Below are 57,671 nucleotides of genomic sequence, written 5' to 3' on the forward strand. Positions count from 1 at the left end.
CGCCATCCTCTAAAGTAATAGAAGATTGACGCGCTGCTAATGAACGTTTGCTTATTTAGATAGTTTTGCAGATGTGCCGTCTTTTGAAAAACTGTCGACCACGATGGCAAGTGCCCCGTCGCCTGTAACGTTGGTTGCAGTACCGAAGCTGTCTTGTGCCATGTATAAGGCAATCATGAGCGCAACCATAGACTCGTCAAAGCCCAGCATGGAAGCCAATAGACCTGTTGCTGCGACTACTGCCCCGCCTGGTACTCCTGGCGCCGCAATCATTGTAATTCCTAACATGAAGATGAAGCCAAGATAGGCAACAAAGCTAATTGGCATATCGTTCATGAGCATGACTCCGATTGAACAAGATACAAGTGTAATGGTGCTGCCTGATAAGTGAATGGTCGCAAACAACGGAATCGTAAAGTCCGTAACTCGTGCAGATGCACCTGTTTGCTTCGCTTGACGCAGCGTTACAGGAATCGTTGCCGCTGAAGATTGAGTACCCACCGCTGTGAAATAAGCGGGAGCCATAATCTTCATCAGACGGAACGGGTTCCGCTGCGATACTGCCCCTGCAACTGTGTATTGCAATGTGAGCATAATCAAATGAAGAATGATGATCATCACAAAGACGAAAATGAAAATCGAAAGTACTTTTGCCACTTCGCCAGTATAGGTCATATTTAAGAAAATCCCGAAAATATGAATTGGTAAAAGAGGAATAATGATGACTGAAATCACTTTTTCAATAATTACATTCAATTCTTCAAACATACTAAGCATTGTTTTGCTGCCAATTGCGGCCATTCCAATCCCCAATACAAATGCAAGAAGCAATGCCGTCATAACCCCCATGAGAGGTGTCATTTCCAGATCGAAGAACGCAGTTGCCGCCTCTTTCGCAGTTTCTAATCGATTTGCTGCCTAACCCGCTTATGTATCCTGGCAGTATGCTGGTTGCTGCAAAGAATGCAAGAATTCCTGCGATGATTGTTGATGTATACGCAAATAATGTCGCAAGACCAAGCAGCTTCCCAGACCCTTTACCAAGTTTTGCAATTCCCGGTGCGATGAATGCCAAAATAATTAATGGAACTACAAAGTTAAGGAATCCCCCAAAGATCATGTTAAATGTTGCGAAGAAGCGCGTGAAGCCTTTTGCAAACCCTTCACCAATCATAGGTGTTAAATAACCAAGCCCCACTGCAAGGGCGATCGCTATAACAATACGCCAAATCAGTCCTATTTTAAATTTCAATTTCCAAACTCCTTTCGTGCGTTGAATTAGTAAAACTCTTTCCATCATACATGAAAACGCTTTAAAAAAGTATGAACCTTTATGAACATTTTCCATAAAAAAAACCTCTCATTTTGAAAAAAAAATGAGAGGTTTCTTCTATTATTTAGTGACAGGTACAACGGACCCTTTCCACTTATCGAGGATGAAGTCTTGGATTTCTTTCGAAGTCAGGACTTCACCAAGTGCTTTAATCGCTGGTTTGTCTTCATCACCTGTATTAACTGCGATAATGTTTACGTACGGAGAGTCTGATTCTTCAAGTGCGATTGAATCTTCCATCGGATTGATGCCTGCGTCAATTGCATAGTTTGAGTTGATGAGAACTGCATCGCCTTCTTCACTATCATACATTTGCGGAAGAAGTGCTGCTTCGTAGTTCGCATCGAATTGAATGTTTTTAGGGTTATCCACAATGTCTTTCACTTCAGCTTTAGTTTTATCCACACCGTCTTTTAGCTTGATAAGACCTTCTGCTTCAAGCATTGCAAGAACACGGCCATGGTCTGCGACTGAGTTACTGATTAGGATTGTAGCGCCTTCAGGAAGTTCGTCCAGCGATTTGTATTTCTTAGAATAGACACCGATAGGCTCGATATGAATGCTGCCTGCGTTTGTGAAGTCATATCCGTGGTCTGCAATTTGTGTTTCCATGTAAGGGATGTGCTGGAAGTAGTTCGCGTCCAGGTCTCCGGAGTCCAGGTCTTGGTTCGGAAGTACGTAGTCCTGATACGGTTCGATTTCTAAGTCATAGCCTTTTTCTTTCAACAATGGCTTTGCTTCTTCTAGGATTTCTGCGTGTGGAACGTTTGAAGCACCGACTTTGATGACTTTCGAGTCTTCATCAGAACCGCCTGCGCTTCCGTTTTTGTCGTCTTTGGCTCCGCATGCTGCAAGTGCTAATACAAGTACCGCTAGTAAAATTCCAGTTAAAAACTTTTTCATCCATTCCACTTCCCTTTTCTGATTTTTTAGTGACTTTGTTGCTAATACATGATCCGTTGATTGAAGTGTAAGGCGGCGACTCCTGCGGAATCAGCGAAGACCGAAGACCCCGCAGGAAGCGCAGCGACCGAGGAGGCTGAGTTCGAGCCCGCGGAAAGCGTCCGCCTGCAACGTAAATCAACACCGTCCATAACCAAAGTCATTATATAGTAGACAGGCACGCCTGTTTTTCCCTGGATTATCGTTTGTCTAATCTTTTGACGGCGAAGTCTCCTGCGAATTGCAGGATGAAGACGACGACTAGGATTAAGACGGTTGAAACGAGAGTAACGTCTTCACGGCTTCGCTGGAATCCGTCTAGAAAAGCGAGTGTTCCAAGTCCTCCGGCACCGATAATTCCTGCCATTGCTGTGTAGCCTACCAGTGCAATCGCAGTAACTGTGATCCCTGAGATTAAAGCGGGCATCGATTCTGGCAATAATACTTTGAAGATGATGGTTGAGGTTTTTGCTCCCATTGAGCGTGCTGCCTCCAGTACACCTTTATCGATTTCAGTCAGCGCAATCAAGACCATTCTTCCGTAAAATGGTGCGGCTCCTATAATCAATGCCGGCATTGCTGCTTCCGGTCCGCGAATTGTGCCGAGCAGGAATTTCGTGAAAGGAATAAGCAGGATGATCAAAATGATAAATGGAATCGACCGGAAGATATTAACGATCGAGCCAGTCAGCAAATTCACGAGTTTGTTAGCCCATATATGACCAGGTGCAGTTAGGAACAATAGAATTCCAAGTGCGAGTCCGATAATGAATGTGAATACGGTGGAGACTGCGGTCATATAAAGGGTTTCTACAGTTGCATCCCACATTTTTGCCCAGTCGACGTTCGGGAAATAGGTTTCAATCATTTCTCAAACACCTCCGTTTGAACACCTTGTTCATGTAAGTATTGAATCGCATTTGTAATGGCTTCGGGGTCCCCTGTCAGTTGTAAAATCAGCGTCCCGTATGCACCGCCGCGAGTTTGCGAGATGTTCCCTTGAAGAATGCTGACATCCACTGGATACTCTCTTATTAAACTAGCGAGGACAGGCTGCTCAGTGCGTTCTCCGACAAATGCTAGTTTGACGAGGGTGCCGTCCGGATAATCCTGATGCATGAGTGACATCACTTTCTTCGCATCTTCCGGTTCCGTCACTTGTGAAACAAATCGTTTGGTAATCGGTTCTTTAGGTGACTGGAAGAGCTGCAGTACGTCTCCTGTTTCTACAACGCGTCCCGCTTCCATTACTGCGACCTCATGACAGATTTTCCGGATGACGTGCATTTCGTGCGTGATGAGGACAATTGTTAATCCGAGACGTTCGTTAATGCTTGTCAGCAAGTCTAGTATTGCGTCCGTCGTTTCTGGATCAAGTGCTGACGTGGCTTCATCACATAAGAGTACTTCTGGGTCGTTTGCAAGTGCCCGGGCAATCCCGACACGCTGTTTCTGGCCGCCTGATAATTGCGATGGATAAGCATTTTCACGTCCTGCTAATCCTACAAGCTCTATCAGTTCAGATGCTTTTTTCTCTCGCTCTGCTTTGTTAACACCTGCTATTTCTAACGGAAAAATGATGTTTTCTTTAACGGTGCGAGACCAAAGTAAATTGAAATGCTGGAAGATCATACTGATTTTTTGCCGGGCTTGGCGGAGTTCTTTTCCGCCGATGGATGAGATCTTACGTCCATTGACTTCGACCGATCCGTCTGTTGGCTGTTCCAGTCCGTTCAGCAAGCGGATCAATGTACTTTTCCCGGCACCGCTGTATCCGATAATGCCGTATATCTTTCCTTCTTCAATTGTAAGGTTAACTCCGTCAACTGCAGTAATTGCAGTGCTTGAGGTCCCAAATCGTTTGTTGACATTTGCTAATTGAATCATTCGACACCCACCTCACTGCTTTTCATTCTGTCCATGATTGTTTGCAATTAAAAAATAAAAACGCCTTCCTGCAGATTCACAGAAAGGCGTACGCATTAAAATTCATGGCGTTCATCCGATCTCTCATCTTTCAAAGCAAATGCTTTGTGTGACTTGGCACCATTTCAAGTTTATTGACGGTTGCCGGGCTTCGCAGGGTACTCCCCTCCACCTCTCTGTATAAGAGTCAGTTATTCAATTGGTTGCTATTAGTTATACCATAGCGATTTAGGAGTGTCAACTAAGCTTTTCGAGAATATTTTGAACCGATTGAAAGGCATAGACTTTCTCAAGTGACTTTCCTTTACGCTTAATGAGCAAGCACGGGACACTTTCAATCTGGTATTCTGCTGCAAGTTCTTCAACATAGTTCAAATTGGCTTTTCCAATCGGAACATCAGGCTTCAATTCTGTTACGACATTCAATATTTTGCTGGCCACTGCACACGTTCCGCATAGCGGTGTATACAAATAGAATGCCGTAAGCTCTTCTCGATCAGCGAGTTCTTTCCACTCACTATATGTCCATTCATTCATACCTATCACCTTCACTCTATTTCAAAAGAAAATATAAAAGACGCCGGATCAGCGGCGTCTTGAGGTTTTATTCTCCGACAGTCATTTTGTCGTAGTCTTCAGGAGTCATAAGCTCTTCGAGTTCAGCCGGCTTCGTTGCTTCCACAACGACCATCCAAGCACCCTCGTAAGGAGATTCGTTGACTAGCTCGGGGCTGTCCTCTAAATCTTCGTTTACTTCAACGACTTTACCGCTGATTGGTGCATATAGTTCTGAAACTGTTTTTACAGATTCAACACTGCCGAATGGCTCGTCTGATTTTAATTCGTCGCCAACTGATGGCAATTCAACGAACACGATATCACCAAGCTCAGATTGTGCAAAGTGTGTAATACCAATTCGGTATTTACCGTCTTCTTCTTTAACCCATTCGTGCTCTTCAGAATACTTCAAACCTTGTGGTGTGCTCATTCTTTACCCCTCCAACAGTTAATTGTTATGTCTAATTCTATTTTGCCACAGGTACCTTTGAAAGACAAGAAATGAAGTTAAGCCTTCCACGTTTCTGCGAAAGTCTCTTCGTTGAAGCCTACTGTGGTCGTTTTACCATCTGTCACCAGAGGACGCTTAATGAGCATACCGTCAGATGCCAGCAATTTAATTTGTTCATCCTCACTCATAGTCGCAAGTTTGTCTTTCAATCCAAGTTCACGATATTTCATGCCGCTCGTATTGAAGAACTTCTTCAACGGCAACTGTGAACTTGTGATGATTTCTTTCAATGCTTGTTCGCTCGGCGGCTGTTCAGCGATGTTCGATGCTTCGTATGGAATCTCATTTTCTTTCAGCCACTTTTCAGCCTTTTTACATGTTGTACATTTTGGATAGCCATAATAGTGCAGTCCCAATACAGTCACCCCCATTGGTTCCATTTTACCACAAAAACATCCAGACTACTTAAATTGCAGTCTGGATGGGAATATACGTATTAAACTACATATTTAGCAGCATCGATAAGCTTGACGGATGCTTCACGCTTCTTCGCAATTACGTTGTAAGGGTTCGAACGAGTCAACTTGCGCAATGCGGAGATCATCATGCGCTGGTTATCTCCGTCCACTGCTGCGTATAGTGTTTCTTTTGCATCACGTTCGATTGCAGCGAATGCTTCTTGACAGAAAATCTCGGTGTACAAGATTTTTTGCTGTTCTTTTTCCGCACCGTTTTTCGCGACTGCTTTTTCAGTACGCAGGAGCGCAGATTCCATTGCAAAGATGTTGTTCGCAATATCCGCAATGTTTACAAGGACTTCTTGTTCTTCTTCTAGCTTCGTACCGTAACGCTGTGCAGCTAATCCAGCAGCCAGCAGACCGATTTTCTTCGCATTTTTCACTAGAACTTTTTCTTGTTCAAGCGGTGCATCGCCGATTTCTTCCGGCATCATCATAAGAAGCTCTTCTTGAAGTGCTTGAGCTTGTTGCAGCAATGGCAACTCGCCTTTCAATGCTTTCTTCATGAATGTTCCCGGAACGATCATGCGGTTGATTTCGTTTGTTCCTTCGAAGATTCGGTTGATACGTGAATCGCGGTATGCGCGCTCCACTTCGTATTCAGCCATGAAACCATATCCGCCGTGTAATTGAACCGCTTCGTCAACGATATAATCGAGTGTCTCAGAACCGACAACTTTGTTGATAGAACATTCAATTGCATACTCAGCAATTGCTGCTGCAATCGCTTTTCCGTCTTTTTGCTGTTCAGCAGTCATCTGGCTTTGACGCTGCTCGAAATAACCAACTGTACGGTAAATCAAGCTTTCCGTCGCATATAGCTGGGACGCCATTGTTGCAATCTTTTCTTTCGTCAAGTTGAACGATGAAATCGGCGTATTGAATTGCTTACGCTCATTTGAATACGAAATCGCAAGTTCAAGCGCACGCTTCGATCCGCCAACTGTACCGACTCCAAGCTTGTAGCGGCCAATGTTCAAAATGTTGAAAGCGATGATGTGGCCGCGGCCGACTTCACCAAGCAAGTTCTCAACAGGCACTTCAGCGTCAGACAAGATCAATGTACGTGTAGATGAAGACTTGATACCCATCTTTTTCTCTTCCGCTCCAACAGAAACGCCAGGGAATTCGCGTTCTACGATGAATGCAGAGAACTTATCACCGTCGATTTTCGCATAGACAACGAATACATCCGCAAATCCAGCGTTCGTGATCCACTGCTTTTCACCATTCAATACGTAGTGAGTACCCGCTGCGTTCAACTTCGCAGTCGTTTTAGCTCCAAGAGCATCTGATCCTGAACCTGGCTCAGTTAACGCGTATGCAGAAATTTTGTCTCCTGCTACAGAGTTCGGCAAGTATTTCTTCTTTTGCTCTTCATTACCGAACAATACGATTGGAAGCGTACCGATTCCAACGTGTGCACCGTGAGTGATTGAGAATCCGCCTGCTACTGCAAGTTTTTCTGAGATTAATGCAGATGAGATTTTATCCAATCCCAGGCCGTCATATTCTTCAGGAACATCTGCGCCTAGAAGGCCCAGATCCCCGGCAGATTTAAGAAGTTTTACGGAATGCTCAAATTCATGATTTTCCAACTTATCCACAACTGGAAGCACTTCGTTTTTCACGTAGTCTTCCGCAGTTTTCGCGATCATCTTCTGCTCGTCAGAAAAGTCTTCAGGAGTGAATACGCGATCCGGTGTAATGTCTTCAGTTAAAAACGCTCCGCCTTTAATTAGCTCATTTGTCGTAGTCTCAGTCATTTCTAGTTCCTCCTCTATTTTACGTTCCTAGTTTGCTTATAATAATTCAAACACGCCAGCTGCGCCCATTCCGCCGCCGATACACATCGTAACGACACCGAATTGCTTGCCTTGACGCTTCAGTTCACTCATCATACGCACCGTCAAAATCGTACCTGTAGCACCAAGCGGGTGACCGAGTGCAATTGCACCGCCATTCACATTCACTTTGCTTGTGTCCAGCTTCAATTCACGGATGACTTGAAGCGATTGGGATGCGAATGCTTCGTTCAATTCCCATACGTCAATATCTTCAATCGATAGTCCAGCGATTTTCAGGGCCTTAGGAATCGCAGCGATCGGTCCGATTCCCATAATTTCAGGTGGTACGCCTGCTACTGCAAACGAACGGAACTTCGCGATTGGCGTAAGCCCTTCCGCCACAGCTTTTTCGCGATCCATGACCAGTACAGATGCTGCTCCGTCAGACGTTTGTGAAGCATTACCGGCAGTAACGGTTCCTGTTACGGAGAATGCAGGACGCAGTTTCGCCAGGATTTCAGTAGTCGTACCGCGACGCACGCCTTCATCCATCGAAAACGTCTCTTTTTTCTCTGCGAATTTCCCATTGCTGTCGACATATCCTTTTGTAAATTCGACTGGGACAATTTCGTCATCGAACTTTCCAGCGTCAATCGCCGCTGCTGCACGACGATGGGATTCAACCGCAAACGCATCTTGGTCGTCACGGCTGATTCCATATTTTACGGCAACTTGCTCGGCAGTATGCCCCATTCCCATGTAATATTCAGGTGCTTCTTCAGCAAGCTTTGCATTCGGGCGAACGGTATTGCCCATCATTGGAACCATACTCATAGATTCTGCACCGCCTGCTAGGATGGCTTCAGAGTGTCCGAGCATGATCCGCTCAGCTGCATACGCAATGGACTGGAGTCCTGATGAACAAAACCGGTTAATCGTAATCGCTGGTGTCGTGTCTGGCAATCCCGCCAGTGCACCGATGTTACGCGCCATATTCATGCCTTGTTCTGCTTCTGGCATTGCGCAGCCGATGATCAGGTCTTCAATCGGACCGTCATAACCTCCTGCGCGTTTTAGTGTTTCTTTTATAGTAAGAGCTCCTAGATCATCTGGTCGGACTGTCGCAAGCGATCCTCTGCCTGCCTTGCCGACCGGTGTGCGGGAACCCGCTACGATTACTGCTTCACGCATTGTATTTCCTCCTCTAAAAGTTCTGATTCATCAGTTACGCAATGGTTTGCCTTTGACAAGCATGTGCTGCATACGTGCTTGTGACTTCGGCTCTGCTACAAGGCTCAAGAACGCTTCCCGCTCTAAGTCCAGCAAGTACTGCTCATCGACTAGTGTGCCGTATGGCAGTTTCCCTCCAGCCAATACATATGCGAGTTTCTTCGCAATCTTCATATCATGATCGCTGATGAACCCTGACAAACGCATGCCTTCTGCACCGAGTAATAATGTTGCATAGCCGGTTTCACCAACTACCGGGAATTTCTCATGCTTTGGCGCTTGATAGCCATTGTCATAAAGCGATAGTGCTGCTTGTTTTGCATCATATAAAAGGTGATCCGCGTTGACGCTAATGCCGTCTGCGAAATCGAGGAAGTTGTTTTCACGTGCTTCATCAGCGGAAGTCGACACTTTCGCCATCGCAATGGATTCAAATACGTTGTTTGCGATGTTTTGGTAGTCTACTTGTAGGCCATTCGGCAATCCTTTTAAGTGTTTCAAATACAGACCGACGTTTCCGCCGCCGCCGGGAATGAGGCCGACACCGGCTTCAACAAGCCCGATATACGTTTCCATGGAAGCTTGGATATGAGCCGCTGGCAAGCAGACTTCCGCTCCGCCGCCCAGCGTCATTTGGAACGGTGCAGCAACGACCGGTTTTGAGGAATACTTGATTTTCATCATGGCGTTCTGGAACGTACGCACCACAAAATCGAGTTCGAAGATGTTATCATCCTGCGCTTCCATCAAGATCATTCCGAGGTTTGCACCGACACAGAAGTTCTTTCCTTGGTTGCCGATAACGAGACCTTTGTAATTCTTCTCGACTTCATCCACCGCAAAGTTGATCATTTGCATAATGTCGAGGCCAATCGCATTAGACTGTGAATGGAATTCAAGAAGTGCAATTCCGTCCCCCATGTCGATCAAGCTTGCGCCTGAATTCTTCTTGATGACGCCATGCTTTTTCTTATAGCGCTTCAAGTCGATTACTTTCTCATTAACCGGCACTGGTGAGTACCCTTCCCCGTCAAAGTAGAAGAGCTCATTGTCTTCCTCTTTATAGAACGTTTCGAATCCTTTATCGAGCAAAGATTGAGCGAATGAAGGAATCGTTTCTCCCTGTTCTTTCATCCGTTCGACCGATTTACTCACTCCGATGGCATCCCATACTTCAAACGGCCCCTGCTGCCATCCGAAGCCCCACTTCATCGCATTATCGATGGATACAATTGTATCTGCAATTTTCCTATGCATGTCAGCGGAGTAAAGAAGTGTTGGTGCCAAGATGCTCCAGAGAAGCTCACCTGTGCGATCATCTGCATACACTAATGACTTCACACGATTGCCGAGTCCTTTTTGCTGCTTCGCCATTTCAATTGAAGGCGTTTTCATTTTCTTGACCGGCCCGTATTCAAGCGTCGATGAATCGATCTCGAAGATTTCTTTGCCTTTTTTCACAAAGAATCCTTGCTTCGCTTTAGCACCGATCCAGCCATTGTCGATCATTTTCTTCATGAATTCCGGGAGTTCGAATACCTCTTGCTCTTCTCCTTCAGTCTTGTCGTAGACGTTCTTCGCAACGTGCATGAACGTATCCAGTCCGACGACATCCAGCGTACGGAATGTTGCTGATTTCGGCCGGCCGATTAGAGTACCTGTAACGGAGTCTACTTCCCCCACTGTGTAGCCGCGTTTTTCCATTTCGCGAAGGGTTACCAGAAGTCCGTAAGTTCCAATTCGATTGGCGATGAAGTTCGGTGTGTCTTTAGCTAAAACAACACCTTTTCCAAGTCGATCTTCCCCGAATGACGTCATGAACTCGATGACTTCAGTTGAAGTTGTTTTTGCCGGAATTACCTCAAGCAATTTCAAGTAACGCGGCGGATTGAAGAAATGCGTGCCCAGGAAATGTTTTTGGAAGTCTTCCGAGCGGCCTTCTGCCATAGCATCGATACTAATTCCTGATGTATTTGAAGTGACGATTGTTCCGGGTTTGCGAACAGCGTCGATTTTTTCATATAAGCCCTTTTTAACGTCCAAGTTTTCAACGATAACTTCGATGATCCAGTCCGCGTCTTTCAACTTTTCCAAGTCGTCTTCCAAGTTGCCCGCTTCAATTAAAGCCAGGTTTTTCTTAGAAGTCAGCGGTGCGGGTTTTTGTTTCAGCAGTTTCTGAATGGATCCTGAGACCATTCGATTCCGAACTGCTTTGTGCTCCAGTGTAAGTCCTTTTTTCTCTTCGTCTTCTGTTAGTTTGTTCGGAACAATGTCCAGAAGAAGAACAGGAATCCCAATATTGGCGAGGTGTGCAGCGATTCCAGACCCCATCACGCCAGATCCGATTACAGCTGCTTTCTTAATTTGATAAGCCACGTGAAAATCCTCCCTTTGCTTTTGAATGAATGCTCATTCATTTTGTGGGTAAAAAAAATAGAAACCTTTTCTATGAATCTAAGTGTAGACTATTTCCAGCGTTTTCGCAATATTTAAATCCGAAAAATAATGATTGCCTTCATGCGAAACAAGTTGATAGTCTGAAAGCGCTTTTCATTGTACACTGAGGGTATGAAAGGAGTCGAATATATATGGATTCAATTACAACCGCAAAACAATTCGATGACATTATTAACGAACCATCACGCTCAGTTATTAAATTTCAAGCAGGATGGTGCCCGGACTGTCGAGTGATGGACATGTTCATCGGACCGATTACAGAAGAATACGACCAGTACGATTGGTATGATGTAGACCGCGATGTGCTTCCTGAAATTGCAGAAAAGTATGATGTGATGGGGATTCCAAGCTTACTCATTTTTGAAAACGGAGAGAAAAAAGCGCACTTGCACAGTGCTAATGCAAAATCTCCAGAGCAAGTAACAAGCTTCCTTGAAGGTTTGACAATTTAAACCGTGCCTGCGATTCAACCGGCTGCCTTGCAGTCGGTTATTTTTATGTATTTTTTTGAAAATCAGTTATACTTGAGAAAGGTTAAAGAAAAACTAAGAGGTGCAAAATGAATCCTAATGAAGAAATTGAACAATTGAAAGCGACTATTGCCGAGTATAGAGAAATCATCAAAGAGACATCCGTTCCGATTATTACGTCTATTATTGAAAATACGATCCTGCTTCCGATCGTCGGATATACAGATAAGGAACGGATGGAACGAGTCCGCTCTAAAGTTCTAGAATACGCAGGAGATCATCGGCGCACTGAAGCTGCCGTTTTCGACTTTTCCAGTATCCGTTTAGCTGAAGAGGAAGGATTGGAGATGTTGTCTCTGGAACTGCAGCTTATGCGGTCCGAACTGCAATTGATGGGCATTCGTCCGATAATGGTCGGCTTCACCCCTCCATTTGTTCGTCAATTAGTGAACGCAGGAGTTGCATCCGAGGTAGAATCCTATGCAAACTTCAAATCGGCATTGCAAGTGCTTATGGATGAAAAAGGACTTTCCTTTTCTAGAGCATAAGTAAGGAGGTTTTTGTCATGCCGTTCGTTAAGGAGTTCCAAGGCAGATCGCAATTTGACACTTCCATAGACCCGAAATTCAGATCCTCTGCATGCAGTCCTGTAACCGCTTCTGTGATCATACACGATTTGAATCTCCCTATTTCCAGAGTTCCTGTTAACAAGCTTTACAAGCTATTGGGGACTACTCGAATCGGGTTATTCACGTGGCGTTTCGTTCACAGGCTTGCTAAGTTGCTGGGTGACGGATGGGAAGTTCGGAAGTGTACATTATCTGAAGTATTAGGGGAACTTGAAAACGGCCGTCCCGTTGCTGCGAAATTTGATAAATGGTTTTCATTCAAATGGAGTGGACACTATGAATTTGACTACCACTGGGTCCCTGTTATTGGATACGAAAAAACAGCGGATGATGTGATTCTTGCTATCCATGATAACGGCAGTCCCTCTTCTCCCAGCACTGTGCGCTTTGTGTCCTACCGCAAGAACCAGGAAGTTTTGTCTTTTGTGAAAATCTCACCGAAATTGAAAGGACACTGATTCACTCAGTGTCCTTTTTGTTATGCCACATATTGAATTGCTTGTTTTAACGTTGCAAAGCTTTTGATGGTCCCGAAGTCGAGGCCGAGACCGACCAGCGTTTGTGCGATGGCAGGTGTAACACCGCTAACTACAGGAACAGCCCCGACTAAGGACAGGGATTCAAAGAGAATGAATAATTGCTGTGCAACAAATGTATCCGTTGTTTGAAGTCCAGATAAATCGATAATCAAATACTCAAGATTGAGACGGACTGCTTCCTTTAACACTTTCTCTTGTAACGCTGTGCCTCTATTGAAATCCATGACTCCAATTAGCGGAAGGATAGCGGTCGTATCATTTATTGAGGCAATCGGTACAGAAAGTTCGGCAATTGCAGCTTGTGAAATTTTCAGCATTTCTTTCTCGTAATGGACAAAAGGAAGACTGAAGTAATAGACGACGTCATTGACAATTGTATCGAGTGCCGTTGTAAGTTCATACATATCTTCTGAACTGATTTCGCTGTTAATTCCTTCGTGCTTTAAAACAGTTCCAATATACGCGCGATACTCAGGAACTTCACGCAGCATCATGTCCAATGAGATAATTTCTTTTTTGGCAAAGTGCGTCCCTGCCTCTTGACCCCATTTTTGCAATTGCTCAATTCGCTCTCCATCTTCTAACTTCAATGCATTTGCATATAACTTTACTAGTTCGACACGGGCTGGATAAAGTTCTTCTTCTATCCTCTTCATGATCGGATAGCGATCATTCTGCTGCCTGGTAATCAGCATAGCGAGCTGTTCTGCATTTTCAATAACTTTATCACTTAAACGGATCAATAATTCCTTCATCCAGACTCCTCCTTGTAATTGGTAATAGGTTTGCTGCTTCCAATTGTTTAAGGACTGAGTTCAAACCATATTTCCTTAGATGTGCTTCCGTTTGTTCATTATAATCCGGAATTTCAAGGGACTCTAATGATTTACCTAAATCTACCTCGCAGTGTATGGTTGCGAGTTCTTTAGATAAATGCAGCATCGCCAAGTTGTCCTGTATTTTGTTTTTTTCCGAACTCGTCAGCTTGTCCAGCGAATTGACCACTTCTTCAGCTGTCCCATAAGTTTGAATGAGTTTTAATGCCGTCTTTGGTCCAATCCCTTTGACTCCGGGATACCCATCACTCGTGTCTCCAATGAACGCTTTGTAGTCTATGAATTGGACAGGGGTCATTCCGTAATCATCTATAAAACGCGCTTCTGTGTACACGTCGTAGATGGAATGCCCTTTTTTTGTCAAGGCGATCCGGACAGATGGGGCGAGCAACTGAAGGAGATCTTTATCTCCAGATACAACCGTTACGTCCGCATCCGCTTTCCACGTTTTAACGAGGGAGCCGATTAAATCATCAGCTTCCATGCCTTCAACGCCGTAGTTTTTCCATCCCATGGCTTCTGAAGCCTGACGGGCCATATCGAATTGCGGGACTAACTCTGGGGCAGGCGCAGGGCGATTGGCTTTATAGCCGTCATACATATCATTCCGGAACGTAACAGCCCCCATGTCCCAGCAAACCGCGATATGGGTAGGCTGGAAAAGGTTCGCTGCCGTTAACGTATGTCTTAAAAAACCTTGAACTCCATTTGTGGGGATTCCATCTTCGTTATATTGAAATTGTTTTCGTACAGCTGTCGCAAAAAACGAACGGAATAACAAGGCCATTCCATCAATTAACAATATGTGTGGACGTTCAGCACTCACATGCTCACTCTCCTTCGCAGTTCTTTATCTTATGTACTTATTTCTTCTCTTTATCATACCATGACTTCAAAGTTTAGCACGTTCATTTCTTAAAGGGGGCGCTATTAGATAGGCACTCGTCTAACGCAGCCTGAGCAGTTGTCATAGTATGGGGAGCAGAGTGAAATTCTGAAAGGGGTAAGATTATGAATCCTAACGATTATACCGAGGAACAATGGTTTCCCGAGCTTCCAGATGGATACGTTCAGCAGCCCGGCAGTCAGGAAGATTGGAATGCGACTGCGATGCATGTGAATCCTCATCAAACGGCAGTGAATAACTGGATCCAACCTTCCCAATCAGGTTGGAATCCGTGGCAGAATTCGTCCCGCCATCCACAGCAAAGCTGGCCGGGATGGTCGAACCAGCCAGGATTTCCAGGTCAGTCCGGCTGGCCAGGGCAAGGCGGATGGAACCCGGGTCAGCCTTCCTATCCAGGATCGGGTGGAGGCGGCGGTGGCGGACAGCAGCAAGGACCACCTACTTCAGCCCCCCCTTCCCAAACACCGCAATACCCTGAACAAAGTATGCTGCGCGTAGATCCTGGCGGAATTCGTGGATGCATGTACCGCTTTACGTATGTCTGGACCTCTCGAAGACACGGTTTCTGGTTCTTCCCGACCTTTGTCGGCAGAACGTCAGTTGCAGGATATCAGTGGAGTGATCAGTGGCGACGCTGGGTTTATACTGGGATTGACTTAGATCGCATTGATCAGTTTACTTGTTTTTAACGGAAAGATTATGGTGAGAGAGGGAGACCAGCTGCGGCTGGTCTTTTTTGGGTTGAAATTTGAGAGCTTGAAGGGATAGATTTTAGGGATATGATCACTTTTCGGGATTTATGAGCGCTTTGCCCGGGGTATGATCACTTTTCGGGATTTATGAGCGCTTTGCCCGGGGTATGATCACTTTTCGGGATTTATGAGCACTTGGCCCCGGGGTATGATCACTTTTCGGGATTTATGAGCGCTTTGCCCGGGGTATGAACACCTATCGGGATTTTCACACCATCTACCTGAAACAAAAGACAATACATCTTGCATCCCACTTAGTTATTCTAAAAAAGAGAACTTGAAAAGGAAATGTGTCTAAAAAAACGAAAGAGCGGTTATAGAATGCATGGTTGAAGCAAACAGGAGGTAAGTACCCATGAAGAATCATGTTATTGGAGTATATGAAAATGAGCACCAAGTGACTGATGTTGTGGAAAGCCTAAAAAAGACAGGCTTCACAATTGAGGAAATTTCAGTTATCGCACAAAATACAAGAGATCTATCTGAAATTACACAGGTAGTAAAACCTTCCACTAAGGATGGAGCCATAGCAGGAGCTGTAACTGGGGGAACACTTGGTATAGCAGGCGTAATCGCCGGGCTATCTGCAATTGCGGTTCCCGGGCTTGGCGCTGTGTTGGCAGCAGGCCCTATTCTTTCAACAATTGGAGGAGCCGTGGTAGGCGCCAGATCCGGTGCTGGCGGATTCAAGCATGCGCTTATGGAAATCGGAGTCCCCGATGAGGAAGCCGAACGTTATTCTGAAGACGTTCAGGAGGGTAAGATTCTGGTGTTCGTTCATCCCGAAGAGTAATGCATGTTTTTGAACACATAAAAAAGAAGGCAGCCAAGTTAACCATTGGCTGCCTTCTTACCATTTCACTAAATTGTTTCCAAAATCACCTTATACTTATCCTTGAGTTACACAGTGAACTTTCCGATTTCTCCTTTTAAATCTTCAGCGATGTCGGATAAGTTTTTAGCTGCAGAAGCAACTTCGTCTACTGTTGCTGTTTGCTCTTCCGTCGTTGCCGCAATTTCACCAGAGTGGATTGCTAACTTTTCGTACAATGAAGAGATTTGGTTGATTGAATTCAGTAACGTCCCCATGACACTTTCGACTTCTGTTGAAATCGATGTTGCTTCGTTTGTTTGTTCAGAAACAGATTGGACTGCCTGTAAAATACTTCTGAATGCTTCACCCGCTTCACTCACTAACGAAGTGCCATTTTTCACTGCTTCATATCCATCTGTCATACTATCAACCGTTTGTGAGATGTCTTGTTTGATTTCATTAATCAGCTGACGTATGTGATTTGCCGCGTTACTCGATTCTTCGGCAAGTTTCCGTACTTCATCTGCCACCACCGCAAATCCTTTTCCTGCTTCACCGGCGCGTGCAGATTCAATAGCAGCGTTCAATGCCAGCAAATTGGGTTGTTTCGAAATTGAAGTAATAAAGCCAGAGAATTTTTCGATTTCCGAAGACTTCTCGTGGAGTTCGATAACCGTTTTCTTTGGACTGTCTTGTGTAGTTATTGATTTGTTCCATGCTCTTTTCTATTACTAATATGTTCATTTTCAGTGAAATTCAATTGGGCGGTTCGGTCAATCACTTTACTAAACTCATTTATAGGTCTGGATACTTTGCGCCCGATCACAATTGATAATAAGACAGCCACAGTAATGGAAATGAAAACCATCACAATTGCAGATATGCTGTTGGCCTGCAGTTGTGACGGTTCCTTTTTTATCAATGAACCCTGTAGAAGTGCAGTATCTCATAACAAGTAGGCTCTTCTTAACGACAATGTATTGATGTTCATACTTCAGTATTTATATCACAAAATACTGATAGAAATCAGTTGCAAAATAACATACAAAACCGTCTCCGAATTACCGGAAACGGTTATTTGATAGTATCGAGTTTGTTGGATACAAAATTTATGTCTTCTTTAAGGAGTTCCAGTAGATTGGGTCTGCGCCTGACAGCTAGAGGATGATAGGCTGCAGTTGTTTGGTATCCCCTTACGTCATGCCATGATCCCCGTAATCCTTTCACATCCACTTCCGGATCTGTGAAGAAAGATTGTACAGCTACATTTCCCAAACATACTACAAGTTCAGGCTTTTGGCTGGTCAACTGCTCTTCCAAATGACGGATACAAATGGAGCGGACTTGTTCTTTATCATATTTCCGTACAGGCCTTCTTTTTAAAATATAGGTGATATAGATTTGTTTCTGACATAAACCTGCTTCGTGGATTGCTTGCTGTAAAGTCTGCCTTGTGCCGCAGACCATCGAATTCCCTTCTTTATATTCTCGCGCGCCCGGATTATCCAGGACGATCAAAATGGGGGCATGCGGATTTCCTTCTCCCCAAATCATTCGTGACCCTTGTTGATAAAGTCCGCAGCATTGACAATCGATCTGGCTCTCAGGCGTTGGATCTTCTGCCCACAGTTCCGGACAAAATTCATTCATTTTATCATCCTCCCAGATGTTCAGGATTCCCTTGTTTGGCTGAAACATTCAGGGTGGGATGTGGAACTGTGGGTATCAGTTGAAGGTTATGAGCGCTTTTTGTGATTTATGATCGCTCTTGTTGGGTTATGATCACATTTCAATTTTTATGAGCGCATTTCCACGTTTATGAGCATAATCCCAGATTTATGAGCTTTTTTCCTGATTTATGATCACATTCTAAGATTTATGAGCGCTTGGCGCCTGAAGCTACGCAAAATAAAACACCGTCCACTCGGGATGGTGTCGCAGCCGTATAAAAAGTCTAAATAGAATTGTTAATGGTATGGATTATGAACTTCTCATGTTAATTTTACTTTATAGAATTAACATGAGAAAAATGATGAGTCTTGCCCTTTATTCTGACACTTCGTCTTTCCATTTGTTCAACTTCTCCATTACGAGATCATATGTTTTTTGTGAAATCTCGGGAAGCTCTCCGCCTAAAGCTTTCTTCGCTTCATTAAATCCTTCTTCAATTGCATTCTTTAAAAGATCAAACTTACTCTTGTCACCGCCAGAAATCGCATTGGCAAAGTCGACTATGCTGTCACTGAGCTTTTCAGGACTAAGCGGGCCTCCTTCGCCAATTGCTGTTTGTGCTTCTAAGCGGGCTTGTTCGTCCACGACGACTTCTTTTTTCCCGCTTACTGCATCTTCCATATTAATCCCTTGTCTTTCAAGCAGCTGACGAACTAAATTCATCAGGTTTTCATGAACTTTCTCACTCTCCGCTTTTAGCCGGTCAATTGTCGGCATATCCGGCTTAGCCATGGGCTTCTCATACACGACGCTTTTTTCTTGCTGAGAGGGTATATACTGATCAACCTGTTTGTTAGCTATTGATTCGTTTGTCTTTACCGTATCCTCTTTTTCTTTAGCCGTTTTTTGCATATGCGTTTGGGGCTTATTGAAAGCTGCTTGATTCGGTGTGATTTTCATAGTACATCCTCCTCTTTTGATATCGAGCTATTTTAATAGTACATCGGTCACGATGTGTTATTTTAAATAGAATGGTAAAAAACCTGACAGAATATAAAGCGTTGGGGAATAGTCTTCCTTTGTACAATACCCTTTCGCTCCATCGTAAACACCCAATCTCATTTAACATACTGCTTATGATTAGTAAGGAATGGATGAATGCTTCTTGATACTTCCCTCTCTTAAGTGAGTCAATTGAATACCTTAAATTTTTTCTTTCGCTATTCAAGTTCACCATTTTTAGTTTAACGCTAAATTAACAAATAATACAGATGATTTTTTTATTTTATTAGTGAGTTCAGATTCTTTGTAGTATCCAATTTTGGGTGTAAACTAATGAGTATATCGATATAAAAGGAGTGTTTTTTATGACAGGAACTATGGAAGGTAAATCAGGTTTAGTCACAGCATCAGGTTCAGGAATTGGACGAGCATCTGCAATTGCACTAGCAAAAGCAGGAGCAAAAGTTATGATTTCTGACGTAAACGAACAAGGTGGACTTGAAACCGTACAAATGATCAAAGATAACGGCGGCGAAGCAGCATTTTTCAAATGTGACGTTAGTGACGAGGAACAAGTCATTGCACTTATCGACAAAACTGTTGAGACATTTGGTAAGCTTGACTTTGCTCATAATAATGCGGGCATTAACAAAGGTCTTGTGCCAATCGGAGAATTGGACTCTAAAGATTGGGACATTACACTTAAAGTAACACTTTACGGTACTTTCTATTGCCTCAAGCACGAAGTCAATGCCATGTTGAAAAATGGCGGCGGAGCGATTGTCAATACAGCATCAGGTGCAGGTCTTGAAGGATCACCAAACATGGCACCATATATTGCTTCTAAACACGCTATTGCTGGTTTAACGAAATCTACGGCATTGGAATATGGTCAAAAAGGCATTACCATTAATTCGATTGCGCCTGGTGCAACGATTACACCAGCAATTGAAGAATGGTCAAAATCAAATCCAGAACAATTCCAAGGCGTTCTTAAATCACTTCCTGGTGGCAAAATGGCAACAGCTGAAGATCAAGCAAATGCCGTTGTCTTCCTCTGCTCAGATCTTGCAAGTTCAATTAGCGGAGTAACACTTGCTGTAGATGGTGGCTTTACTGCAGGTAAAATGCAACAATAATATTTGCAGATTAAACGGTTTATATAAAAAATGGATCAAGCATTATGCTTGATCCATTTTTTCATATTTTGAATAACATCCTATTGAGAAGCAAACAAGAATCCTTCATTAACTAAACAACGAGTCCCCTTTTACTCCATTTGCGCTGAGTCTGTGTTGCTATCACTGTACTGAGCTGATCCCTTACCGCCAGTCTTGGCAATTAACTCATTAAGTTCATTGTACGTGAGTCCGGAATTGGCGTTCTGTCGTTTCACTTCGTCAATATCCGTACCCGCTACCGTGTACTTTTTTTCGGTTTGCACGTTAATTCGCCTCCTCTTCAACAGTATTTACTTTTTTCTAGTTTTTATGAAAGCAATTTTTGTACTTGTGTGTCCTGTGGTCGATTGGTCTGCTTCGTGAGAACTTGAATGGAGCGCTTAGGCTTCAGATTGGAGCAGTTAAACATGTGAATAGAGCGCTTCGCCTTGCGATTAGAGCGGTTATTGAGTGGAATGGAGCGGATGGCCATAGGAATGGAGCGCTTAAGCGTTGGTAATGATCGCTTAGGCCAGTGTCCAGGAATTATCTAATCCAATTTACACAACGAGCTCATCTTATACTTCTCCAAAACAAAAAACACCATCCGAGGGGATGGTGTTTTTTGCTTACTGAAACTGGGTACTGCCGGTCACTTCGTTACTTAGATTCTTCATCCGCATCTTTGGCGTAATTGAACTGAGACGGATCCACTGGCGTAAAATCTTTTGGCGTATAGAATCTTAATAAGTCGCCATTCACAACTTTATCGGAAAGCTGCAATTTAAGACTTGCCTCTTTTTTGAGTGCCTCCGCGTCTTCTAATTGACTTTCATCGAGTGGTAATCCGGTTTTATTGTCATAAAACTTTTCATGAATTGAATCGATTTCAGGACTGATGAAATCACCGTTTCTGAATGGTACAAGCTCATTATGCTCTTCTGATAACAAATCCGAACCAAATTGAACATATTCTTTAGAATCAATTCCTAGTAAATGCAGCAAGGTTGGAAGAAGATCTGTCTGTCCGCCGTAAGTGTGCTTGACATCGCCCTTCATTCCCGGAACGTGTATGAACAATGGGACGCGTTGTAAATTGGCACCTTCATATGGAGTAATTTCTTCTCCCATGACTTTTGCCATCGCTTTATTATGGTTATGTGAAATACCATAATGATCACCATACAGAACAATCATCGAATTATCATATAACCCTTGTTCTTTTAATTGGTCGAAGGCCTGTTTGATGGCTTCGTCTGTATAACGCGCTGTTTGGAAATAGTCATCCACACTGGAATCTCCAGTTTCAGCTTTGTTAATGGTTACTAAGTCTTGGTTCATTGTATATGGAAAATGGTTTCCGACTGTAATAAATTTCGTATAGAATGGCTGCGGTAACGAGCTTAACATACTTTTGGATTGTTCATAGAATGGTTTATCGAGCAAACCATATTCGGCCATGTCTTCTGGTGAGCTCGTGTCAAAATAACTAGCATCAAAGAAGTGATCGAATCCGAATGATTTATAAACTTCGTTCCGATTCCAGAAGCTTCCTTTATTCCCGTGGAAGACAGCAGATGAATATCCATAGTCTTTCAAAATTCCAGGCGCTGCTTGGTACGTATTTTGAGCTTTTGTAATGAACGCAGATCCTTGAGGCAATCCAAATAAAGAATTTTCCAGCATAAATTCTGCATCGGAAGTTTTACCTTGACCTGTTTGGTGGAAGAAGTTATCAAAGTACAAGGTATTTTGATCTTTTGCTAATGCATTTAAATAGGGTGTCACTTCTTCACCGTTCAATTTGTAGTCTATAATGAAGTTTTGGAATGACTCCAAGTGTAAATAGATGACGTTCATTCCTTTTGCAGCACCAAAATAGTCAGCATTTGGTTCAGCATAATTAGACTGAGTATAGTTAAGTACCTCAGATATATCACTGCTGTCCGCTAACGCTCTCTGGGACGTAGCTTTCATCGTTTCTACTGAGTCATAAATCGAATAGTTGTACATGCCTAGATATTTCACAATATAGTTCCGGTCAAAGCCGCGAGTCAATAGCTGCGGGCGGTTCGCTTCAGCAAGCCCTAAATTGATGATGGATACGATTAATGCCACCGCAATAATCGTAATTGGTTTTTTATAGCCAATACGAGTTGTTTGCTTTTGTATTCTTTTCGAGAACCGTAAGTAAACCATTGCGAAAACGTCCACAAAGAACAAGATATCAAAAGGTTTGAGCAGCGTAAGAATACTGCCGCCTAAATCCCCGAAGTTCTGGGTTTGGAAAAGTGTTGGCAATGTAATGAAATCACTAAAGAATCGGTAATACACAACATTGGCATACAGAAGAATGGACATGAGTGTGTATATAATAAGCAGTGCTGTATATTTTCTTGTTCCTTTGAATAAAAACGAAATTCCTAGAAACAGCAGTGCCGATCCCAGTGGATTTAATAGTAATAGGAAGTGTTGAAGAGGTCCTTCCACACCCAGTTCAAATTGTGTGGATTGTGTGATATAGGTCTTAATCCATAACATCAAAACCGCTACTAAATAGATGCCTAAAAAGCCGTTCATAAGAGTACCTTTATGAGTGGTCAGCCTTTTCATTTTTGCACCAGCCTTTCATTTATTTAAATTTATATTTATATTTGCTAAAATCATTACGTTAACTATCAGAAAAATTTCACTTTAAAGCTTCGGTTTTTCCCGTCGCTATTGAATTTTACTCTCCTTTTACTTCAGTGTCAATTTTAAAAACCACAAACCTGCACGGTACTAAAGCGTCAAGATTGTTGTTATATTAATGCATTTGGCGCTGAATAACACTTCTCCAATACAAAAGAAAGCAGATCCTGGCCGGCATGGCTGAGATTTACTTTCTTTTGTTTACTATGGACGCCGTATGGCTTTTACAGGTTGCTGGGGCTTGGAACTAAATGACCTAGAACTAAGACAATGTATGTACTTGGGAGTTCAATAATCTTCCTTACCACTTTCGGTTTGACTAAAAAAGTCAGCTAGCAGACGGTCGTATAGTTTTGTATTTTTAGGTACATTAACCCATTCCTTGTTACCGTCAAATTTCATTTGCAGAGCTCCCGTTTCTGTATTTAGCCAGAACCGGTAATTTCCTTCTTTGTATAAGTGTTTACTATTCTCTATTTGACTCGCTCCCCATAAATCATATTTTAGGACACCAGCGGGTATAGCGGTTGCCGTATATTTAATAGGCACGTTTTTTAGTTAGCGTTTATTTATAATTCTTCATTAAGTTGCATAACAAAATCCCTAACAAGTTTTAAGTTTTCTGCCGACATACAGTCGATCGATTGCAGCAAGTCTTCCCGATTCACTTTTGCTAGGCTAACTTCATCACTATCATCACTATATCATACCAGCAAATTCTCAAATGTTTATGATTTGTAGAGACAGTGCATGCGACGAAGTCATGAATCTACTTATGAGCGATTTGGCAAGTTTATGATCACAATTACATGGTTATGATCGGTTTTACATTTTTATGAGCACAATTAATGAGTTAAGAGCGGTTTCCTTGAGTTATGATCATATTCCGCGATTTATGATCACATTTCCTGTTTTATGAGCGCACGCCTGCTTGCCTGTAGCCAAACTTCCCTACTACGTTACAAACTCCGCCCAAAACAAAAACACCATCCACAAGGGATGGTGTTTTACCATATTTCACTATGGAGACGGTGGGAGTCGAACCCACGTCCAGAGGCTCTAATACGTAAACGTCTACGCGTGTAGTTTTCCTATTTGAGTTCGCGCTGCATTATGCCGGAAGACAGGGCGTCCTGAGCGCTATTTCGGAAATCTCTTCTGGGGAGCCTCGAAAAGCAGCATCCAGCGTATCCCACTTTAGGTTAGCCCTGCAACGCCACATGGGCGATGGTATTACAAGGCAGATTCAACAGCTTACGCTGCGAATGCTAGGTTGTTGTTTGTTTTGCCTGTTATTATTAAGGTCCGTTTCTGACGGAGTCGAGCCTCCGACGCGCAGCTCACGCTTAGACCACCCCTGTCGAATCCGTAACGTCCCCGTTAAAGGGATGTCCGGGAAACGTCTGGAGTCATCAGCAGCCTCCTGCTGATGCTAAGACTATCGGAACTGTATTACTATAACTAGTATACCTCAAAGACCACTGCATATCAATATTGCTGTTTGTCTTTGAACGCCCGCTGCATCTCACGTTTTGCTTCTTTCTCTTTCAAGTCATGCCGTTTGTCGTATAATTTCTTACCTTTACCGACACCGACGAGGACTTTTGCGAAACCATCTTTGATGTACATCTTTAAAGGAACAATGGCAGTCCCTTTTTCCTTCGTCTGCCCGATCAGCGTACTAATCTGTTTCTTATGCATCAGCAGTTTACGAGAGCGAACCGGATCATGGTTAAACTGATTGCCTTGTTCGTAGGGACTGATGTGCATATTGGAGATCCATGCTTCGTTGTTGCGGATGAGTACGAACGCATCTCTCAACTGCACTTTCCCGTTACGGATCGATTTGATTTCTGTACCTTGCAGTACAATTCCTGCTTCAATTGTTTCTTCGATTGCGAAGTCATAATTGGCTTTCTTGTTGACTGCGAGTACTTTGCCTTTGCCTTTTGCCATCGTCATTCACCCTCCCGTGAAACCGAATGGCCAGTTGGCAATCCGGTTCACTTTCTTTTTCTAGGTTTCTGTTTTTTGTTTTTCTTTGCAACACCTTCGTAGAACTTCTTCTTCTGACTGCCGCCTGAACTTTTGGCAGCTGGTTTAGCAGAAGAACTTCGTTTTCCGGAATCACTCTTTTGTCCACTGCCTCTTTGTCCATTCCCCTTCGAATCGCTTGAAGGCTTGTTTCTTGCATGGATCACTTTCGGTGTAGTCTTTCGAGTTCTATGGAACGTTTTCTTCATATCTGCAATTTCGAAGTCAATCGAAGATTCTTCCGGCTTCACAGCAGTTACTCGTACTGTGACTTCATCCCCAATACGGAATTGCTTGCCTGTATGCTCCCCGATCATCATCAATTGACGGTCGTCAAAACGATAATAATCGTCTGTCATATAGCTAACGTGAACGAGTCCTTCAATTGTATTCTCAAGCTCCACAAATAATCCGAAATTCGTAACAGAAGAAATGACGCCATCGAATTCTTCTCCAATTTTATCCAGCATGAATTGCGCTTTCTTCAATGCATCCGTATCGCGTTCTGCATCGACTGCACGGCGCTCCATATCGGAAGTGTGCTGTGCGATTTCCGGTAACTCCGCATCCCAATGTGCAATTGTTTTCCCTGATACGTCTTTTTCAAACAGATACGTACGAATCAATCGATGTACGATCAAGTCTGGATAGCGACGGATCGGAGACGTGAAGTGTGTATAGAAGTCTGCAGATAAACCAAAGTGGCCGAGACTTTCCTGATAATACTTCGCCTGCTGCATTGAGCGTAAAAGCATCGTGGAAATAACAGTTTCTTCAGGAAGACCTGAAATGGACTCTGTAATTTCTTGCAGCGCTCGTGGATGTACTTTGTTGCCGGCACCTTTAACGACGATTCCGAAGTTGGTCAGGAACTCAAACAACCGCTGGAGCTTCTCAGGTTTCGGGTCTTCGTGAATTCGGTACATGAACGGTACTTGCATCCAGTGGAAATGCTCGGCAACCGTTTCGTTCGCTGCAAGCATGAACTCTTCAATCATTCGTTCAGCAACTGTACGTTCAATAATCTTAATCTCTGTTGGCCAGCCTTCACCATCCACCAACACTTTCGACTCTTTGAAATCGAAGTCAATGGCACCGCGATCGCCACGCTTTTGACGTAGGATCTTTGCAAGCTCTGCCATATCAGTCAACATCGGAACGATTTCCGAGTACTTCGCACGCAGTTCTTCATCCAATTGATCTACAATTTGAAAGACATCCTGGTACGTCATCCGATAATCGGAATTAATGACACTTGGATAAATTTCGTGATGCGTCACTTTCCCGTATCCGTCGATCGTCATTTCACACGTGAGTGTTAACCGATCCACGTCAGGGTGCAGCGAACAGATTCCGTTTGACAGTTTATGCGGCAGCATCGGAATCACGCGGTCCGTTAAGTAGACACTCGTTCCACGGTCATAGGCTTCTGCATCCAGTGGGGTATTCTCTTCGACATAATGACTCACATCGGAAATGTGAACAGACAGCGTATGCGTCCCATCCGCGTTTTTCACGAGTGAAATCGCGTCATCCAAATCCTTCGCATCTGCACCATCAATTGTTATTGTCAGTACATCTCGTAAGTCTTTGCGTTTGAACAGATCCGCTTCCTGGATTTCTGCAGGAATTTTGTCCGTCTGCTGAAGTACTTCTGGTGGAAACTCGATTTCAATTCCATGTTTGTGGATGATTGAAAGGATATCGACTCCAGGATCGTTTTTGTGACCGAGAATCTGGACAACCATTCCTGTCGCAGATTTCATATCACTTGGAAACTCAGTGATTTCCGCTACGACTTTATGGCCTTCAATCGCACCTAGGTTATTTCCTTTTGCAATGAAGATATCCATAGGCAGCTTTTTATCATCCGGAATGACAAAACCGAATCCTCGATTGTCTTGGTACGTACCGACTACTTTCGTCGTTTTACGTTCAGCGATCCGAATGATAGCGCCTTCGCGACGATCTCCGAAAGAGCTATTCGCCACTCGTACTAATACGATATCACCGTTCATCGCACCATTGACTTCAGTTGGCGGAATGAAAATATCATCCATTCCTTCAGTTTCCGGTGTTACAAATCCAAACCCTTTTGCATGTCCGATGAATTTTCCGCGTACTAAATTCATCCGTTCAGGAACGCCATAGCGATTCGTTCTTGAGCGAATAATGAGTCCTTTTTGTTCCAAATGGACAAGCATTTTCACTAACTCTTTAAATTCTGCAGCTTGCTCCATACCGAGTAATTCTTGGATTTCCTGTACGGTAAGGGGCTTATAAGAATCATCTTTCATCGTTGAAAGAATTTTTTGTTCCAATTCTTTTTCAAAAGTATCCAACTCTCATCCCTCCTTGTCTAGTTAGTATTGCCTGATTTGGGGTTCATTAATCTTCCCAATCAAGTGACTCCAAAAACTCGAAAATTTCTTCGTGAAGTTCATTTTTCTCAGGACCTAACGTAATTACATGTTTCGATTTCTCGTATAGGGAAATTTTCTTATCTGTGGACTCTGCGTTATCATAGATGATTTGTCCTGAATCCGGGTCAATCACTTCATCATGAGTGGACTGAACGACAAGTAACGGCGCATAAATCGTGTCCACTTCAGCTCTCACGTTCTCGATCAGCTTCTGAAGATCGGTTAGCGATGGCATCGATTTTTCACGAAGTGCCGCCACTTCCGCATCGATGATTTCTTCGTCTTTGCCTTCGAGCTTTTTATATTCGCGGGCGTAATGGAGCACCCCTTCATACATCTGATCTAACGAACGCATCGACATCGGTGCATTCATCGTAACAATCCCCAGTACAGGACGCTCAGCACCTAATTTCAGCGAAAATACGCCGCCTAATGATAAACCGGCTACTGCAATTTGGTTGAATCCAGCGTCTTTTAACTGATCATATGCTTGAATGACGTCTGGCCACCAGTCGTCAGGTCCAGTTGTTATAAGTTCTTCTGCAGGACCGCCATGCCCTTTATAATGCGGTGCAAGGGAAGTATATCCTTTTTTCTCCAAAAAACGGCCAATCATTCGTACGTCTGCAGATGTTCCTGTAAATCCATGCAGTAAAAGCACTGCTCGCTTTCCATGTTCAAAAAAGAAAGGCTTTGCATGAGAAACTTTCATGCGACTTAACCTCCAATCATTACCATGCCAGTTTTGAATAAAAAAGCCTGGCCGTACAGATGGCCAGGCGGAAATTGCTTCTTTTTATATTTTCACGATCGCAATCGCCAGTGCAAAGAACAGCACGGAAAGTACAATTGTAACGCGCTGCAAGACTAGGTCCAGACCGCGTGCCTTTTGTTTGCCAAATAACTGTTCAGCACCACCGGAGATGGCTCCTGACAGTCCTGCACTCTTCCCTGATTGCAGTAAGACAACGACAATTAGTGAAAGTGAGACAATCACGAGCAATGTCATTAATAACGCGTGCATAATGTTCCACCTCCTGAAACAAAACTCAACTACCTTAACAGTTTACCAAACTCTAGCAATAGAGACAACCGCTGATTACAGCAGTTGTCTCTAATTTCTGCTTATTAGTGCTTCAAGTTATAAAATGTTTGTTTGCCAAGGTACTGTGCTGTTTCATCGAGCTGGTCATCGATACGCAGCAATTGGTTATACTTCGCAACACGATCTGTACGTGAAGGAGCGCCCGTCTTGATTTGACCTGCGTTTGTTGCGACTGCAAGATCAGCGATTGTTGTATCTTCTGTTTCACCTGAGCGGTGGGAGATAACCGCTGTGTAACCAGCGCGTTTCGCCATTTCAATTGCATCGAATGTTTCAGTAAGTGTACCGATCTGGTTCACTTTGACAAGAATCGAGTTCCCTACGCCTTCTTTAATACCGCGTGATAATTTTTCAGTGTTCGTTACAAATAAGTCGTCTCCAACAATTTGAACACGTTTGCCTAAGCGATCTGTAAGCAGCTTTGTGCCAGTCCAGTCGTTTTCATCCAAACCGTCTTCGATAGAGATGATTGGGTATTTATCGCAAAGCTGTTCGTACCAATCCACCATCTCTTCAGATGATTTGACAATCCCTTCGCCTGATAGATGGTATTTGCCGTCTTCTTTGTTGAAGAATTCAGAGGCTGCAGCGTCCATAGCCAGCATAATGTCTTCACCTGGTTTGTAGCCTGCTTTTTTGATTGCTTCTACGATTGTAGATAATGCTTCTTCGTTGGATGAAAGGTTTGGTGCGAATCCGCCTTCGTCACCTACTGCTGTGTTCAATCCTTTTTCATGAAGAACCGCTTTCAAACCGTGGAAAATTTCAGCGCCCATACGAAGTGCGTGACGGAACGATTCTGCACCCACTGGCATGATCATGAATTCCTGAATGTCGACGTTGTTATCTGCGTGCTCTCCGCCATTGACGATGTTCATCATCGGAACAGGAAGCTGCTTCGCATTAACGCCGCCCAGGTATTGATACAACGGAATATCTAAGTAGTCTGCTGCAGCATGGGCTACGGCCATAGATACACCTAGAATCGCATTTGCTCCAAGTTTGCCTTTGTTATCCGTTCCATCCAGTTCGATCAAAGCGTGGTCAATCACGACTTGGTCGAGAACTGAATAGTTTTCTTCCAACGCGTCTGCAATGACTTCGTTGACGTGGTCAACCGCTTTTAGCACGCCTTTTCCAAGGTATCGATCTTTGTCGCCATCGCGAAGTTCAACAGCCTCGTATTCACCTGTTGATGCGCCAGATGGTACAATTGCTCGTCCAAATGCTCCACTTTCTGTAAACACTTCGACTTCAACTGTCGGGTTCCCTCGTGAGTCGAGTACTTCTCTAGCTTGAACAAGTGTAATGATTGGCATGCAAATCTCTCCCTTTAGTTAAAATAATGGCGTTCCTGTCATCTCTTCTGGCTGTTTGATACCTAGCAATTTTAACATGGTTGGTGCAAGATCAGCGAGAATACCGCCTTCTCTTAGTGTAACACCGTCTTTCGTGACAATTACCGGCACTGGATTTGTTGTGTGCGCAGTCATGGGTGCACCTTCAATGGTCATGACTTCGTCAGCATTCCCGTGGTCCGCTGTAATAATCGCTGCGCCGCCTTTAGCAAGCAGCACGTCGAGAATACGTCCAACACATTCGTCCGTTGTCTCAACAGCTTTCACTGTCGGCTCGAGCATTCCGCTATGGCCAACCATGTCTGGATTCGCCAGATTAAGAATGAACGCATCGATTTGGTCCTCTTGTATTTCTTTGATCAACGCATCTGTTACTTCATATGCACTCATTTCAGGTTTCAAATCGTATGTGGCAACTTTAGGTGAGGGGATTAAAATTCTTTTCTCGCCATCAAATTCTTCCTCTCGTCCGCCACTCATGAAAAACGTTACATGAGGATATTTTTCAGTTTCTGCAATACGAAGCTGACGAATATTGTTCTGAGAAAGGACTTCACCAATTGTATTTTTCAAATCCTGTTTGGCAAATACAACTTGAGAAGCGACTTCAGCACTGTAATCTGTAAAAGTAACAAATTTCAAATCTGTATAGTTCTTCGCTGCAAATCCGTCAAATCCATTTTGAGTGAACGCACGGGATAACTGAATCGCGCGGTCAGGTCGGAAATTGAAAAATACAGCAGAGTCTCCCTCGGAAATCTTGACTGGAGCCTGTCCTTCTGGTTGAACAATAAACGGCACAACGAATTCGTCTGTCACACCCGCCTCGTAAGAAGCTTGGACACCTTCTTCGGCAGATGCATATACAGGTCCTTCTCCATTTACCATGACATCATACGCAAGTTTGACGCGATCCCAGCGTTTGTCACGATCCATCGCATAGTAGCGGCCGGATATTGACGCCAGCTGTCCTACACCAACCGATTTCATGACTTCTTCTGTCCGTTCAATATACGTCAATGCTGTTTTCGGACCGACATCTCTTCCGTCTAAAAACGCATGAACGTATACATCACGGATGCCATTCATTTCAGCAAGGCGCAGCAAGGCAAACAAATGCTCATAATGACTGTGGACACCGCCATCTGACAGTAACCCCATTAAATGCAGTGCGCCGTTATTCGCTTTTGCGTGCTCGACAGCTGCGAGCAGCGCTTCGTTTTGGAAAAAGTCGTTTTCACGAATCGATTTGTTAACCCGAGTAAGACTCTGGTACACGATCCGTCCTGCTCCGATGTTCAAGTGACCCACTTCAGAGTTCCCCATTTGCCCCTCAGGCAACCCGACTGCTTCCCCGGACGCTGTTAGCGTAGCGTGCGGATAAGCATTCCAGAGTCGCTCATAGTTTGGTTTTTTCGCATGCGCAACAGCGTTTCCGGAAGTTTCTGAGCGCAGTCCAAAACCGTCCATAATGATGAGGCCAACAGGTCCTTTAGACATTCGCTCCAGCCTCCGCGAGTGCGGCGAACGATTCCGGATCGAGACTTGCCCCGCCGACTAATGCTCCATCGATATCACTCATCGATAATAGTTCTTTAATATTGCCAGGTTTTACACTGCCGCCGTATTGAATACGGATTGACTGTGCTGCGGATTCTGAATATAACTCTGCAAGGACTTCTCGAATCTGCCCGCATACTTCATTCGCATCTTCAGCAGTTGCAGTGCGCCCAGTGCCAATCGCCCAGATCGGTTCATACGCCACGATTGCTGAAGAAGCATCCGTTTCACTTATTCCCGCAAACGCTTTCTTTACCTGTTCCGATACGATTGCAGCAGTCGCGTTATCTTCACGCTGTTCCAATGACTCACCTACACAAACAATTGGTGTGAGGTTATGCTCAAACGCTGATTTTACTTTTCGGTTCACAGACTCATCTGTTTCGTTAAAATATTGTCTCCGCTCAGAATGTCCAAGGATTACAAATTCAACACCTACACTTTTCAGCATAGTCGGACTGATTTCACCTGTGAATGCTCCTTCAACCTCTTCATGCATCGTTTGTGCACCAATCTGAACCGGTAATTCTTTGGATTTTTCCACAAGAGCAGCTAGATAAGGTGCTGGCGGACAAATGACTGTATCTGCTTTGTCCGTTGCTTTCAGCTTTCCAGCAAGTGCATCCACGAATGCCACTGCTTCATCTGACGTTTTGTACATCTTCCAGTTTCCTGCGATAATTGGTTTTCTCATGAGTAGGTTCCTCCTTATGAACGATCTTTCAATGCAGCGACGCCCGGCAGTTCTTTACCTTCCATGAACTCCAGAGACGCTCCGCCGCCTGTAGAGATGTGATCCATTTTTTCAGCTACTTCAAACTTTTCAACAGCAGCAGCAGAATCGCCGCCGCCAATAATTGTGAATGCTTCGGTTTCAGCCATTGCTTGAGCAACACGCTTTGTCCCTTCAGCAAATGGTGCCATTTCAAAGACACCCATCGGCCCATTCCAAATCACAAGTTTCGAGTCCTTAATCACACTCTCATAAAGTTCTGCGGTTTTAGGACCGATATCGAGTCCCATCCACCCTTTTTCAATACCGCTAACAGGAACAACCTTTGTCGCTGCTGTTTCTGAGAACGAATCAGCCACCCTAGTATCGATTGGCAAGTAAAGATTGACTCCTTTTTCTTTCGCTTTTTCAATGAAAGATTTAGCAAGATCGATTTTATCTTCTTCTACTAAAGAGTCACCGATTTCGTGCCCTTGAGCACGCGAGAATGTATAGGATAAGCCCCCGCCGATTAACAGGTTATCGACTTTATCCAGTAAGTGATCGATAACTCCAATCTTGTCTTTAACTTTTGCGCCGCCAATAATCGCTGTGAATGGACGCTCCGGATCGGATAATGCTTTCCCGAGTACGTCGAGTTCTTTTTCAAGCAGAAGTCCTTGAACACTTGGCAAGTACTCTGCAATACCAGCTGTTGTTGCATGTGCGCGGTGTGCCGCTCCAAATGCGTCATTAACGAAAACATCTGCCAGTGCAGCAAATTGTTTAGCTAGTTCAGGATCGTTCTTTTCCTCGCCTTCGTGGAACCGTACATTTTCAAGCAGCAGAATTTCTCCATCTCCTAACTCAGAAACGTGCTTTTCAACGTCCGGACCTGTAGACTCGTCCAATTTCAGAACCGGTTTGCCGAGTAATTCAGCCAATCGTTTTCCCGCTTCTGTTAAACGTGAATCTTCCTTCACTTCACCTTTCGGACGCCCGAGATGACTTGCAAGAATTACTCTTGCCCCTTGTTTAGAAAGGTACTCGATTGTCGGAATGGCAGCACGGATTCTAGTATCATCTGAAACTTTCCCGTCTTCCATAGGTACGTTAAAATCCACTCTGCAGAAAACTCGTTTCCCTTTTAGATCCAAGTCTTTCATCGTCATTTTGGCATTCATGCGAACAAGCACTCCTTCACAACAAAAGTTTATAATAAAAAAAGGAGGAAACGGGCAATGCCGTTCCTCCTGCCCATCTATTAAGTATAATCGGTCACAATCTGATAAGCCAGATTTTATGTGCCCGATGTATGGTTAAGATCGGTGATTATAGTCCTTTTTTGTTCATGTATAACGCAAGGTCGATACAGCGTGCAGCATATCCTTGTTCGTTGTCATACCAGCTGATGACTTTTACCATGTTGTCTCCAAGTACCATTGTGGATAGACCATCTACTGTAGAAGAAGCGTGGTTCCCATTATAGTCTTTTGAAACAAGTGGAAGATCGCTGTAGAATAGGAAGCCTTTCAATTCGTTTTCTGATGCATCTTTCAACGCTTTGTTTACATCTTCAACAGAAACGTCTTTTTTCAACTCAGCAACAAAGTCAACGAGTGAAACGTTTGGTGTTGGAACGCGTACAGCCATTCCATCTAGTTTTCCTTTCAATTCAGGAATAACTTTAGTTACAGCAGATGCTGCTCCTGTAGTTGTTGGGATCATAGACTCAGCTGCAGCACGTGCACGGCGGTAGTCTTCGTGTGGCAAGTCAAGAATTCGCTGATCATTTGTGTATGAGTGAATTGTTGTCATCATACCGCGTTCAACGCCGAACTTGTCATTCAACACTTTAACGACTGGTGCCAGACAGTTTGTTGTACAAGACGCATTAGATACGTAATGATCTGTTGCAGCATCGTATTCTTCTTCGTTCACACCCATAACAAGTGTTTTCACATCGCCTTTAGCAGGTGCTGACAAGATGACTTTCTTCGCGCCGGCATCAAGGTGTTTCTGTAATCCTTTTGCATCGCGGAAGACTCCAGTACTTTCAACAACGATATCGACTCCAAGGTCTTTCCATGGTAAGTTAGCTGGATCTTTTTCAGCATAGACACGGATCTTTTTGCCATTCACAATGATATGGTTTTCGTCCGAAGTGATATCTGCATCAAGAATTCCGTGAACTGAATCATACTTCAACAAGTGCGCAAGCATCGGTGCGTCAGTTAAGTCGTTTACTGCTACAACTTCAAGGTCCTCGTGCTCCAATGTATCTCTCATTACAATACGTCCAATACGTCCAAATCCATTAATCGCCATTTTTACAGTCATGTAAAATCCCTCCAAGTTTTGTTGTTATATATTGACGGCATACTTCGGATAATTTCCTTAGCAGGCCAATTGTAAACATGCGGTGTTATTCATTTGCTAGTAAATTCACGATTTCTTTTGCGGCACCTTCATCTGTAATCAGAACAGTTTGTTTTGTGGCACCCCGCAAATATGAAAGAATCGCTTCTGCTTTTGCCGAGCCGCCGGCCACTGCTAATAGCAGAGGAATCCGTTTCAAGTGATCGGTCTGAATTCCAACCGTTCGAAGGTGATGAACAATCTCTCCAGAACCATTAAAGTAGTATCCGAACGCTTCACCTTTTGCGCCTCTAGAATCGAGTAATTGCTGCTCTTCCTCGTTGGAATCCCGCAGTGCTGCCATTTTCTTCGCATCGCCAATGCCATGCAGCAAGCAATCCGTCGTTTCATAAAGTTCGAGCATTTTTTGTGCACTCGGTTCTTTCAAGAAAATGGCATGTGCTTCTTCACTCAGTGATTCAGGGTAATACAGGGACTTATACGAAGCATTGCACGTATGCGCGAATGTAGCAGCGATTACATTTGCCTGCTGTCCTATATTATCTCCAACCCCGCCTCGGGCAGGGATGAATACTGTCTCTTCAGCACCTGGATAACAACTCAGATGTTTCGGAATAGCTGCCATGGTACTTCCGCCAGTAACGGCTACAACACGTCCATTCCCAATGCGGGCTGCAAAAACAGATGCAGCTTCAGTTCCAAGCAATTCGTTCGAGCCGCCTGGTTCAGAACTGTCTCCTTTTACAATGTGCACATCTTGAATGGAAAAATAACTTTTAATACGCTTCGCAAGAACATTCTTTCCATATTGCAGCTCAATTAACGGTCCCAGATGCTGCAATACACTTTCGCCATCGGCTGTAACAGTCGCTCCTTCTTTTGCAACACGAATGAGCTGCTGATCTCTCAGAGCTTCCATTACCGAGCGTGTTTCTCGTTCAGATAATCCCGCAGTGTCTGCAAGAGGCCGTCTTCCGATTGGCCCGGATGTTTTAATCAGCTTTAGCACAAGATAGCGTTGTTGCAGTGTTGCCATCATTTCAGGTACTAACTTTTCCTGAGCTTCAACAATAGACGTTTTCAGAGAGACTCCCCCTTTCAACTTAGGACATCTTTTGACCATGATGGATAAAATACGTCCCACTGAAGTCAAAAAAATATATTAACTTATAATGCAAGTATACATACTATTCCCGATAATTTCAAATTTAAACTTCCGATTCAAAAAGCATAGCTAAATCAATATAACTTATCACACCTGAACAAAGCACCTCATCATCTTTTTCCACAACAGGGATCATGAAGACGTATTGCTCATGTTTTGCATCATCCTCTTCAATATTGACCGTAGCCCACGTCAAGGGATAGTCCTCTTGAATAAGTTCCATCATCTGTTCGGCTTCGTCACACAGCGGACAGCCAGGTTTCGTATAAAATAGCACATGCATGAAAATCCCTCCATATAACCCCAGTGTAAAATGAAAAAACGATCTACGCAACAAGCATTGCGTAAATCGTTTAAAGTTACCAGCTTCGGCCAGCGCCTCCGCCACCGCCGGAACCACCGCCGCCGAAGCCGCCAAAACCGCCTCCGCCGCCTGAACCTCCTGAACCGCCTCCGAAGGATCCTGGGAAGAAGACCATACCGCCACCTCGGCGTCTGCCGCCAGGTCCGCCTGAACCGCCCGAACCTCCTCCTTTTCCAGAGTTAAAGAAAATCTGGATGAGGATGAAACCGATGACGATGATGGGGACGATCGGGAACCCGCCTTCATCGTCCTCGTTGTCAAACGATGCGACGGGAAGTTCATCACCTTCAAGGCCGTACTCTTTTGCTATTTCGTTGTAAACATTTTTATACGTTTCAATTACCGCTTGATCAGGTTGCCCATTTTTTAAATAAGGCATGGTCACTTCGTCAATAATACGACCAACTTTACCGTCAGGAAGGGCCCCTTCCAATCCATAACCAACTTCTAAACGAATATGTTTATCACCATTTTCGTCCGCTTCAGTTGTCATCACAAGTAGCGCCCCGTTATTTTTCTTTTTATCTCCAAGTTGAAATTCTCGTAATTTATTCAATGAATACTCTTCAATGGGTCTTCCTTGTGTAGACGGTACAATCCACACAGCAAATTCAGCACCTGTCGCGCTTTGTAACCGAGTTCCATAATCCCTCAGTTCTTGAATTTGACTGTCAGACAAAACACCTGATTCATCTTGAACAACATCCACTTTCGCATAAACCGCGGGCTGGACTGCTGTCAGCAAAACTAAAAGCATGCCAAGCAGGGCAAATGCTCGAACAGCCGACTTTCTCATTACTCATCTGCTCCAAAGTCGACATCTGGTGCTGATTCAGCTCCAGCTTCCGCTTTGAAGTATTCTTTTTCGTCAAATCCAAACATCGAAGCAACGAGTTTGCCCGGGAACCGCTTCACTTGTTTGTTGTAAGAAGCGACCTCGTCATTGTAATCCTTACGTGCTACAGCAAGTCTGTTTTCAGTTCCAGCTAACTCATCCATAAGCTGTCTGTAGTTTTCATTACTTTTCAATTCTGGATAATTCTCTACAACCACTAATAATCGACTAAGTGCTCCAGAAAGTTCAGAGTCAGCAGCCGCTTGATCTTCAGGGCCATTTGCACCTGCTAATTTAGAACGCGCTTCGGTTACCTGACCAATTACTTCCTTCTCCTGCTTTGCAAACCCTTTAACGGTATTCACTAAGTTTGGAATAAGATCCACCCTGCGTTGTAATTGCGTCTCGATTTGTGAATACGCTTGGTCAACGTTCTCTTCAGCTGTCACAAATTTATTGTAACTTCCAGAGAAAATCGCAATAGCAATCACAATAATTGCAACAATTATTCCTAACGGTAACAATAACTTCTTCAAAATTCCCCGCCTCCTCAATAATAGCTTCAGCTTTTTCGCTTCTTCACTTTCAGAAGTTTACCCTGAAAACCAGAAACTCAAAACTTGTTCGTTATCCTTTATACGCACTAAAGTTAAAAAAGTTTCTTTATAGATAAAAAAACTCACCCGATTGTATGATTCCATACAATCGGGTGAGTATCATAAAGCACCTATATGCCCTCGGCGGGAGTCGAACCCACATTTCAAGCTTCGGAGGCTTGCGTGCTATCCATTGCACCACGAGGGCTTCGCATAAAGTAGATTTGCAGCGGACAAGTTATAGTATACTTGCTGGTCAGTTTAAAAGCAACAAATATTTGCAAAGCGTTATATTTGACCTTAGTTGACCATACTATGTATGATAAAGTCATGGTTGAGCGGACATCCGTTTCAACATACGACCTATTTAACCATCAAAGGGAGGAAATGAAATGAACTTAATTCCTACAGTTATCGAACAAACGAATCGTGGAGAGCGTGCGTATGATATATACTCCCGCTTGCTAAAAGACCGCATCATCATGCTTGGAAGTGCAATAGACGACAACGTAGCAAACTCTATCGTCGCTCAATTACTATTCCTTGAATCTGAAGATCCAGACAAAGACATCTCTATCTACATCAACAGCCCAGGTGGCAGCATCACAGCTGGTATGGCCATCTACGATACTATGCAATACATTAAACCAAACATCCAGACGATTTGTATCGGTATGGCTGCTTCAATGGGATCATTCTTACTTGCAGCAGGTACCAAAGGAAAACGCTATGCGCTTCCTAACGCTGAAGTTATGATTCACCAGCCACTTGGCGGTGCTCAAGGTCAAGCGACTGAAATCGAAATCGCTGCTAAGCACATCCTCTTCATCCGCGAGAAGCTGAATGCTATTCTTGCTGAGCGTACGGGTCAGCCTATCGAAGTGATTCAAAAAGATACAGACCGTGATAATTTCATGACCGCAGAACGTGCAAAAGAATATGGGTTAATCGACCACATTATCACACGCAGCGATATGAAAGAATCTGAAGGCAAATAATTACAGCACCCATGAATGGCGTCCCGTAACTTACGGGGCGTCTTTTTGTTAGCTTACCCCTTGCACAAACGCTGACAGCGCTTCAGCGGCTTGTTCTTCATCGCTGCCATCGGCAATCAGTGTAACTGTGCTTCCTTGTGCAATCGCTAAACTCATAACGCCCATAATACTCTTTGCATTCACTTGCCGTTCATCTCGTTTAACATATAAGTCCGATGTGTAGCGATTCGCTTCTTGTACAAATAACGCTGCCTGCCTGGCTTGCAAGCCGGGCTTAATTTTCACTTCAGCGGTTCTTTCAATCATCTCTTCTATCCCCTTCCTTAGTTAGGTAATTCCGCCAACTCGAACACTTTCTGCGATCTCGTCAATTTTACGCAGACGGTGATTCACACCTGATTTACTCACAGGTCCGCCTGACACCATCTCACCTAACTCTTTCAGCGTAATATCCTGATACTCCACTCGCAAATGTGCAATCTCCTGAAGCCTGTCCGGCAGCTGGTCCAAACCGATGGTCGATTGGATGAGTTTAATGTTCTCTACTTGGCGCTGCGCGGCACTGATGGTTTTGTTGAGATTCGCTGTTTCACAGTTTACTAACCGATTTACACTATTTCTCATATCCCGGACAATGCGGATGTCTTCAAAACGCATGAGTGCAACGTGCGCGCCGATAATACTCAAGAAATCCGCTATCTTTTCAGCTTCTTTCAAATAGGCAACGAACCCTTTTTTGCGTTCAATCGATTTCGCATTCAGCTGATAATCATTCATAATCTCGACTAATGCATCGGAGTGTTCTGCATACATCGAAAAGACTTCCAAGTGGTATGAAGATGTCTCCGGATTATTTACAGATCCTCCTGCCAGGAATGCTCCACGCAAGTATGCCCGTTTACAACAATCGTTTGGAATGATTGTTGGCGAAATGGTTTGATTGGACTGGAAGGTATTTGTCAAAATATCTAAATCATCCAGCAAGGGGCGTGCCCCTTCGCGGATTCTGCAAATATAAACATTATTTTTCTTTAACCGCATTTTACGCCGAACTAGAAGTTCAACCTTATATGTGTACAGCTTTTTTAAATTGGAATAGAGTCTTCGTGCAATAGCAGCATTTTCTGTTTGAACATCTAAGCTTATGGTTTTATTTGAAAAAGATAGGACCCCATTCATGCGAATGAACGCTGCAACTTCTGCTTTTGTACAGCAATCCTCCGCCTCAATTTGTGTCAATTCTTTTTTTGTTTCTGATGCGAAAGACATGAACTTTCCCCTTTCCCGGTGACGATCACGTCTGTTTGGTTTTAGATTCGTCTGTTATGTAATTTACGAACCATTCTGCTACTTTTTCTGCATCGTGCATTACCCGCTCATTCTCAGCGAGCGCAATATCTTCTTGCCAAATTTCAGGCACTAACTTTTGCAATTCCTCAAGATCCCGTTCCACTGGCCAAGATGTGACCATCTGTCCCGCTTCGGTTAAAAGCGGCATGATGTCCGTCTTATTCAATAACACTGCGTCCAGGAAAGGTTTTCCGACATGATCATAAAGTGCTGCAACATGTTCGGACGCTGTATACCGGTACGTCTCACCTTTTTGCGTTGTTAAGTTCCCGACATATACTTTACTAGCTTTACTATTTAGAACAGCATCCCGAATATCCTGTACAAGCAAGGAAGGTAAAATACTCGTATACAAACTTCCAGGTCCGATGATGATCAAATCTGCCTGCTGAATTGCATTCAATGTCTCTGGCAATGGCTTAGCATCTTGCGGGGATAAATAGACCTGTCTGATTTTCCGGGCGTACATTGGAATCTTGGACTCCCCCGTAACAATCGTTCCGTCATCCAGCTCTGCATGCAGCGTAATCCGCTGATTGGCTGCTGGAAGTACTTTCCCTTTAATGTTCAATACCTGGCCAGTTTTCTTAACCGCACTGGCAAAGTCACCAGTAATGTCTGTCATCGCTGCGAGCATTAAATTCCCTAGTGAGTGTCCGTGGAGATCATCTTTCGTTGAAAAACGGTACTGGAAAAGCTGCTCGATAAGAGGTTCAACATCTGAAAGCGCTGCCATCACCTTTCGGACATCACCGGGAGGCGGGATATCATACTGATCCAACAGCCTCCCTGAACTTCCGCCATCATCCGCAACTGTAACCACTGCGGTTAAATCGACTGGGTACTTCTTCAATCCTCGAAGCAGCGTCGACAAACCTGTACCGCCTCCAAACACCACAACCTTTTTGCGGTTATTGGGTGTTGCCATAGCGTCAGCCCTTTCTTTTTTCGATATGCTGGTGTGTTACATAGGTTGTATAGTCGTCTTTGAATAGATTTCCAAAGTATTCCGCCAGAGTAACAGAACGATGCTGTCCCCCTGTACAACCGAATGCAATTACGACTTGTGATTTGCCTTCGTTCTTATATTGAGGGATTAAAAACTGGAATAGATCAGAGAGTTTTGTTATCAATGTTTTCGTATCTTCCCATTTCAGCACATACTCATAGACATCTTTATCAAGACCCGTTTGCGGACGCATGGATTCATTATAATAGGGGTTCGGTAAAAAACGAACGTCAAATACGACGTCTGCGTCAATTGGCATTCCATGCTTGAAACCGAACGAAATGAAATTTAATGTGAAATTTTCACCTTCGCCTACTGAGAACTCGGCAATAATTTTGTCTCTAAGTTGTTTTGGCTTCATGCGTGACGTGTTAAAGATTGAACGCGCACGGCCTTTCACATCACTTAAGAGCCCTCGTTCTTTTTGTATGCCGGTTAACGGCTGACGTCCGTTGGCTAAAGGATGTGATCTCCGCGTTTCTTTATAACGGCTGACGAGTGTTTCATCATCCGCTTCCAGGAAAAGAATTCGAGTCGAAACCGTATCCATTCGAGTTAAATTATCGATTGCATCGAGTAGGGCGTCGAATAGACCGCCGCCGCGTGTATCGATGACGGCGGCAATTTTTGATTTTTTATCCGCAGACTTCATCATTAGATCAAGAAATGTCACGAGCAGTTCCGGCGGTAAATTATCGATGCAGTAATAGCCCATATCTTCAAAACTTTGCATTGCTACAGACTTACCCGCCCCCGACATACCTGTAATAATGACCAGTTCGAGTTCTTCAGAATGTACATCAGTCTCCATCGGTTCAATCACCTTCCATAGACTTTTGAATTTTTTCGTCAAGAAGCTCAAATTCCTCAGTATACGTAAATGTACCATATTGAATGCCTGGGCTTGAAGCAGCGAACAACAAGTTCGTACGATCGCCTTCTGCCATTGGCAGCGTATTTAAAGCCTCTACAGGATGCCAGCCAAGCTCTCCTTCAATCGTTTCAGTGAGTGGAGTTCCTGTTAGATCATGAGCGATGAATGTATACAGCATCCACTCATCCACAACTTCCTCGCCCCTGCGAATGACCATCGTGAACACACCTTTAAGATGAGGGGCACCGGGCTTTGCACCAGTTTCTTCCGTGAATTCGCGGACAGCCGTTTCCATGATGGACTCACCTGCATCCATCTTGCCGCCAGGAGCCACATACCAGCCTCTTCGCGGTTTTTTCAATAATAACATTTTTCCGTCTTTCACAACGAGCAAGTTTACAATTCTTTGCATAAGCGTTCCTCACTTCTCTTTGTACACATAGTAATAAGTATAATCGATTTCTTCGAAAAACGACACAAAAAGAAGCTGCCGGCATCGTTCACTCCGGCAGCCTAAAAGTTTATTAAAAAAATAGGGGGTCAATCAACACTCTTAGTATAACCGATAAGTATTTCAGGAGCGTTACAAAATTGTTAAAGTTGCGTTAAGGAAAGTTTTTTCACTTACACTTTAGTTTCAAGTGATTCGGTCAATTCTTCCACATACTTTTGACAAGACTGCGCTGCGATACTGCCATCACCTGTTGCTGTAACGACTTGGCGCAATAGTTTTTCACGCACATCGCCTGCTGCAAAAATTCCCGGAATTTCAGTTTCCATCACTTCGTTCGTCTTAATATACCCATTCTCATCTAAAATACCAAGATTCTTGAATGGTGCAGTGATTGGATCAAGTCCGATGTAGATGAACATCCCCTGCGTTTTAAACTCAGATTCAGAACCATCTTCCGTTGAAATCAATGTCACTGAATCGATTTTGCCATCTTTACCGTGTACTTCTTTAACAGTTGTATTCCAGATGAAGTCGATCTTATCATTCGCAAATGCGCGCTGTTGAAGGATTTTCTGTGCACGCAGCTCATCGCGTCGGTGAATAATCGTTACTTTGCTTGCGAAACGAGTAAGGTACGTCCCCTCTTCGACTGCAGAATCACCGCCGCCAATGACGATGATTTCTTTGTTTTTAAAGAAAGCACCATCACAAACCGCACAATAACTTACTCCTCGGCCTGTTAACTCTGTTTCACCGGGAATGCCCATTTTACGATATTCCGCACCCGTTGTAATAATAATGGAGCGAGCTTTGTACTCTTTGTTGCCTGCAACAACTGTTTTATATTCTTTTCCATCGATAATCTCTTTTACATCCCCATACGCATATTCCGCACCAAAGCGTTTTGCGTGGTCAAACATTTTAGTGGACAGCTCAGGCCCAAGAATAGATTCGAATCCTGGATAGTTTTCAATTTCTTCTGTGCTTGCCATTTGGCCGCCTGGTACTCCGCGTTCCAACATAAGAGTCGTCATATTAGCGCGTGCCGTATAAACCGCTGCTGTCATACCAGCAGGTCCTGCTCCGATAATTAACGCGTCATAAATAGTTTCAGCTGACATACTAGTTCCTCCTCTAATTAACTGCTTCTGTTCAAATCGTATAAGGTTTCTATCTTTCCATCAACTTATCTGCCTACTATCCGCAATGGATGCACAGGGAGTTTTTTCAAGAGAAGTTTGGAAGGAGTTCGAACAATTCGCTTACATATTTAGTGAGGGTAGGTGTACTTATCTCATACAATGCTGACAGATTTGTTTTCGTGACGCCTTTGTTGCGGGAAGAGTGAAACATGTAATCAGCAGCTGCAGCAATCGCTTTTGGATTTTTGAATGGATACTGCTTTGTAATCCCAATTTCAAATAACGTAAACCACATTTGAAATAGATGAGTGCCCTCTTCGTCAAGCGGATTATGTTTCGCATATAATAACTCACTCGCTTGCATAGCCCGATTGAATGCCTCATCTGCGATTGTCTTTTCCACTAGATGGTAATCCAAACTGGAAGCGAGGACAAGCTTCTCAAGATCCTCCAGCTTTTCCACATCTATATAAGCAGGGTGTGCAATAATTTCTTGTTTATGAATGGACTTCCCTAAAAGAAAGAAGCCGAACATTCTTTCACTGACATACTCATTGCCGATTTTGTCGAGTAAGAATTGCTTGTCCTGTGTATAGACAGATGTATCAATTTCTTTATTCTCGTTAGCATCTATCCATGGTTCCAGACCAGCTTTTGAAGGGTCGATTTCAATCAGACGGCTAAATGCTGTTTCAGCCTGCTGCCTGTGCCCTGAAAAGAAAGCCGCATGGGCAAGCCAGAAGAAGAAGCCTGCGTCGCCTTCGAACCCTTTCTTCTGAATGCTGCGTAACCAGTGGTATGCTTCTTTATGATTACCAATCAGAGCGAAAGTAGCTCCCAATTTGTACCGGTTCTCAAACTGATATGGCCGAATTTTAACGAGTAATTCAGTAAGGGGCAGTAATTTTTCCTGATCCCCCTCGTAGTAATAGAAAACAGCTAGATTACATAACGCATGGATATTGCCTTGATCTTTTCGCAATACGTCGTACAACAATGCACGGGCATCCGAAGTTTCGCCTTTATAAAAATAAGCGAGGGCTAGGTTGTTAAACGAAGACCAAGATTCTGGATAATCCACAACGATGTCTTCTAAGACGGAGACCGCTTTGTCAAACTCGCCAGTTTCCATTAACCTTCTTGCTTTTTCTTGCAGCAAGTGAACTTCCTCGTCCGCCGGCTCGTCATCTGCTAAAAATGCGGCTTCTTGCTCTGCAAATTCAATGATTTCTTTCGCTTCTTCTGAAAGTTCCCCTTCAGGCGCCACATTCATATATTTTTCCGCAAATAATTTTGCTTCACGCAATAGCCCTAGATGTGCATGAATCTCTGCAAGATAGAAAATCACATCCCCATCTGCAGGCTCCAATTCATACGCTTGAATCAATAAATCGAGCGCTTCTTCAAAACGCCCTTCCTCCATCACCATAATGCCGTATTGCATGACAATTTGATGATCATTAGGGTTAAGTTCTACAGCACGCTTCAAATATTTCAGAGCCTCCGGAAATTGTTCTTTCTGAATTTCCGCCAGTGCCCGTTCATAGTAAAAATCACCGTCTGGGACAAATGAAATAATTTTATTGGGTTTTTTTTGCTCGTTTTTATCCAAACAGATTCCTCCGAAAAAACAAGAAGGAACGATTAAGACGCCCCTTCTTGCAATATGTCTACAGTATACCATAACTTCTTTTGTACAACGTTAAACCTTTAGCGTGTTTTTTTCCCGTTCAGCCCTCTGTTCGGCAGTATAAATTATTTGAACAGGATTCCCGCCAGCAAAAGCACCAGCCGGGATATCCTTATTCACAAGCGAAGCTGCAGAGACGACCGCGCCATCACCAATTGTAACTCCAGGCAATATTGTAGAGTTGGCACCAATCATAACTTCGTCTCCAATCACTACATCCCCAATCCGGTACTCGTCAATTAAGTACTCATGAGCCAAGATCGTCGAATTGAAGCCGATGATTGTATTTTTCCCGATACGGATGCGTTCAGGGAACATGACATCAGGAAAGACCATGAGTGCAACCGCTGTGTGCTGACCGACTTCCATCCGTAAAAATGTTCTATAAAGCCAGTTTTTTGCTTTAAAGAACGGTGTGTAGCGAGAAATTTGAATGACCATAAAATTCTTTGCCACTTTGAAAAACGAGACGGTTTTGTACAAGTTCCAGAGTGAATTTCCTTTCCCATGCACCTGAAAGCGGTCTGTCTTTCTCATTTTACTTTCACACCTGTAAGTTCATAAAGATCTGAAATGTGGTTCAACATATAGTCTGGGTTAAAAGTCGAAAGAAATTCTGGACCTTTTAAAGACCACGAAACCGCAGCAGTGCGGACACCTGCATTTTTCCCGCCTTCGATGTCATGATAGTTATCCCCGACCATTAAAACTTCTTCTTTAGATGCATGCAAACGCTCTATCGCCAGTAACAAAGGTTCGGGATCCGGCTTCGGATTCTGCACATTATCTAATCCGATAACCGTTTCAAATAGATGGGAAATGCCGATCAAATCCAATCCTTTTTGGACCATATCATTTCTTTTAGTAGAGACTACCGCCATACGGATTCCATGGTTTGCTAAATGAGTTAACACTTCTGTAACTCCGTCAAACTCGGAAACTAAACGGTCATGGTTGGTCATGTTCCATTCCCGATACTCTTGAATCATTCCTTCCGTCTTAGAAGGATCCATCTTAGTGAAGGTCTCAGCCAATGTCGGTCCTAAGAAAGGTAAAATTTCAGTTCGTGTATATTGTCCGGGGTAATGTTTTCCGAGCAATTGCTCAAAAGACTGCATGATCAATTCATTTGTGTCTAATAACGTACCGTCCAAATCGAACAGTATGGTTGTAATTGGCTTATCCATTAATAACAGCAGCCTCCTTTTCCAGTTTCTCGTTCAGCTTCTGTCTCCAGAAAAATGCAACTGCTATCGTTAATACAAACGCGGTTATAATTCGAATCAAAAGCAGCGGCCAGACAGGAATTCCTAACGGGATAAACAGTAAAGTATCTTCAATGACAGCATGACAAGCGACAAGGAAGATGAACGATAATGTTGCATCTCGTTTGCTGACCCCGTCTTCTTGAACTGCCTGAATCATAACTCCCGCACCATACGCAAGACCAATGACCAGCCCAGCCACGAGCGTTAAAGATGCGTTCGGCTGAACACCAATCAGTCTAGTGACAGGCGAAAATTTAGAGGAGAACTTTTCCAAGTACTTTCGGTCCTTCAAAAATTGCACGACAAGCATTAACGGGATTACAATGAGCGCGAGCTGCAAAACTCCGAAAGAAGCCTTTTGCAGTCCTAATAAAAGAATTTCAAGCCAGCCGTCTGGCACTGCAGCTGTTTCAGGAGCAATCCCATACTTCGCAATCTCACCGCCTCCTTGCCAAACGAGGTTGATGACAATTCCTGAGACCGCCGCTAAACCGAAGCGTACAACCAAGACAATCCAAAGTTTAACGCCAACTTTTAACGCAACACCCGTTTCGATGAACAAGTTGTGAGCAAAACTAAGCATGACCGCGATGATGAATACTTCTTTCACTGTCAAATCGAGCGACAGGATACCGGCAATTCCGGCATACAAGTTCAATGCATTCCCGAGCACCAGAGGGATCGCCGCTTCTCCCCTTAATCCAAAAAGGTTCATAAATGGAGAGATCAGCTTAACAATCCAAGGCAGTATCGGAGTATGTTGTAAAATTACAACGAGAATCGTGATAGGGAAAATAATTTTCCCCAGCGACCACGTTGTTTTCAATCCAGCTCCTAAGCCGTTCTTAAGCGTAGACACATTTGCGTCAGTTGTCATTGTACCTCACATCCGTTTTTATGATAAACCTGCGATAAATGAGTATTCCAAGTGCAATGAGCACCCCTAAAATAGAAACCACCTGCGCCGCACGAAGACCTCCTCCGTACAGACTATCCGTTCTCATTCCTTCAATGAAGAAACGTCCTACTGAATACCAACTGATATAGAAGAAGAAGATTTCACCGCGTTTCAAGTTCACTCTGCGCAATAGCAGAATGATGGCAAGCCCCACTAAGTTCCACATGGACTCATATAAAAAGGTTGGATGATACGTAATCCCTTCAATTGTCATCTGATTCATAATCCAATCAGGGATGATGTTGTTTTCAAGAAATGACTGAGATACGGGTCCGCCATGAGCTTCTTGGTTCATAAAGTTGCCCCAGCGCCCGATGATTTGACCAATCAATAAACCCGGTGCTGTGATATCTGCAACTTTCCAGAAAGACACTCCGCGTTTTCTTGTAAAGATAACGGCTGTAATAATAGCGCCAATCAATGCACCGTGAATGGCGATGCCGCCTTCCCAAATCTTTATAATATCTCCGGGATTGTCTTTATAGAAATCCCAAGAGAAAATAACATAGTAAATTCGTGCGGAAATGATGGAGATGGGAACTGCCCAAATGAGCATATCCGTCAGGAAATCAGGGTGCATCTTTTGTTTTACCATTTCCTTCTGTACGAGTAAAAACGCTAAAATGATTCCTGTCGCGATTAAAATTCCGTACCATCGGACTTCGAAAGTACCAAAAGAAAACGCAACTGGATCGATTGCTAATAATGTATTCATTTACCGATGAATCCCCTTTTCTTCTGCCGCAGCCGCCTTTTGACTAATCACTGCATCCAGCTTGTTTGTAAATTCCTCAGCTGCATTAATGCCTAATGTTTTAAGCCGATAATCCATTGCAGCCACTTCAATGATCACAGATAGATTTCGACCAGGACGAACAGGTACAATCAGCTTCGTCACTTCGGAATCCATAATCTTCAGTTTGTCTTCGTCCACACCTAGACGATCATACATTTTTTCAGGATCCCATATTTCCAAATCGATGACGAGAACAATCCGTTTATCATCTTTAACAGAACTCGCTCCGAATAAGGTCATAATATCTATGATCCCGACTCCTCGAATTTCTAACATATGCTGAAGCAGCGGAGGAGGACTGCCGATTAAGATATTCTTCCCCACTTCCCGAATTTCAACGGAATCATCTGCAATAAGCCGATGTCCGCGCTTCACTAGTTCAAGTGCCGTCTCACTTTTTCCGACACCGCTTTTTCCGGTGATCAGCACACCAATTCCATAGACGTCCACTAAAACTCCATGAAGGGTTTCCATTGGAGCCAATCGACCTGATATAAAATTCGTGATCATCCCCGAAAGTCTCGTAGTCGGAACGTCCGCTCCTAAAACAGCAATCCCCATTCGCTCTGCGGCCATTTCAAGCTCTGGCGGAAGTGCCACGCCATGGGCCAAAACAAATGCGGGAGTATCTGGCGTACATAACAAATCCATTCGTTCAATCCGAAGTGATTCAGGAAGCATTTCGAAGAACGAGATCTCCGTCTTCCCTAACAGCTGGATGCGCGTGCGCGTATAGAAATCGAAATAGCCTGCCATCTCCAGTCCGGGACGGGAGATATCACTTAACTCAATCGTTCGGTCAATCCCCCTGGCACCAGCCAGCAATTCCAAGTCAAACCGTTCCTGTATATCTTTAACCGTGACTCCACCCATCTGATAGCCACCTCCATCTTCATTTGTCACCTATGCATCATTCTAACATTGAACATAGGATTTTGAACGGTTTTTTGTATCGAGCATCCGCCGATTTTCATTATTCTGGCGGAACGATTAAAAAGCCTCCCCTCGATTGCTTCGAGAGGAGACCCAGTGTATTCCTTATTCGGCTTTATCGGGAGTATAACAAACCATGATAGAGCCCGTTTTAGATTCTGCAAAAACGTGCAGCGTGGAAGGGGCATCCTCTGCATCCTTCTTAAAGTTCATAGAGCGATGCAGCAGCTGATCCTGAGTAGATGTATTCTCTACATCTGGCAGTTTCAAATTCAAGCTGCCAATTGTGGATGTAATGCTTCCCACTAACGACAGTTGACGAGGTACATACAGCTCGATATTGCCGCCTACACTTTTCACATCTAATTTTTCAGGAGTCTCATGTGCAGTAGTTACGGAGATGGAACCGTTAAGTGTTCTCGCTTGAGCATCTTTCACTTTCCCATCAATGTAAATGAGACCATTCAATGTCTGAGTCTCAAGTTTTTTACTTTCGATACTGAGCAGCCGAATTTCTCCATTAAGAGTCTCAATGTCCACTTCGTTTGCTTTAACGTAGCTAACATTGACTTTCCCGTTCGCTGTTTTTACGCGCAAAGCATCCGTTTCCAGATTACGCAATTCAAATCCGCCGTGTAATAGCCGAACAGAAATCTTGCGGTACAGTTTCCCAGGAACAGTAAGAACCGTATTCACTTGTACCGTTTTAGAATTACTTGAAATTCTTAATGCCTGGTCATCTGTTACAAAGATCAGCTTTTCCATGAATTCTTGTTTTGCTTCTTCTTCGGTATTCGATGTGAATGTCTTTACTGAGAATACAGCTGAAATTTCGTCTCCTTCACCGGGTATAATCGATAATTTACCATTGTCGATATCCACGATAATTTCATCCAGGTCTTTACCGTCTTTTTGCACGTTGTGCTCAAATGTTGTGGAAGCGCCAAAAGGATTTTCCATATCAAACTGTTTCACTTTTTGAACTGCACTCTGCATGAATTGCATAAATTGGTCACCAACATTCGTCAGATCCTTACGAATATCTTCCATGAATTCTTCAGCAGAAGCGCCTGACCAGCCAGATTTTGAAGACTGCCCTTTTTCTTTAGAAGACTCTTTGTCCTGTGTTCCCTCATCCATTTTCGGTTCAGCATGAGGTTGTTCTTTTGACTCTTGTGCAGAATCACCGCTGGTTGCGGCTGGTTCAATTTCAGTAAAAAAACCAGCAGGCTTTTTTGCAGAATCATCTTGAGAGAGTGCTTCTAGCAACGTCAATGCCTCGTCCGTAGAAATCGTTCCATTTTCAAGCATAGTTAAAATGCGTTTTCTTTCGTTTTGCATTTCTTTCGCCTCCTGAGTGGAATGATGGTGCATATGATCTGCTTATCTATACGGCTTACAACAAAAAAAGTTTCATGTTACTGGATTTTCAGCTTGCTCGATTCTTGCCGACATCCGACTGCGATCTCGCTCCAGGATAGGTTTCAAGTACTTTCCTGTATACGACTTTTTATTTTCGGCCACTTGTTCCGGCGTTCCTGCAGCGATGATTTGCCCGCCCTTGTCACCGCCTTCAGGTCCAAGGTCAATAATATGGTCCACAGTTTTAATAACATCCAAGTTATGTTCGATGACTAATACTGTATTTCCCGTCTCAACAAGTCGTTCCAGCACTTTAAGAAGTTTGGCAATATCGTGTACATGAAGACCCGTCGTCGGTTCATCCAAAATGTAGAACGACTTTCCATTTGAACGTTTGTGAAGTTCAGAGGCAAGCTTGACGCGTTGTGCTTCTCCGCCGGAAAGTGTTGTGGCAGGCTGTCCTAATTGAACATACCCTAATCCGACGTCAACAATCGTTTGCAGCTTGCGCTGAATTTTAGGGATATTTTCAAAGAACACGGATGCAGATTCTGCTGTCATTTCAAGAACGTCTGCAATGTTCTTCCCTTTATACGTGACTTCAAGCGTTTCCCGGTTATATCTCTTCCCGTGACATACATCACAAGGAACGTAGACGTCAGGCAAGAAATGCATTTCGATCTTAAGAATTCCGTCACCGCGACACGCTTCGCACCGTCCGCCTTTCACATTGAAACTGAATCTTCCTTTTTTATAGCCCCTGACTTTCGCCTCGTTCGTCATCGCAAATACATCTCTGACATCGTCGAATACGCCTGTATACGTAGCAGGATTAGATCGCGGTGTCCGTCCAATTGGAGATTGGTCGATTTCAATTACCTTTTCTAATTCTTCCAATCCTTCAACGCTTTTATACGCACCCGGACGTTGTTTGGACCGATTCAGCTTTTGCGCCAATATTTTATACAGGACATTGTTGATTAGCGTACTTTTACCCGATCCTGAAACACCTGTTACTGCGATAAACTGACCTAACGGAAACTCCGCATTCACTTTTTTAAGATTATTTTCAGTGGCACCTTTGATAATTATTTTGCGTCCATCCGATTTCCGGCGCTCAAACGGCAGTGGAATGTAACGCTTCCCGCTCAAATATTGCCCTGTCAATGAGTTAGGATCTGCCATCACTTCTTCTGGAGTCCCTGCAGAAACAATTTCGCCTCCCGCTACACCTGCCCCAGGGCCAATGTCGATCAGGTAGTCAGCTTCCATCATCGTGTCTTCATCATGCTCCACGACAATGAGCGTGTTTCCGATATCTCTCATACTTTTCAATGTACTGATCAGCCGGTCATTATCTCTCTGATGCAGCCCAATCGAAGGTTCATCGAGTATATACAGGACGCCTGTTAAGCGTGAACCGATTTGAGTGGCAAGGCGGATACGCTGTGCTTCTCCGCCTGAAAGCGTTCCAGCTGCGCGGGATAGTGTTAGATAATCGAGGCCTACGTTAACCAGAAAACCGAGCCGCTCATTGATTTCCCGAAGGATCAGTTCAGCAATCTTAGCATCTTTTTCTGAAAGCTCAAGGTCATTGAAGAATGAGCTTGCTTCGGTAATCGATTTCTCGGTTACTTGACCAATGTGTATGTTATCCACTTTCACGGCGAGTGATTCTTGTTTCAACCGGTAGCCGTCACATGTAGGACATGGACGCTGCGCCATGTACTTCTCCATCTGTTCACGGACATAGTCAGAAGATGTGTCTTTGAAACGGCGTTCTACATTCGATAAAACCCCTTCGAAGTAAATCGCATTATCCCGAGTCTGTCCGAACTCATTTGTGTACTTGAATCGTATCCGTTCATCCTTGGATCCATAAAGAATCTTATTCAAATCCTCGGTTGCCATTTCACTTACAGGGCACTCCATTGAGATGCCATAATGATCAGCAACTGTCTTCAGCAGTTCTGGATAGTACTGTGAACTTGTAGGTATCCATGGGACGATTGCATCGTCTTTTAGTGAAAGAGAGGGATCAGGAATCACAAGGTCCGGATCTACTTCTAATTTCATGCCAAGACCATCGCAGTCCGGGCACGCACCAAATGGGCTGTTGAATGAAAACATTCTAGGTTCTAATTCACCGATAGAAAATCCGCAAATTGGACATGCATGGTGTTCGCTGAACAATAGTTCTTCCCCGTCGATCACATCCACAAGCGCGGTTCCTTCGGAAAGACGAAGTGCCGCTTCCAGGGAATCACTGAGACGGCCTGCAACTCCCTCTTTAATAACTACCCGGTCAACAACCACTTCAATGTTATGCTTTTTGTTTTTGTTCAAGTCGATGTTGTCATCTAAATCGAAGGTTTCGCCATCAATTCTGACACGCACATATCCTTGTTTTTTCAAGTCTTCCAGCAGCTTGACATGTGTCCCTTTTCTGCCCGAAACGATAGGCGCTAATATTTGGATGCGGGTCCGGTCTTCCAGCTCGAGCACACGGTCTGTCATCTGCTCTACTGTCTGTGATGTAATTTCGATCCCATGGTTGGGACAAATCGGTTTTCCAACGCGTGCAAACAGCAATCTTAAATAGTCGTATACTTCCGTAACTGTTCCAACTGTGGAACGCGGATTTCGACTGGTGGTTTTCTGATCGATTGAAATGGCCGGAGAGAGTCCTTCAATAAGATCGACATCCGGTTTGTCCATTTGCCCAAGGAACTGCCGGGCATAGGAGGAGAGCGACTCCACGTACCGGCGCTGTCCTTCTGCATAAATCGTATCAAAAGCGAGGGATGATTTACCCGATCCTGAGAGACCTGTCATAACGACCAGCTGATCTCGGGGAATGGTGACGTTAATATTTTTCAAGTTATGCGCTCTTGCACCTTGAATGTAGATTTCAGTATTTTTCATGCCTTCTCACCTTTCCGCTTTCAATTCCAATATGGTATCTCTAAGCTCAGCAGCACGCTCAAAGTCGAGCGCCTTCGCTGATTCTTTCATTTCTTTTTCAAGCGATGCCAGCAATGTCAGTTTTTCTTCTTTCGTCAACTTCTTGCCTTCTGTCACTTTATCCATAAACGAAAGCGATTCTTCAGAAGCTTGTGTCGCACGGATGACATCGCGAATTCCTTTTTGAATCGTTTTCGGTGTTATATTATGTTCTTCGTTATACGCCATTTGTTTTTCTCTGCGGCGCTCGGTTTCCTCAATTGCTTTGTTCATCGAATCCGTATATCTATCCGCATACATAATGACTCGTCCTTCAGAGTTCCGTGCTGCGCGTCCAATTGTTTGGATGAGTGCACGTTCTGAACGAAGGAACCCTTCTTTGTCCGCATCGAGAATGGTTACGAGTGATACTTCTGGGATATCGAGACCTTCCCTCAACAAGTTAATGCCTACTAAGGCATCGTAAGTTCCCAGTCGCAGTTCGCGAATTATTTCGATTCGCTCCAGTGTTTTAATCTCCGAGTGAAGATAGTTCACTTTCACTCCAGCTTCTTTCAAATAATCCGTCAAGTCCTCAGACATTTTTTTAGTAAGTGTTGTGATAAGCACCCGTTCATTTCTTTTACTGCGCTCGTTGATTTCATCGAGCAGATCATCAATTTGTCCTTCGATCGGACGCACTTCAATGATCGGATCGAGCAAACCGGTGGGACGGATAATTTGTTCTACCATTTTAGGTGTATGTTCTATTTCATACGGTCCTGGTGTTGCAGAGACATAAATCGCCTGGTTCACGTGCTTTTCAAATTCTTCGAACATGAGCGGACGGTTGTCCAGAGCAGAAGGAAGCCGGAATCCATGTTCAACCAGAACTTTTTTCCTCGCTTGGTCTCCGTTATACATGCCTCGGATTTGCGGAAGCGTCACGTGGCTTTCATCTGCCACAATGAGGAAGTCATCAGGGAAATAGTCAATCAGCGTATAGGGTGTCTCCCCAGCATCACGAAGCGATAAGTGACGTGAATAGTTTTCGATTCCTGAACAGAATCCCATCTCACGCATCATTTCTAAGTCGTATCGTGTTCGCTGCTCTAGTCGCTGTGCTTCTAAGAGTTTGTCGTTCTCTCTCATGATTTTCAGCTGTTCTTCCAATTCTATTTCAATTCGTTCGATCGCCTTGACCATTTTCGCTTCACCTGTAACGAAGTGGGAATTCGGGAAGATTGCGACGTGTTCGCGTTCACCCAGCACTTCACCTGTCAGTGCATCTACTTCACGCAATCGATCGATTTCGTCTCCGAAAAATTCTATGCGGATACATCTTTCATCTTGAGACGCCGGGAAGATTTCTACTACATCCCCTCTTACACGGAACGTTCCGCGTGTAAAACTCACATCGTTCCGTTCGTATAAGTTATCAACGAATTTCCGTAATAGCTGATTTCTGTCAATCTCGAGTCCGGGACGGAGGGATATCATGTGAGACCCATATTCTTCCGGTGACCCCAAACCGTATATACAAGAAACCGACGCGACAATCAGTACATCTTTCCGTTCAAAAAGGGATGCAGTTGCAGAGTGACGCAATTTATCGATTTCATCATTAATACTTGAGTCTTTCTCTATATACGTATCTGTTTGCGGGACATACGCTTCCGGCTGATAATAATCGTAAAAGCTGACAAAGTATTCAACTGCATTATCAGGGAAGAACTCTTTGAATTCACTGTAAAGCTGCCCTGCAAGCGTTTTGTTATGTGCGATGACCAAAGTCGGTTTATTGATTTCTGTTACGACGTTGGAAACGGTAAATGTCTTACCTGTACCTGTTGCCCCCAGCAGCGTCTGATGCTTCTCGCCGTTCTTGATACCAGCGACTAATTTTTTGATAGCAGCAGGCTGATCGCCTTGGGGTGTATATGGGGCTTGCAGATTAAATGTATCTGTCACTGAACGTCACTCCCTAGTATTCCTCTATAGTCTATTTTATCACATTCCCTCTCTAACCCAAAGCGAAAAGCGAACGTACGTTTTTTCTCAAAAAAAACCTGCACGCAAATGCGCACAGGTTGGAATCATTCTTTTTCGTCCAGCTGCTGAAGAGAATCTGTCAGCTGCATAAAGGTCGGCTTATCATTACGATCCAGGGCCGCATCAATCTCTTCCAGCAAACGTGTTCGAGTTTGTTCACGGTGGATGTGATTCAAAAACAAATCGATGTAGATGTCATTCAGCATTTTTTCCGCTTGCATTGAGGAACTATTCTTTCCCACAGCCTTTAGGAACTCAGCATATGAATAATTATTCTCCATCTCTCTCACCTCGGAACCCTTTTAATTATTGTAACGAATCCTTCCTCCATATTGCAAGTACTTTTTCGAATATTCCTACTCTTCTTCTTTATTATTCGTTAAGCGAATGGTTGCTTCAGATATAATCAGTACAACAGCCCCCATAATGAAAGGTGTTACTGACAAACCATGCATGAGTAAACCTGCAAGTAAAACGAGGCCTGCCTGCAGCCATTGGACACGCTCAGTTAAACGGAAAATTTCCTTTGGACGTGCTTCTTCTGTATTCGGGAATAATAAATCCATGCGGAATTCATCTCCGCCACGCAATGTTTGCAGCGTTTGAATTGCAGATGCGAAGGCAAGTGCTCCAATGAAAACAAATGCGACGATTGGAAATGGGATGAATACTACTCCTAAAATAGACAACACCGTCAGCCGCAGCCACAGCCAAAATGATTCGTCCGTCCGGATAAACGTCCGACGCAGCAAAAAGCTTTGTGCATCTGTTCGTTCTACGTGTGCGTCAGGCATGAATACACCAAGCCAAGACCGTTTGCTGATAGACCCCTTCAAATGTGGGACCTCGGTGAAATAGTTTGCAAAACGATAAAAGCCCATCATCCGATTCTGCTCAAGTTCGATAAAATGAGTATAAGGGAACGGCTGCATCGCTGCTTTCTTCTTCCACAGTAAACCGTAGAGCACATAGGCAATTGCAATGACCGCCAGGATAATCCACTGTTCAGTCAAGACTGCATAAAACACTAGCGTGCTTAGCACGAAACGAATGAAACGATCTTGCCATACCCCTTGTCCTTCGTTCGCTTTGCGATAAAGGAACTCCGTTCGCACACTCGCCCACATCGCGACGATGACTATCAGCAGCAATAAGCCAAATACTGATTTACCGCCAATATCATATGCACTTAACATGGGAAGCGCGACGATGAAAACAATGATTGGCAACGGTAATTTTGAGAAGAACGTCCAGTTCAGCGCTCTGCCTGTATACGTCGGCAACTCTTTTTCAAGAGGCAGCAAATAGACAGCATCTGCTGGTTTAAGCAGCGTCACGGGTGTGGCAATGAACGTTGAGCCTGCGAGCAATAATGCAATCAGCCAAGCTGCCGGCAACTCCGCGGGTACATCTTTTAGCCATTCGCTGTAAGCATAGCCTGCTGCTCCGATTGAAAACAGCATCACAATCGCCAAATGCCCAGTGAACACATACTGCAAGTACCGCTGCAACTCCATTACATATTTTCCGAAACGACTTCCCCACAGATCACGTAAGCTGTTCATAATCAGCTTCCTCTGTCATCGCAATGTATAAATCGTCCAATGACGCTTCCGGACGCCCGAATGCTTTTCGCAAATCGTCCATTGTTCCGTGTGCCCGCACGCTGCCTTCGTGCAAGAGGATGATTCGATCACAATGTTTTTCAGCGGTTGACAATACGTGTGTCGACATTAAAACTGATGCGCCATTTTCCGTTCTCTGTGTAAGCTGAGCAAGCAATGAGCGAATCCCCAGTGGATCAAGTCCGACAAAAGGTTCATCGATAATATAGAGTGCTGGTTCTGCAAGAAACGCACACATAATCATAACTTTTTGCCGCATCCCTTTTGAGAAATGAGACGGATACCATTTTAAGCGTTTTTCCATTCGAAACTCTTTCAGTAACGCTGCTGATCTTGCTTCAAATACGTCCTGAGGAATTCCATACGCCATCGCAGTAAGTTCCAAATGCTCACGCAGTGTCAGTTCCTCATACAAAATTGGAGTTTCAGGAATATAGCTGAACGACTTCCGATACTTTTCAGCGTCCTCGTCAAATGTGACACCGTTAATTTCAATGGCTCCTCCTTGAGGATTCATTAACCCGATAATGTGTTTGATAGTTGTACTTTTACCGGCACCGTTTAGTCCAATCAGCCCGACTAATTCACCTTTTTGAATGTTAAATGAAACTTCATGCAGAACAGGTTTTCTTGAATAACCGCCTGTTACGTCTTTCAAGTCAAGTATTGCCATGCGTCTTCCTCCATTCTTCTTCTAGTTTACCAAATCTGAAACAACAATGCCTTGTCCAGCTCATGCCGATTATCTGAAAATATGCTACACTAATGACATTCATGAAAGGAAGTGTACAAATGTCCTCTTGTATTTTCTGTAAAATCGCAGCTGGGGAACTCCCTGGAGAAGTTTTGTATGAAGATGAACACGTAATTGCTTTCATGGACATTATGCCAGTCACTAAAGGGCATGTCCTCTTAATTCCTAAAAACCATAGGGAAAATGTGTATGACCTGACTTCCGATGAGGCTTCTCATCTATTTGCAGTTGCTCCTAAACTTGCAAATGCCATTAAGGA

The 57,671-nt window shown here is 43.9% G+C and carries 55 protein-coding genes, 1 tRNA gene, 1 other RNA gene, 1 pseudogene and 1 riboswitch (1 of these 59 running past the window's edge); of the genes and pseudogenes, 8 read left to right on the forward strand and 50 right to left on the reverse strand.

Annotation, left to right across the window (positions count from 1 at the left end; genetic code table 11):
• Positions 1-51 precede the first annotated feature (51 nt).
• The 10 genes and pseudogenes from PGH26_RS11120 to PGH26_RS11165 all read right to left on the reverse strand — a co-directional run bounded on the left by PGH26_RS11120 (position 52) and on the right by PGH26_RS11165 (position 11,121).
• Positions 52-1,297, reverse strand: a pseudogene (locus PGH26_RS11120) (dicarboxylate/amino acid:cation symporter).
• A gap of 96 nt (positions 1,298-1,393) precedes the next feature.
• Positions 1,394-2,236, reverse strand: coding sequence for a MetQ/NlpA family ABC transporter substrate-binding protein (locus tag PGH26_RS11125; RefSeq protein WP_323691151.1), 843 nt, complete (start codon positions 2,234-2,236; stop codon positions 1,394-1,396).
• Between the two features lie 238 nt (positions 2,237-2,474).
• Positions 2,475-3,143, reverse strand: coding sequence for a methionine ABC transporter permease (locus tag PGH26_RS11130; protein ID WP_323691152.1), 669 nt, complete (start codon positions 3,141-3,143; stop codon positions 2,475-2,477).
• Positions 3,140-4,162, reverse strand: a complete 1,023-nt coding sequence (locus tag PGH26_RS11135; RefSeq protein WP_323691153.1) for a methionine ABC transporter ATP-binding protein — start codon at positions 4,160-4,162, stop codon at positions 3,140-3,142. The genes PGH26_RS11130 and PGH26_RS11135 overlap by 4 nt, the downstream gene beginning before the upstream one ends.
• Before the next feature lie 120 nt (positions 4,163-4,282).
• Positions 4,283-4,388, reverse strand: a riboswitch (SAM riboswitch).
• A gap of 50 nt (positions 4,389-4,438) precedes the next feature.
• The gene (locus PGH26_RS11140) at positions 4,439-4,738 is read right to left on the reverse strand and encodes a thioredoxin family protein (RefSeq protein WP_323691154.1); all 300 of its coding nucleotides are present in this window, start codon (positions 4,736-4,738) and stop codon (positions 4,439-4,441) included.
• 67 nt (positions 4,739-4,805) lie between these two features.
• Positions 4,806-5,189 (reverse strand): glycine cleavage system protein GcvH, encoded by a 384-nt coding sequence (gene gcvH, locus PGH26_RS11145; RefSeq protein WP_323691155.1) that lies wholly within the window; start codon positions 5,187-5,189, stop codon positions 4,806-4,808.
• 77 nt (positions 5,190-5,266) lie between these two features.
• Positions 5,267-5,626 carry an arsenate reductase family protein gene (locus tag PGH26_RS11150; protein WP_323691156.1) on the reverse strand — a complete coding sequence of 120 codons (360 nt, stop codon included), beginning with the start codon at positions 5,624-5,626 and terminating at the stop codon, positions 5,267-5,269.
• 80 nt (positions 5,627-5,706) lie between these two features.
• Positions 5,707-7,494: an acyl-CoA dehydrogenase FadE gene (locus PGH26_RS11155; RefSeq protein WP_323691157.1), complete on the reverse strand. Its 1,788-nt coding sequence runs from the start codon at positions 7,492-7,494 to the stop codon at positions 5,707-5,709.
• A 36-nt stretch (positions 7,495-7,530) separates the two neighbouring features.
• Positions 7,531-8,706: an acetyl-CoA C-acetyltransferase gene (locus tag PGH26_RS11160; RefSeq protein WP_323691158.1), complete on the reverse strand. Its 1,176-nt coding sequence runs from the start codon at positions 8,704-8,706 to the stop codon at positions 7,531-7,533.
• Positions 8,707-8,736: 30 nt separating this feature from the next.
• Positions 8,737-11,121 (reverse strand): 3-hydroxyacyl-CoA dehydrogenase/enoyl-CoA hydratase family protein, encoded by a 2,385-nt coding sequence (locus tag PGH26_RS11165; protein WP_323691159.1) that lies wholly within the window; start codon positions 11,119-11,121, stop codon positions 8,737-8,739.
• 212 nt (positions 11,122-11,333) lie between these two features.
• On the opposite strand from PGH26_RS11165, the gene PGH26_RS11170 reads away from it, so the two are divergent.
• The 3 genes from PGH26_RS11170 to PGH26_RS11180 all read left to right on the forward strand — a co-directional run bounded on the left by PGH26_RS11170 (position 11,334) and on the right by PGH26_RS11180 (position 12,759).
• Positions 11,334-11,654, forward strand: coding sequence for a thioredoxin family protein (locus PGH26_RS11170; RefSeq protein WP_323691160.1), 321 nt, complete (start codon positions 11,334-11,336; stop codon positions 11,652-11,654).
• A 107-nt stretch (positions 11,655-11,761) separates the two neighbouring features.
• Positions 11,762-12,220: an STAS domain-containing protein gene (locus PGH26_RS11175; protein ID WP_323691161.1), complete on the forward strand. Its 459-nt coding sequence runs from the start codon at positions 11,762-11,764 to the stop codon at positions 12,218-12,220.
• A gap of 17 nt (positions 12,221-12,237) precedes the next feature.
• A complete protein-coding gene (locus tag PGH26_RS11180) occupies positions 12,238-12,759 on the forward strand; it encodes a C39 family peptidase (protein ID WP_323691162.1) in 522 nt (173 codons plus the stop codon).
• 20 nt (positions 12,760-12,779) lie between these two features.
• Here PGH26_RS11180 and PGH26_RS11185 read toward each other — a convergent pair whose 3' ends face one another.
• Both PGH26_RS11185 and PGH26_RS11190 read right to left on the reverse strand, forming a co-directional pair.
• Positions 12,780-13,595, reverse strand: a complete 816-nt coding sequence (locus PGH26_RS11185) for an STAS domain-containing protein (RefSeq protein ID WP_323691163.1) — start codon at positions 13,593-13,595, stop codon at positions 12,780-12,782.
• Positions 13,567-14,502 (reverse strand): 5'-3' exonuclease, encoded by a 936-nt coding sequence (locus PGH26_RS11190; RefSeq protein ID WP_323691164.1) that lies wholly within the window; start codon positions 14,500-14,502, stop codon positions 13,567-13,569. Before PGH26_RS11190 ends, PGH26_RS11185 begins: the two co-directional genes overlap by 29 nt.
• 185 nt (positions 14,503-14,687) lie before the next feature.
• Here PGH26_RS11190 and PGH26_RS11195 point away from each other — a divergent pair, with 185 nt between their 5' ends.
• Positions 14,688-15,272, forward strand: a complete 585-nt coding sequence (locus PGH26_RS11195; RefSeq protein WP_323691165.1) for a hypothetical protein — start codon at positions 14,688-14,690, stop codon at positions 15,270-15,272.
• 418 nt (positions 15,273-15,690) lie between these two features.
• Complete coding sequence (locus PGH26_RS11200; protein WP_323691166.1) at positions 15,691-16,128, forward strand: general stress protein; 438 nt, start codon at positions 15,691-15,693, stop codon at positions 16,126-16,128.
• A 107-nt stretch (positions 16,129-16,235) separates the two neighbouring features.
• On the opposite strand, the gene PGH26_RS11205 is transcribed toward PGH26_RS11200, so the two are convergent.
• The 3 genes from PGH26_RS11205 to PGH26_RS11215 all read right to left on the reverse strand — a co-directional run bounded on the left by PGH26_RS11205 (position 16,236) and on the right by PGH26_RS11215 (position 18,780).
• Entirely contained in the window at positions 16,236-16,853 is a 618-nt protein-coding gene (locus PGH26_RS11205; RefSeq protein WP_323693519.1) for a methyl-accepting chemotaxis protein, read from the reverse strand.
• Between the two features lie 370 nt (positions 16,854-17,223).
• Positions 17,224-17,799, reverse strand: a complete 576-nt coding sequence (locus PGH26_RS11210; protein ID WP_323691167.1) for a uracil-DNA glycosylase — start codon at positions 17,797-17,799, stop codon at positions 17,224-17,226.
• A 396-nt stretch (positions 17,800-18,195) separates the two neighbouring features.
• Positions 18,196-18,780 carry a hypothetical protein gene (locus PGH26_RS11215; protein ID WP_323691168.1) on the reverse strand — a complete coding sequence of 195 codons (585 nt, stop codon included), beginning with the start codon at positions 18,778-18,780 and terminating at the stop codon, positions 18,196-18,198.
• 407 nt (positions 18,781-19,187) lie between these two features.
• Here PGH26_RS11215 and PGH26_RS11220 point away from each other — a divergent pair, with 407 nt between their 5' ends.
• Positions 19,188-19,961 carry an SDR family NAD(P)-dependent oxidoreductase gene (locus PGH26_RS11220; protein WP_323691169.1) on the forward strand — a complete coding sequence of 258 codons (774 nt, stop codon included), beginning with the start codon at positions 19,188-19,190 and terminating at the stop codon, positions 19,959-19,961.
• A gap of 131 nt (positions 19,962-20,092) precedes the next feature.
• Here the strand turns inward: PGH26_RS11220 and PGH26_RS11225 are convergent, their stop codons facing one another.
• The 17 genes from PGH26_RS11225 to PGH26_RS11305 all read right to left on the reverse strand — a co-directional run bounded on the left by PGH26_RS11225 (position 20,093) and on the right by PGH26_RS11305 (position 37,412).
• On the reverse strand, positions 20,093-20,266 hold the full coding sequence (locus PGH26_RS11225; protein WP_323691170.1) for a hypothetical protein: 174 nt from the start codon (positions 20,264-20,266) through the stop codon (positions 20,093-20,095).
• Positions 20,267-20,642: 376 nt separating this feature from the next.
• A complete protein-coding gene (ltaS, locus tag PGH26_RS11230; protein ID WP_323691171.1) occupies positions 20,643-22,595 on the reverse strand; it encodes a lipoteichoic acid synthase in 1,953 nt (650 codons plus the stop codon).
• 1,098 nt (positions 22,596-23,693) lie between these two features.
• Positions 23,694-24,052, reverse strand: a transfer-messenger RNA (tmRNA) gene (gene ssrA / locus PGH26_RS11235).
• Between the two features lie 109 nt (positions 24,053-24,161).
• Complete coding sequence (gene smpB / locus PGH26_RS11240; RefSeq protein ID WP_039042535.1) at positions 24,162-24,629, reverse strand: SsrA-binding protein SmpB; 468 nt, start codon at positions 24,627-24,629, stop codon at positions 24,162-24,164.
• Positions 24,630-24,676: 47 nt separating this feature from the next.
• The gene (rnr, locus tag PGH26_RS11245) at positions 24,677-27,049 is read right to left on the reverse strand and encodes a ribonuclease R (RefSeq protein WP_323691172.1); all 2,373 of its coding nucleotides are present in this window, start codon (positions 27,047-27,049) and stop codon (positions 24,677-24,679) included.
• Positions 27,050-27,095: 46 nt separating this feature from the next.
• Positions 27,096-27,842, reverse strand: coding sequence for an alpha/beta hydrolase (locus PGH26_RS11250; RefSeq protein WP_323691173.1), 747 nt, complete (start codon positions 27,840-27,842; stop codon positions 27,096-27,098).
• Between the two features lie 84 nt (positions 27,843-27,926).
• Positions 27,927-28,154 carry a preprotein translocase subunit SecG gene (gene secG / locus PGH26_RS11255; protein WP_317936596.1) on the reverse strand — a complete coding sequence of 76 codons (228 nt, stop codon included), beginning with the start codon at positions 28,152-28,154 and terminating at the stop codon, positions 27,927-27,929.
• Between the two features lie 104 nt (positions 28,155-28,258).
• On the reverse strand, positions 28,259-29,554 hold the full coding sequence (gene eno / locus PGH26_RS11260; RefSeq protein WP_323691174.1) for a phosphopyruvate hydratase: 1,296 nt from the start codon (positions 29,552-29,554) through the stop codon (positions 28,259-28,261).
• A gap of 18 nt (positions 29,555-29,572) precedes the next feature.
• Positions 29,573-31,093 carry a 2,3-bisphosphoglycerate-independent phosphoglycerate mutase gene (gpmI, locus tag PGH26_RS11265; RefSeq protein WP_323691175.1) on the reverse strand — a complete coding sequence of 507 codons (1,521 nt, stop codon included), beginning with the start codon at positions 31,091-31,093 and terminating at the stop codon, positions 29,573-29,575.
• The gene (tpiA, locus tag PGH26_RS11270) at positions 31,086-31,847 is read right to left on the reverse strand and encodes a triose-phosphate isomerase (RefSeq protein ID WP_323691176.1); all 762 of its coding nucleotides are present in this window, start codon (positions 31,845-31,847) and stop codon (positions 31,086-31,088) included. Before tpiA ends, gpmI begins: the two co-directional genes overlap by 8 nt.
• Before the next feature lie 14 nt (positions 31,848-31,861).
• Complete coding sequence (locus PGH26_RS11275) at positions 31,862-33,049, reverse strand: phosphoglycerate kinase (protein ID WP_323691177.1); 1,188 nt, start codon at positions 33,047-33,049, stop codon at positions 31,862-31,864.
• A 148-nt stretch (positions 33,050-33,197) separates the two neighbouring features.
• Positions 33,198-34,205, reverse strand: coding sequence for a type I glyceraldehyde-3-phosphate dehydrogenase (gene gap, locus PGH26_RS11280; RefSeq protein WP_323691178.1), 1,008 nt, complete (start codon positions 34,203-34,205; stop codon positions 33,198-33,200).
• Positions 34,206-34,290: 85 nt separating this feature from the next.
• Entirely contained in the window at positions 34,291-35,346 is a 1,056-nt protein-coding gene (locus PGH26_RS11285; RefSeq protein ID WP_323691179.1) for a sugar-binding transcriptional regulator, read from the reverse strand.
• Between the two features lie 106 nt (positions 35,347-35,452).
• Positions 35,453-35,692: a glutaredoxin family protein gene (locus PGH26_RS11290; protein ID WP_323691180.1), complete on the reverse strand. Its 240-nt coding sequence runs from the start codon at positions 35,690-35,692 to the stop codon at positions 35,453-35,455.
• A gap of 76 nt (positions 35,693-35,768) precedes the next feature.
• The gene (locus PGH26_RS11295; protein ID WP_323691181.1) at positions 35,769-36,569 is read right to left on the reverse strand and encodes a TPM domain-containing protein; all 801 of its coding nucleotides are present in this window, start codon (positions 36,567-36,569) and stop codon (positions 35,769-35,771) included.
• Positions 36,569-37,144, reverse strand: coding sequence for a LemA family protein (locus tag PGH26_RS11300; protein WP_323691182.1), 576 nt, complete (start codon positions 37,142-37,144; stop codon positions 36,569-36,571). The genes PGH26_RS11295 and PGH26_RS11300 overlap by 1 nt, the downstream gene beginning before the upstream one ends.
• Positions 37,145-37,340: 196 nt before the next feature.
• Positions 37,341-37,412: transfer RNA gene (locus PGH26_RS11305), tRNA-Arg, on the reverse strand.
• A gap of 184 nt (positions 37,413-37,596) precedes the next feature.
• Here PGH26_RS11305 and clpP point away from each other — a divergent pair.
• The gene (clpP, locus tag PGH26_RS11310; RefSeq protein ID WP_323691183.1) at positions 37,597-38,202 is read left to right on the forward strand and encodes an ATP-dependent Clp endopeptidase proteolytic subunit ClpP; all 606 of its coding nucleotides are present in this window, start codon (positions 37,597-37,599) and stop codon (positions 38,200-38,202) included.
• Positions 38,203-38,250: 48 nt separating this feature from the next.
• On the opposite strand, the gene PGH26_RS11315 is transcribed toward clpP, so the two are convergent.
• From PGH26_RS11315 to PGH26_RS11400, 18 genes are all read right to left on the reverse strand, one after another.
• Complete coding sequence (locus tag PGH26_RS11315; protein WP_323691184.1) at positions 38,251-38,508, reverse strand: HPr family phosphocarrier protein; 258 nt, start codon at positions 38,506-38,508, stop codon at positions 38,251-38,253.
• 21 nt (positions 38,509-38,529) lie between these two features.
• On the reverse strand, positions 38,530-39,471 hold the full coding sequence (gene whiA / locus PGH26_RS11320) for a DNA-binding protein WhiA (protein WP_323691185.1): 942 nt from the start codon (positions 39,469-39,471) through the stop codon (positions 38,530-38,532).
• Positions 39,472-39,496: 25 nt separating this feature from the next.
• Positions 39,497-40,480: a gluconeogenesis factor YvcK family protein gene (locus PGH26_RS11325; protein ID WP_323691186.1), complete on the reverse strand. Its 984-nt coding sequence runs from the start codon at positions 40,478-40,480 to the stop codon at positions 39,497-39,499.
• A 4-nt stretch (positions 40,481-40,484) separates the two neighbouring features.
• Positions 40,485-41,372 carry an RNase adapter RapZ gene (rapZ, locus tag PGH26_RS11330; RefSeq protein WP_323691187.1) on the reverse strand — a complete coding sequence of 296 codons (888 nt, stop codon included), beginning with the start codon at positions 41,370-41,372 and terminating at the stop codon, positions 40,485-40,487.
• A 4-nt stretch (positions 41,373-41,376) separates the two neighbouring features.
• The gene (locus PGH26_RS11335; RefSeq protein WP_323691188.1) at positions 41,377-41,847 is read right to left on the reverse strand and encodes an NUDIX domain-containing protein; all 471 of its coding nucleotides are present in this window, start codon (positions 41,845-41,847) and stop codon (positions 41,377-41,379) included.
• 212 nt (positions 41,848-42,059) lie between these two features.
• Positions 42,060-43,010 (reverse strand): thioredoxin-disulfide reductase, encoded by a 951-nt coding sequence (gene trxB, locus PGH26_RS11340; RefSeq protein ID WP_323691189.1) that lies wholly within the window; start codon positions 43,008-43,010, stop codon positions 42,060-42,062.
• 106 nt (positions 43,011-43,116) lie between these two features.
• The gene (locus PGH26_RS11345; RefSeq protein WP_323691190.1) at positions 43,117-44,643 is read right to left on the reverse strand and encodes a tetratricopeptide repeat protein; all 1,527 of its coding nucleotides are present in this window, start codon (positions 44,641-44,643) and stop codon (positions 43,117-43,119) included.
• Positions 44,644-44,733: 90 nt separating this feature from the next.
• Positions 44,734-45,258, reverse strand: coding sequence for an acyltransferase (locus tag PGH26_RS11350; protein WP_323691191.1), 525 nt, complete (start codon positions 45,256-45,258; stop codon positions 44,734-44,736).
• Entirely contained in the window at positions 45,255-45,908 is a 654-nt protein-coding gene (gene ppaX / locus PGH26_RS11355) for a pyrophosphatase PpaX (protein WP_323691192.1), read from the reverse strand. Before ppaX ends, PGH26_RS11350 begins: the two co-directional genes overlap by 4 nt.
• On the reverse strand, positions 45,901-46,866 hold the full coding sequence (locus PGH26_RS11360; protein ID WP_323691193.1) for a nucleoside recognition domain-containing protein: 966 nt from the start codon (positions 46,864-46,866) through the stop codon (positions 45,901-45,903). The genes ppaX and PGH26_RS11360 overlap by 8 nt, the downstream gene beginning before the upstream one ends.
• Positions 46,856-47,662: a prolipoprotein diacylglyceryl transferase gene (gene lgt / locus PGH26_RS11365; protein ID WP_323691194.1), complete on the reverse strand. Its 807-nt coding sequence runs from the start codon at positions 47,660-47,662 to the stop codon at positions 46,856-46,858. The genes PGH26_RS11360 and lgt overlap by 11 nt, the downstream gene beginning before the upstream one ends.
• Positions 47,663-48,616, reverse strand: a complete 954-nt coding sequence (hprK, locus tag PGH26_RS11370; protein WP_323691195.1) for an HPr(Ser) kinase/phosphatase — start codon at positions 48,614-48,616, stop codon at positions 47,663-47,665.
• A gap of 165 nt (positions 48,617-48,781) precedes the next feature.
• Positions 48,782-50,017, reverse strand: a complete 1,236-nt coding sequence (locus tag PGH26_RS11375) for a DUF4097 family beta strand repeat-containing protein (RefSeq protein ID WP_323691196.1) — start codon at positions 50,015-50,017, stop codon at positions 48,782-48,784.
• 72 nt (positions 50,018-50,089) lie between these two features.
• A complete protein-coding gene (gene uvrA, locus PGH26_RS11380) occupies positions 50,090-52,963 on the reverse strand; it encodes an excinuclease ABC subunit UvrA (protein ID WP_323691197.1) in 2,874 nt (957 codons plus the stop codon).
• Positions 52,964-52,969: 6 nt separating this feature from the next.
• Positions 52,970-54,952, reverse strand: coding sequence for an excinuclease ABC subunit UvrB (gene uvrB / locus PGH26_RS11385; protein WP_323691198.1), 1,983 nt, complete (start codon positions 54,950-54,952; stop codon positions 52,970-52,972).
• Between the two features lie 125 nt (positions 54,953-55,077).
• On the reverse strand, positions 55,078-55,254 hold the full coding sequence (locus PGH26_RS11390) for an IDEAL domain-containing protein (RefSeq protein WP_323691199.1): 177 nt from the start codon (positions 55,252-55,254) through the stop codon (positions 55,078-55,080).
• A 135-nt stretch (positions 55,255-55,389) separates the two neighbouring features.
• Positions 55,390-56,598 (reverse strand): ABC transporter permease, encoded by a 1,209-nt coding sequence (locus tag PGH26_RS11395; RefSeq protein ID WP_323691200.1) that lies wholly within the window; start codon positions 56,596-56,598, stop codon positions 55,390-55,392.
• The gene (locus PGH26_RS11400; protein ID WP_323691201.1) at positions 56,582-57,331 is read right to left on the reverse strand and encodes an ABC transporter ATP-binding protein; all 750 of its coding nucleotides are present in this window, start codon (positions 57,329-57,331) and stop codon (positions 56,582-56,584) included. The genes PGH26_RS11395 and PGH26_RS11400 overlap by 17 nt, the downstream gene beginning before the upstream one ends.
• Positions 57,332-57,450: 119 nt before the next feature.
• Between PGH26_RS11400 and PGH26_RS11405 the strand changes: the two genes are divergently transcribed.
• Positions 57,451-57,671, forward strand: the 5' portion of a protein-coding gene (locus PGH26_RS11405) for an HIT family protein (RefSeq protein ID WP_323691202.1). Its footprint extends 211 nt past the window's final position; 221 of the gene's 432 nt are visible here — the first part of the coding sequence; its start codon is at positions 57,451-57,453; its stop codon lies beyond the right edge, outside the window.

It is taken from the genome of Sporosarcina jeotgali (genome assembly GCF_033304595.1).
Classification (GTDB): domain Bacteria; phylum Bacillota; class Bacilli; order Bacillales_A; family Planococcaceae; genus Sporosarcina; species Sporosarcina jeotgali.

What these genes read in the sequence shown, in the direction of transcription:
- PGH26_RS11200 (WP_323691166.1), top strand. Translation starts at nt 15,691, where the DNA reads ATGAAGAATCATGTTATTGGAGTATATGAAAATGAGCACCAAGTGACT.
- tpiA (WP_323691176.1), bottom strand. Translation starts at nt 31,847, where the DNA reads ATGAGAAAACCAATTATCGCAGGAAACTGGAAGATGTACAAAACGTCA.
- PGH26_RS11215 (WP_323691168.1), bottom strand. Translation starts at nt 18,780, where the DNA reads ATGAAAATCACACCGAATCAAGCAGCTTTCAATAAGCCCCAAACGCAT.
- PGH26_RS11250 (WP_323691173.1), bottom strand. Translation starts at nt 27,842, where the DNA reads ATGAAAGTTTCTCATGCAAAGCCTTTCTTTTTTGAACATGGAAAGCGA.
- uvrA (WP_323691197.1), bottom strand. Translation starts at nt 52,963, where the DNA reads ATGAAAAATACTGAAATCTACATTCAAGGTGCAAGAGCGCATAACTTG.
- PGH26_RS11170 (WP_323691160.1), top strand. Translation starts at nt 11,334, where the DNA reads ATGGATTCAATTACAACCGCAAAACAATTCGATGACATTATTAACGAA.
- PGH26_RS11125 (WP_323691151.1), bottom strand. Translation starts at nt 2,236, where the DNA reads ATGAAAAAGTTTTTAACTGGAATTTTACTAGCGGTACTTGTATTAGCA.
- PGH26_RS11195 (WP_323691165.1), top strand. Translation starts at nt 14,688, where the DNA reads ATGAATCCTAACGATTATACCGAGGAACAATGGTTTCCCGAGCTTCCA.
- trxB (WP_323691189.1), bottom strand. Translation starts at nt 43,010, where the DNA reads ATGTCAGCTGAAACTATTTATGACGCGTTAATTATCGGAGCAGGACCT.
- whiA (WP_323691185.1), bottom strand. Translation starts at nt 39,471, where the DNA reads ATGTCTTTCGCATCAGAAACAAAAAAAGAATTGACACAAATTGAGGCG.
- PGH26_RS11180 (WP_323691162.1), top strand. Translation starts at nt 12,238, where the DNA reads ATGCCGTTCGTTAAGGAGTTCCAAGGCAGATCGCAATTTGACACTTCC.
- PGH26_RS11220 (WP_323691169.1), top strand. Translation starts at nt 19,188, where the DNA reads ATGACAGGAACTATGGAAGGTAAATCAGGTTTAGTCACAGCATCAGGT.
- rapZ (WP_323691187.1), bottom strand. Translation starts at nt 41,372, where the DNA reads ATGGAGACTGATGTACATTCTGAAGAACTCGAACTGGTCATTATTACA.
- PGH26_RS11130 (WP_323691152.1), bottom strand. Translation starts at nt 3,143, where the DNA reads ATGATTGAAACCTATTTCCCGAACGTCGACTGGGCAAAAATGTGGGAT.
- PGH26_RS11325 (WP_323691186.1), bottom strand. Translation starts at nt 40,480, where the DNA reads ATGGCAACACCCAATAACCGCAAAAAGGTTGTGGTGTTTGGAGGCGGT.
- PGH26_RS11185 (WP_323691163.1), bottom strand. Translation starts at nt 13,595, where the DNA reads ATGAAGGAATTATTGATCCGTTTAAGTGATAAAGTTATTGAAAATGCA.
- smpB (WP_039042535.1), bottom strand. Translation starts at nt 24,629, where the DNA reads ATGGCAAAAGGCAAAGGCAAAGTACTCGCAGTCAACAAGAAAGCCAAT.
- gpmI (WP_323691175.1), bottom strand. Translation starts at nt 31,093, where the DNA reads ATGTCTAAAGGACCTGTTGGCCTCATCATTATGGACGGTTTTGGACTG.
- PGH26_RS11175 (WP_323691161.1), top strand. Translation starts at nt 11,762, where the DNA reads ATGAATCCTAATGAAGAAATTGAACAATTGAAAGCGACTATTGCCGAG.
- PGH26_RS11390 (WP_323691199.1), bottom strand. Translation starts at nt 55,254, where the DNA reads ATGCAAGCGGAAAAAATGCTGAATGACATCTACATCGATTTGTTTTTG.
- PGH26_RS11140 (WP_323691154.1), bottom strand. Translation starts at nt 4,738, where the DNA reads ATGAATGAATGGACATATAGTGAGTGGAAAGAACTCGCTGATCGAGAA.
- gap (WP_323691178.1), bottom strand. Translation starts at nt 34,205, where the DNA reads ATGACTGTAAAAATGGCGATTAATGGATTTGGACGTATTGGACGTATT.
- PGH26_RS11315 (WP_323691184.1), bottom strand. Translation starts at nt 38,508, where the DNA reads ATGATTGAAAGAACCGCTGAAGTGAAAATTAAGCCCGGCTTGCAAGCC.
- PGH26_RS11275 (WP_323691177.1), bottom strand. Translation starts at nt 33,049, where the DNA reads ATGAATGCCAAAATGACGATGAAAGACTTGGATCTAAAAGGGAAACGA.
- gcvH (WP_323691155.1), bottom strand. Translation starts at nt 5,189, where the DNA reads ATGAGCACACCACAAGGTTTGAAGTATTCTGAAGAGCACGAATGGGTT.
- ltaS (WP_323691171.1), bottom strand. Translation starts at nt 22,595, where the DNA reads ATGAAAAGGCTGACCACTCATAAAGGTACTCTTATGAACGGCTTTTTA.
- eno (WP_323691174.1), bottom strand. Translation starts at nt 29,554, where the DNA reads ATGCCAATCATTACACTTGTTCAAGCTAGAGAAGTACTCGACTCACGA.
- PGH26_RS11400 (WP_323691201.1), bottom strand. Translation starts at nt 57,331, where the DNA reads ATGGCAATACTTGACTTGAAAGACGTAACAGGCGGTTATTCAAGAAAA.
- PGH26_RS11155 (WP_323691157.1), bottom strand. Translation starts at nt 7,494, where the DNA reads ATGACTGAGACTACGACAAATGAGCTAATTAAAGGCGGAGCGTTTTTA.
- PGH26_RS11290 (WP_323691180.1), bottom strand. Translation starts at nt 35,692, where the DNA reads ATGCATGTGCTATTTTATACGAAACCTGGCTGTCCGCTGTGTGACGAA.
- PGH26_RS11360 (WP_323691193.1), bottom strand. Translation starts at nt 46,866, where the DNA reads ATGACAACTGACGCAAATGTGTCTACGCTTAAGAACGGCTTAGGAGCT.
- ppaX (WP_323691192.1), bottom strand. Translation starts at nt 45,908, where the DNA reads ATGGATAAGCCAATTACAACCATACTGTTCGATTTGGACGGTACGTTA.
- PGH26_RS11295 (WP_323691181.1), bottom strand. Translation starts at nt 36,569, where the DNA reads ATGAGAAAGTCGGCTGTTCGAGCATTTGCCCTGCTTGGCATGCTTTTA.
- hprK (WP_323691195.1), bottom strand. Translation starts at nt 48,616, where the DNA reads ATGGGTGGAGTCACGGTTAAAGATATACAGGAACGGTTTGACTTGGAA.
- secG (WP_317936596.1), bottom strand. Translation starts at nt 28,154, where the DNA reads ATGCACGCGTTATTAATGACATTGCTCGTGATTGTCTCACTTTCACTA.
- lgt (WP_323691194.1), bottom strand. Translation starts at nt 47,662, where the DNA reads ATGAATACATTATTAGCAATCGATCCAGTTGCGTTTTCTTTTGGTACT.
- PGH26_RS11210 (WP_323691167.1), bottom strand. Translation starts at nt 17,799, where the DNA reads ATGAATGAATTTTGTCCGGAACTGTGGGCAGAAGATCCAACGCCTGAG.
- PGH26_RS11335 (WP_323691188.1), bottom strand. Translation starts at nt 41,847, where the DNA reads ATGCAAAGAATTGTAAACTTGCTCGTTGTGAAAGACGGAAAAATGTTA.
- PGH26_RS11395 (WP_323691200.1), bottom strand. Translation starts at nt 56,598, where the DNA reads ATGAACAGCTTACGTGATCTGTGGGGAAGTCGTTTCGGAAAATATGTA.
- clpP (WP_323691183.1), top strand. Translation starts at nt 37,597, where the DNA reads ATGAACTTAATTCCTACAGTTATCGAACAAACGAATCGTGGAGAGCGT.
- PGH26_RS11350 (WP_323691191.1), bottom strand. Translation starts at nt 45,258, where the DNA reads ATGAGAAAGACAGACCGCTTTCAGGTGCATGGGAAAGGAAATTCACTC.
- PGH26_RS11135 (WP_323691153.1), bottom strand. Translation starts at nt 4,162, where the DNA reads ATGATTCAATTAGCAAATGTCAACAAACGATTTGGGACCTCAAGCACT.
- PGH26_RS11160 (WP_323691158.1), bottom strand. Translation starts at nt 8,706, where the DNA reads ATGCGTGAAGCAGTAATCGTAGCGGGTTCCCGCACACCGGTCGGCAAG.
- PGH26_RS11375 (WP_323691196.1), bottom strand. Translation starts at nt 50,017, where the DNA reads ATGCAAAACGAAAGAAAACGCATTTTAACTATGCTTGAAAATGGAACG.